Annotated in this window: 49 protein-coding genes, 1 tRNA gene and 1 pseudogene (1 of these 51 running past the window's edge); 25 read left to right on the top strand and 26 right to left on the bottom strand. The window is 33.6% G+C overall.

Annotation, left to right across the window (positions count from 1 at the left end; genetic code table 11):
- The 4 genes from ABYI63_RS09895 to ABYI63_RS09880 form a co-directional block, all read right to left on the bottom strand.
- On the bottom strand, positions 1-218 hold the beginning of the coding sequence (locus tag ABYI63_RS09895) for an acyl-ACP desaturase (RefSeq protein ID WP_372756004.1). The gene continues 781 nt to the left of window position 1, outside the view; 218 of the gene's 999 nt are visible here — the first part of the coding sequence; its start codon is at positions 216-218; the stop codon falls past the left edge of the window.
- Positions 219-228: 10 nt separating this feature from the next.
- Positions 229-966, bottom strand: a complete 738-nt coding sequence (locus ABYI63_RS09890; RefSeq protein ID WP_372756002.1) for a lysophospholipid acyltransferase family protein — start codon at positions 964-966, stop codon at positions 229-231.
- A gap of 156 nt (positions 967-1122) precedes the next feature.
- Entirely contained in the window at positions 1123-3654 is a 2532-nt protein-coding gene (locus ABYI63_RS09885; RefSeq protein WP_372756000.1) for a cation-translocating P-type ATPase, read from the bottom strand.
- 419 nt (positions 3655-4073) lie between these two features.
- Positions 4074-4484, bottom strand: coding sequence for a BrxA/BrxB family bacilliredoxin (locus tag ABYI63_RS09880; protein ID WP_372755998.1), 411 nt, complete (start codon positions 4482-4484; stop codon positions 4074-4076).
- A gap of 230 nt (positions 4485-4714) precedes the next feature.
- On the opposite strand from ABYI63_RS09880, the gene ABYI63_RS09875 reads away from it, so the two are divergent.
- From ABYI63_RS09875 to ABYI63_RS09860, 4 genes are all read left to right on the top strand, one after another.
- Complete coding sequence (locus ABYI63_RS09875) at positions 4715-5455, top strand: TerB family tellurite resistance protein (RefSeq protein WP_372755996.1); 741 nt, start codon at positions 4715-4717, stop codon at positions 5453-5455.
- Between the two features lie 101 nt (positions 5456-5556).
- Positions 5557-6096, top strand: coding sequence for an RNA polymerase sigma factor (locus ABYI63_RS09870; protein WP_372755994.1), 540 nt, complete (start codon positions 5557-5559; stop codon positions 6094-6096).
- A gap of 11 nt (positions 6097-6107) precedes the next feature.
- Positions 6108-7856, top strand: a complete 1749-nt coding sequence (locus tag ABYI63_RS09865; protein ID WP_372755992.1) for an energy transducer TonB — start codon at positions 6108-6110, stop codon at positions 7854-7856.
- A 165-nt stretch (positions 7857-8021) separates the two neighbouring features.
- On the top strand, positions 8022-8474 hold the full coding sequence (locus ABYI63_RS09860) for a DUF1569 domain-containing protein (RefSeq protein WP_372755990.1): 453 nt from the start codon (positions 8022-8024) through the stop codon (positions 8472-8474).
- Between the two features lie 54 nt (positions 8475-8528).
- Here the strand turns inward: ABYI63_RS09860 and ABYI63_RS09855 are convergent, their stop codons facing one another.
- Positions 8529-8768: a hypothetical protein gene (locus ABYI63_RS09855; RefSeq protein ID WP_372755988.1), complete on the bottom strand. Its 240-nt coding sequence runs from the start codon at positions 8766-8768 to the stop codon at positions 8529-8531.
- A gap of 182 nt (positions 8769-8950) precedes the next feature.
- Here ABYI63_RS09855 and ABYI63_RS09850 point away from each other — a divergent pair, with 182 nt between their 5' ends.
- Positions 8951-10363: a DUF4403 family protein gene (locus ABYI63_RS09850; RefSeq protein ID WP_372755986.1), complete on the top strand. Its 1413-nt coding sequence runs from the start codon at positions 8951-8953 to the stop codon at positions 10361-10363.
- A 60-nt stretch (positions 10364-10423) separates the two neighbouring features.
- On the opposite strand, the gene ABYI63_RS09845 is transcribed toward ABYI63_RS09850, so the two are convergent.
- The gene (locus tag ABYI63_RS09845; protein ID WP_372755984.1) at positions 10424-11071 is read right to left on the bottom strand and encodes a porin family protein; all 648 of its coding nucleotides are present in this window, start codon (positions 11069-11071) and stop codon (positions 10424-10426) included.
- Positions 11072-11185: 114 nt separating this feature from the next.
- Positions 11186-12199 carry an LD-carboxypeptidase gene (locus tag ABYI63_RS09840; RefSeq protein ID WP_372755982.1) on the bottom strand — a complete coding sequence of 338 codons (1014 nt, stop codon included), beginning with the start codon at positions 12197-12199 and terminating at the stop codon, positions 11186-11188.
- 173 nt (positions 12200-12372) lie between these two features.
- On the opposite strand from ABYI63_RS09840, the gene metG reads away from it, so the two are divergent.
- The 8 genes from metG to ABYI63_RS09800 all read left to right on the top strand — a co-directional run bounded on the left by metG (position 12373) and on the right by ABYI63_RS09800 (position 21392).
- Complete coding sequence (gene metG / locus ABYI63_RS09835; protein ID WP_372755980.1) at positions 12373-14439, top strand: methionine--tRNA ligase; 2067 nt, start codon at positions 12373-12375, stop codon at positions 14437-14439.
- A 109-nt stretch (positions 14440-14548) separates the two neighbouring features.
- On the top strand, positions 14549-15067 hold the full coding sequence (locus ABYI63_RS09830; protein ID WP_372755978.1) for a ferritin: 519 nt from the start codon (positions 14549-14551) through the stop codon (positions 15065-15067).
- Between the two features lie 327 nt (positions 15068-15394).
- A complete protein-coding gene (locus ABYI63_RS09825; protein WP_372755976.1) occupies positions 15395-15838 on the top strand; it encodes an META domain-containing protein in 444 nt (147 codons plus the stop codon).
- 160 nt (positions 15839-15998) lie between these two features.
- Positions 15999-16469 carry a lipocalin family protein gene (locus tag ABYI63_RS09820; RefSeq protein ID WP_372755974.1) on the top strand — a complete coding sequence of 157 codons (471 nt, stop codon included), beginning with the start codon at positions 15999-16001 and terminating at the stop codon, positions 16467-16469.
- Positions 16470-16527: 58 nt separating this feature from the next.
- Positions 16528-17232 (top strand): OmpA family protein, encoded by a 705-nt coding sequence (locus ABYI63_RS09815; RefSeq protein WP_372755972.1) that lies wholly within the window; start codon positions 16528-16530, stop codon positions 17230-17232.
- Positions 17233-17728: 496 nt separating this feature from the next.
- Positions 17729-19858 (top strand): Tex family protein, encoded by a 2130-nt coding sequence (locus ABYI63_RS09810; RefSeq protein WP_372755970.1) that lies wholly within the window; start codon positions 17729-17731, stop codon positions 19856-19858.
- A gap of 104 nt (positions 19859-19962) precedes the next feature.
- Positions 19963-20595, top strand: a complete 633-nt coding sequence (aat, locus tag ABYI63_RS09805; protein WP_372755968.1) for a leucyl/phenylalanyl-tRNA--protein transferase — start codon at positions 19963-19965, stop codon at positions 20593-20595.
- 26 nt (positions 20596-20621) lie between these two features.
- Positions 20622-21392, top strand: coding sequence for a DUF5995 family protein (locus tag ABYI63_RS09800; protein WP_372755965.1), 771 nt, complete (start codon positions 20622-20624; stop codon positions 21390-21392).
- Between the two features lie 125 nt (positions 21393-21517).
- Here the strand turns inward: ABYI63_RS09800 and ABYI63_RS09795 are convergent, their stop codons facing one another.
- Positions 21518-22081 carry a DNA-3-methyladenine glycosylase I gene (locus ABYI63_RS09795; RefSeq protein ID WP_372755963.1) on the bottom strand — a complete coding sequence of 188 codons (564 nt, stop codon included), beginning with the start codon at positions 22079-22081 and terminating at the stop codon, positions 21518-21520.
- A gap of 322 nt (positions 22082-22403) precedes the next feature.
- Between ABYI63_RS09795 and ABYI63_RS09790 the strand changes: the two genes are divergently transcribed.
- The gene (locus ABYI63_RS09790; RefSeq protein WP_372755961.1) at positions 22404-23021 is read left to right on the top strand and encodes a thioredoxin family protein; all 618 of its coding nucleotides are present in this window, start codon (positions 22404-22406) and stop codon (positions 23019-23021) included.
- Here the strand turns inward: ABYI63_RS09790 and ABYI63_RS09785 are convergent.
- The 3 genes from ABYI63_RS09785 to ABYI63_RS09775 form a co-directional block, all read right to left on the bottom strand.
- The gene (locus ABYI63_RS09785; protein ID WP_372755959.1) at positions 23005-23727 is read right to left on the bottom strand and encodes a hypothetical protein; all 723 of its coding nucleotides are present in this window, start codon (positions 23725-23727) and stop codon (positions 23005-23007) included. The genes ABYI63_RS09790 and ABYI63_RS09785 overlap by 17 nt on opposite strands.
- 250 nt (positions 23728-23977) lie before the next feature.
- Positions 23978-24670, bottom strand: coding sequence for a tRNA pseudouridine(55) synthase TruB (gene truB, locus ABYI63_RS09780; protein WP_372755957.1), 693 nt, complete (start codon positions 24668-24670; stop codon positions 23978-23980).
- Positions 24670-25455: an undecaprenyl-diphosphate phosphatase gene (locus tag ABYI63_RS09775; protein ID WP_372755955.1), complete on the bottom strand. Its 786-nt coding sequence runs from the start codon at positions 25453-25455 to the stop codon at positions 24670-24672. Before ABYI63_RS09775 ends, truB begins: the two co-directional genes overlap by 1 nt.
- Positions 25456-25578: 123 nt before the next feature.
- On the opposite strand from ABYI63_RS09775, the gene ABYI63_RS09770 reads away from it, so the two are divergent.
- Positions 25579-26703 carry a glycerate kinase gene (locus tag ABYI63_RS09770; RefSeq protein WP_372755953.1) on the top strand — a complete coding sequence of 375 codons (1125 nt, stop codon included), beginning with the start codon at positions 25579-25581 and terminating at the stop codon, positions 26701-26703.
- A gap of 27 nt (positions 26704-26730) precedes the next feature.
- Here the strand turns inward: ABYI63_RS09770 and ABYI63_RS09765 are convergent, their stop codons facing one another.
- The 3 genes from ABYI63_RS09765 to ABYI63_RS09755 all read right to left on the bottom strand — a co-directional run bounded on the left by ABYI63_RS09765 (position 26731) and on the right by ABYI63_RS09755 (position 28970).
- A complete protein-coding gene (locus ABYI63_RS09765; RefSeq protein ID WP_372755951.1) occupies positions 26731-26985 on the bottom strand; it encodes a DUF3098 domain-containing protein in 255 nt (84 codons plus the stop codon).
- Positions 26986-27081: 96 nt separating this feature from the next.
- Positions 27082-27960 (bottom strand): cell division protein FtsX, encoded by an 879-nt coding sequence (locus tag ABYI63_RS09760; RefSeq protein ID WP_372755949.1) that lies wholly within the window; start codon positions 27958-27960, stop codon positions 27082-27084.
- Between the two features lie 101 nt (positions 27961-28061).
- The gene (locus tag ABYI63_RS09755) at positions 28062-28970 is read right to left on the bottom strand and encodes a DMT family transporter (protein ID WP_372755947.1); all 909 of its coding nucleotides are present in this window, start codon (positions 28968-28970) and stop codon (positions 28062-28064) included.
- A gap of 265 nt (positions 28971-29235) precedes the next feature.
- On the opposite strand from ABYI63_RS09755, the gene ABYI63_RS09750 reads away from it, so the two are divergent.
- On the top strand, positions 29236-32268 hold the full coding sequence (locus tag ABYI63_RS09750) for a leucine--tRNA ligase (RefSeq protein WP_372755945.1): 3033 nt from the start codon (positions 29236-29238) through the stop codon (positions 32266-32268).
- Positions 32269-32389: 121 nt separating this feature from the next.
- Here the strand turns inward: ABYI63_RS09750 and ABYI63_RS09745 are convergent, their stop codons facing one another.
- From ABYI63_RS09745 to ABYI63_RS09735, 3 genes are all read right to left on the bottom strand, one after another.
- Positions 32390-32890 carry a hypothetical protein gene (locus ABYI63_RS09745; protein ID WP_372755943.1) on the bottom strand — a complete coding sequence of 167 codons (501 nt, stop codon included), beginning with the start codon at positions 32888-32890 and terminating at the stop codon, positions 32390-32392.
- A gap of 101 nt (positions 32891-32991) precedes the next feature.
- The gene (locus ABYI63_RS09740) at positions 32992-33342 is read right to left on the bottom strand and encodes a hypothetical protein (protein WP_372755941.1); all 351 of its coding nucleotides are present in this window, start codon (positions 33340-33342) and stop codon (positions 32992-32994) included.
- 117 nt (positions 33343-33459) lie between these two features.
- Positions 33460-33891, bottom strand: a complete 432-nt coding sequence (locus tag ABYI63_RS09735; RefSeq protein WP_372755939.1) for a TerB family tellurite resistance protein — start codon at positions 33889-33891, stop codon at positions 33460-33462.
- 427 nt (positions 33892-34318) lie between these two features.
- Here ABYI63_RS09735 and mfd point away from each other — a divergent pair, with 427 nt between their 5' ends.
- The 3 genes from mfd (at position 34319) to ABYI63_RS09720 (ending at position 39728) form a co-directional block, all read left to right on the top strand.
- A complete protein-coding gene (gene mfd / locus ABYI63_RS09730; RefSeq protein WP_372755937.1) occupies positions 34319-37666 on the top strand; it encodes a transcription-repair coupling factor in 3348 nt (1115 codons plus the stop codon).
- Positions 37667-37723: 57 nt separating this feature from the next.
- Complete coding sequence (locus ABYI63_RS09725) at positions 37724-39049, top strand: TlpA family protein disulfide reductase (protein ID WP_372755935.1); 1326 nt, start codon at positions 37724-37726, stop codon at positions 39047-39049.
- Between the two features lie 121 nt (positions 39050-39170).
- The gene (locus ABYI63_RS09720) at positions 39171-39728 is read left to right on the top strand and encodes a hypothetical protein (protein ID WP_372755934.1); all 558 of its coding nucleotides are present in this window, start codon (positions 39171-39173) and stop codon (positions 39726-39728) included.
- Positions 39729-39810: 82 nt separating this feature from the next.
- Here the strand turns inward: ABYI63_RS09720 and ABYI63_RS09715 are convergent, their stop codons facing one another.
- Complete coding sequence (locus ABYI63_RS09715) at positions 39811-40170, bottom strand: YraN family protein (RefSeq protein WP_372755932.1); 360 nt, start codon at positions 40168-40170, stop codon at positions 39811-39813.
- A gap of 53 nt (positions 40171-40223) precedes the next feature.
- Positions 40224-42476, bottom strand: a complete 2253-nt coding sequence (locus tag ABYI63_RS09710) for a TonB-dependent receptor domain-containing protein (RefSeq protein ID WP_372755930.1) — start codon at positions 42474-42476, stop codon at positions 40224-40226.
- Positions 42477-42634: 158 nt separating this feature from the next.
- On the opposite strand from ABYI63_RS09710, the gene ABYI63_RS09705 reads away from it, so the two are divergent.
- The 3 genes and pseudogenes from ABYI63_RS09705 (at position 42635) to feoB (ABYI63_RS09695) (ending at position 46509) form a co-directional block, all read left to right on the top strand.
- Positions 42635-43288: a metal-dependent transcriptional regulator gene (locus ABYI63_RS09705; protein WP_372755928.1), complete on the top strand. Its 654-nt coding sequence runs from the start codon at positions 42635-42637 to the stop codon at positions 43286-43288.
- Positions 43289-43290: 2 nt separating this feature from the next.
- Positions 43291-44313 carry a DtxR family transcriptional regulator gene (locus ABYI63_RS09700; RefSeq protein WP_372755926.1) on the top strand — a complete coding sequence of 341 codons (1023 nt, stop codon included), beginning with the start codon at positions 43291-43293 and terminating at the stop codon, positions 44311-44313.
- 15 nt (positions 44314-44328) lie between these two features.
- Positions 44329-46509 (top strand): annotated as a pseudogene (feoB, locus tag ABYI63_RS09695) (ferrous iron transport protein B).
- A gap of 18 nt (positions 46510-46527) precedes the next feature.
- On the opposite strand, the gene ABYI63_RS09690 reads toward feoB (ABYI63_RS09695), so the two are convergent.
- From ABYI63_RS09690 to ABYI63_RS09660, 7 genes are all read right to left on the bottom strand, one after another.
- Positions 46528-48771 (bottom strand): TonB-dependent receptor domain-containing protein, encoded by a 2244-nt coding sequence (locus ABYI63_RS09690; protein ID WP_372755924.1) that lies wholly within the window; start codon positions 48769-48771, stop codon positions 46528-46530.
- A 252-nt stretch (positions 48772-49023) separates the two neighbouring features.
- On the bottom strand, positions 49024-49881 hold the full coding sequence (locus ABYI63_RS09685) for an HAEPLYID family protein (protein ID WP_372755922.1): 858 nt from the start codon (positions 49879-49881) through the stop codon (positions 49024-49026).
- Between the two features lie 71 nt (positions 49882-49952).
- Positions 49953-50342, bottom strand: a complete 390-nt coding sequence (locus ABYI63_RS09680) for a hypothetical protein (RefSeq protein ID WP_372755920.1) — start codon at positions 50340-50342, stop codon at positions 49953-49955.
- 72 nt (positions 50343-50414) lie between these two features.
- The gene (locus tag ABYI63_RS09675) at positions 50415-50552 is read right to left on the bottom strand and encodes a FeoB-associated Cys-rich membrane protein (RefSeq protein ID WP_372755918.1); all 138 of its coding nucleotides are present in this window, start codon (positions 50550-50552) and stop codon (positions 50415-50417) included.
- A gap of 59 nt (positions 50553-50611) precedes the next feature.
- Entirely contained in the window at positions 50612-52711 is a 2100-nt protein-coding gene (gene feoB, locus ABYI63_RS09670; RefSeq protein ID WP_372755916.1) for a ferrous iron transport protein B, read from the bottom strand.
- Positions 52704-52937 (bottom strand): ferrous iron transport protein A, encoded by a 234-nt coding sequence (locus ABYI63_RS09665; protein WP_372755914.1) that lies wholly within the window; start codon positions 52935-52937, stop codon positions 52704-52706. The genes feoB (ABYI63_RS09670) and ABYI63_RS09665 overlap by 8 nt, the downstream gene beginning before the upstream one ends.
- Positions 52938-53108: 171 nt before the next feature.
- Entirely contained in the window at positions 53109-53777 is a 669-nt protein-coding gene (locus ABYI63_RS09660) for an SCO family protein (RefSeq protein ID WP_372755912.1), read from the bottom strand.
- A gap of 116 nt (positions 53778-53893) precedes the next feature.
- On the opposite strand from ABYI63_RS09660, the gene ABYI63_RS09655 reads away from it, so the two are divergent.
- From ABYI63_RS09655 to ABYI63_RS09645, 3 genes are all read left to right on the top strand, one after another.
- On the top strand, positions 53894-55831 hold the full coding sequence (locus ABYI63_RS09655) for a M1 family aminopeptidase (protein ID WP_372755910.1): 1938 nt from the start codon (positions 53894-53896) through the stop codon (positions 55829-55831).
- A 73-nt stretch (positions 55832-55904) separates the two neighbouring features.
- Positions 55905-57236 (top strand): RIP metalloprotease RseP, encoded by a 1332-nt coding sequence (gene rseP, locus ABYI63_RS09650; RefSeq protein WP_372755908.1) that lies wholly within the window; start codon positions 55905-55907, stop codon positions 57234-57236.
- Positions 57237-57313: 77 nt separating this feature from the next.
- Positions 57314-57387 (top strand) — tRNA-Asn (locus tag ABYI63_RS09645).
- Positions 57388-57671: the final 284 nt, after the last annotated feature.

Here is a 57671-nt window from a genome sequence, read left to right as displayed (position 1 = left end):
ATATCACCTACTAAAACAACCCAAAAATCATAAGGTAACTCTTTTGAAAGTTCTCTTATTTCACGAACGTCTTCAAAAAAAGAATCTTTTTCAGAATTTGGCAAAAAATCTGTAGGTTGCCATATTTTATCAATAGGGATTAAGTATTTTTGAATTAAAGACTCAACGTCTTTTTCCAAAAATTGCATTACTTCTAATCTCCTGTTTTTTAACGACATTTTTTATATTTTAAGAATTTATACTGCCCTTAATAGTAGTTTCAATACTATTAATTAGTTCTTGTTTATTTGCAAAGGTACTAACTTTTAAAGGCTTATGCACAGTAAAAGTTATATGTGTGCCTAATCCCATAGGAAAATTGCCGTATTTTAACATTTTCCATGAATTATTAATAGTAATTGGCACTACTAATGCTGAAGGAATTTTTTTAAATAATACTTCTAAACCTTTGGTTTGAAAAGGTTTTGGTACGCCGTTCTTACTTCTTGTTCCTTCCGGAAAAATAACGGCTGCCCGCTTATTAGTTTCAATATATTCACCGAAGGCCATTAGGGCAGGTAGCGATTGCCTAGGGTTTTTTCTATCAATTAGGGCTGCTCCCCCATGTCTTAAATTATAGGATACACTCGGGATGCCTTTTCCTAATTCTATTTTGCTGATGAATTTAGGATGATACTTACGCATATACCATGTAATTGGGTAAATATCGTGTAGGCTTTGATGATTAGCAACTATAATTAAGGGTTGATCGGTTTCTATATCATACGGGTTTGTAAACGTAAAGCGTGTGCCTAATATATTGGCGCAGCGCATTAAAGCGAACTGCAACACATCAACACTTTTTTTATGAGCTTCATATCCAAACATGTTAAAACATACCCATTGAATGGGATGGAAAATAACAAGTGTTAAAAAGAAACACGCAGTATAAACAGCAGATATTGGATAAGATATTATTTTTTGCATACCCCAAAAATAACAAAAAACAGTTTTTAAAAAATAGGGACTCAACTGTTATTTTTACAATTTGTATTTAGCAGCGTTAAAATGAATAACCGAAGGGATAAAATTTAGTAATATGTATATTCAAGCATTGGCAGTAATAACAATACGTACCAAAGATTAGTAAACTGAATTTGTTCTTGTTTTAAGTTTCTTAGATTTTAATCTTGTGTTTAATTTTACGAATTCGTACCAAATTACCGATATGAAACCTATCCCGATACATATTAAAAGCTGAGCATAGCTTAAGGTGTCAAATTCAAAGAATTTGGTTAATGTAGGAACAAATAATAACAGTGCCGAAATTGTAATTGTTATGCCTATTATTAGAACAATTAAGTGGTTTTTGTATTTGAAGGTGGTGAATATTGAATAATAAAATGAACGGTTTACCAGAGTTAAAAATATGTTTGCAACAATTAAAACCGTAAAAACCATGGTTCTTGTTTTTGCTTCATCTAATGAAGCATGAACAGCATATTGATATGCAATTAGAGTGCCTGCTGTTATTGCTAATCCTTGCAGAATGCTAGTGGTAAGCTCCTTCCAATTAAAAAATGTGGTAGTAAAGGGTCTTGGTTTTTGGGACATCAGATTTTTTTCTATTGGTTCATTTTCAAAAATGATAGAACAAGTTGGCCCCATAATTAATTCTAAAAATATTATATGAACTGGTGAAAAAATATTGGGATACACCCAACCCAATGCCAATGGAATAAATACCGTAAGAATAATGGGTATATGGATGGAAATAACGTATTGAATTGCTTTTTTAAGGTTAGTATAAATTTTTCTACCCATAGCTACGGCTTCAACCATTTTAGATAGATCATCTTCTGGTAAAATTAAGGAGGCTGCTTGTTTGGCTATTTCTGTTCCTTTTTTACCCATGGCAATCCCAATATGTGCCGCTTTTAAGGCAGGTCCATCATTAACGCCGTCGCCAGTCATGGCAACGATTTCATTGTTTGCTTTTAGGGCATTAATAATTTTTAATTTGGCTTCCGGAAACATTCTGTAAAAAAGAGCGGTATCCTTAACGGCTTGTTGTAATTCGGTATCCGATAACTTCATTAGATCGTCGCCCGCTTCACCTTTCTCCAGCCCTCTAAACCCAATTTGTTTGGCAATGGCTATGGTTGTTTCTGCGTTGTCTCCTGTTATTATTTTTACTGCAATACCAGCTTCATAAAGGTCGTTTAATACTTTGTTGATGTTTTCTTTTGGTGGATCATAAAAAGCAATTATGCCTTTAAATTGAAATGCAATGTCTTGTTGATTTTTTGGGAAATCGTCCTTTTTAAAATCACTTTCGGCTACACCTAAAACCCTATAACCTTCTTTTGTTAAGGTTAGTATGGCGTTTTCAATTTGTGTTATTTCTTCACTTTGTAAATCACAAACCTGTATTAATGCCTCTGGCGCTCCTTTTGCTGCTATAATTCTTTGGCCCAAATCATTTTCAAAAATGTGTGTCATCATGGGTGGTTTTCCACTTAACGGGTATTCATGAATAATTTTGTAATGAGGCCTTTCGTCTTCTTTATTCAAGTTGATGTACGCATTATGTAGCGCTATTTCCATGGGGTCGAACGGTATGGGTTCGCTTGCCCACATAGCCGATACTATCAATTTTTTTTCGTCGTCAGTTAGTATTGAATTTGGATTTGTAATGGTTTTAGTAGCAATTGAAAAAACGTTTACTAAACTCATTTTATTTTCGGTAATAGTTCCGGTTTTATCTACACAAATAACAGTGGCGCTTCCTAAGGTTTCAACAGTTTTCATTTGCTTAACAATAATTCCCATTTTCATTAATCGCCAGGCACCAATGGCCATAAAGAACGTAAACGCCATGGGGATTTCCTCAGGTAAAATACTCATGGCCAAAGTGAGTGCTTTTAATAAACTGTCTAATAAGTTGTAAGAGATAAAATAATTGATGGCCCAAACAATTGCAAAAACAATGGTTCCTACGAAAACCATTTTTTTAACAAAATCGTTAATTTGAAGCTGTAATGGTGTGTTTTCTTCGGAAATGTCTTCTAGACTTTTTCCAATTTCGCCTAATTTGGTTTCATTACCAATGTTAGTAATAGTAGCAATAGCTAAACCACTTACCACGTGTGTTCCTTTAAAAATTAAATTATCGGTAGTATCTTTATCTTTAAAAACAGACAAAGATTCGCCAGTTAAAATGGATTCGTTTACTGAAAAATCGTTGGAATGAATAATTATGCCATCTGCTGTAATCGCGGTGCCTTCTTCTACAATTAGATAATCGCCAACAACTAGGTCTTCGCTTTTAATTTCTTCTGTTTTGCCGTTTCTAATTACTTTACAATGTGGTTGTGTAAAACTTTTTAGTTTTTCTAGTGCGTTACGACTTCTGGCATCCTGATATAAGGAAATTATGGAAACGATAATGATTGCCGAGGCAAGAAAAATACTGTCTCCTATATTTCCACTTACTAGATATATGATTGAAGCCGCTAATAAAAGGATAATCATGGGTTCCTTAATTAGTTTTTTTACGGCATCTAAAAAACTACTGTCTTGTTTAAAGTTTAGGGTGTTTTGTCCAAATTTTTCCCGAGAAAGGATAACTTCCTCATTGTTTAAGCCTTTTATGTTGAAGTTATTTACGGGCATTGGTGTAGATTATTTTTTTTAAATGATTTTACAATCTTCAACTTTGAATAAGAGACCAGAGATTCCTAAAAAGCCAATGAACCAAAAATTATTTAGAAATTCGCCTGAAAGAAAAAATGTAATTATAGTAAAAAGCGTAATTAATACTTGTATAAATTCAAATGTTAGGGATTTTACTATTTTAGTCATATTACTATAATTCATTACTATCAAAAAAAAATGATGAGCGAACAGACCTTTCTAATTTAAGAAAATGTAAACAAATGAATTCATTTCAAATAAATACATACACTAAATATAGTGATTAAATAAGGGATTATTATGAATATATGTTGGTATTTTTATTGAATTTATGGTGATAAAAACAAAAAACCCATAACTAAGTTACGGGTTTTTAAAAATCTTAATGGTTATTATGCTTAACAGTGCTCGTTGTAGGCATCCGATAGGTTTTCTGCAATTAATTCTGCAGGTCTTCCTTCAATATGGTGACGCTCTAGCATGTGCACCAACTCGCCGTTTTTAAACAAGGCCATACTTGGTGAACTTGGAGGAAATGGAACCATATAACCACGCGCCGCATCAACAGCAGCTTTATCAACACCTGCAAAAACAGTTACAATATGGTCAGGACGCTTAGCGTTTTGCAAACTCAATCTAGCACCTGGACGCGCATTTGCTGCAGCACAACCACAAACTGAATTTACAACTACAAGGGTAGTGCCTTCTTTTGCTAAAGCAGCATCAACAGCCTCGGCAGTATGTAATTCTTCAAAACCAACTTTGGTTAAATCTTCACGCATTGGTTTTACTAATTCTGGTGGATACATATTTTTTAAATTTTATTAATTAACAATTTTAGATTGCAAAGATACTGAAAAGTATTTAGTAAAGAAGTCGCAGTTTATAGCAGTAGTTTACAATTCATTTTGAAAATTTATCATATTACCTTTTAAATCAGTGATAAAGATGTTTTGGGTCAATATCAAAGTAACAAATTGTTAAAAAACCCGACTAACATTGGTATATTTGAAACCTATTTTAAGATAAAAAGTATTACATGAATTTTTCAAAATGGATTGGTGCAGCTATAGGATGGTCGTTTGGAGGTCCTATTGGTGCCATTTTAGGATTAGCTTTAGGAAGTTTAGTTGATGGTGTGGCAAACAGTAAAGATGTTGTGGTAGGAAGAGCGCAAGGGGCTTCTAGAACGCAAACACAACCGGGCGATTTTGAAGTGAGTTTACTCATTTTGGCATCTATAGTAATTAAAGCGGATGGTAAACAAGACCAGCGTGAACTAGATTTTGTGCGTAATCAGTTTGTAAGTATGTACGGTAAAGATCGTGCCAACCATGCGTTTAAATTGTTTAAGGAAATTAATAAGCAACAAAATATTTCTACCAGACAAGTGTGTTTACAAATAAGACAGATGATGCAACATGCCTCTCGTTTGCAACTTATTCACTTCTTGTTTGGAATTGCTAAAGCAGACGGTTTGGTAACCGAGGATGAAGCCCAACAGATTGCTACCATGGCGGGATATTTGGGTATTAGTCATAACGATTTTGAGAGTATAAAAGCCATGTTTTACGACAGTAGTGATAGTGCTTATAAAATATTGGAAATTGATAAAACGGCCACTAACGATGACATAAAAAAAGCCTATAGAACCATGGCAAAAAAATACCACCCTGATAAGGTGATACATTTAGGCAAAGAGCATCAAGCTGGGGCTGAAGAAAAATTCAGGCAAGTGCAGGCAGCTTACGAGAAGTTGCAGAAAGAACGCGGATTTTAAAATTTTGAGATTGCCGAAGTTTTATTCAATTTAACCTTAACTTTTTTAAATAATGTAGGAGACCTTTTTGAAATTTGACCATTAAGTAATAAACCAGTTTTATGAATGATAAACAAATCTTAGAACTTTTTCAAAATGGTCAACGTGAAAAAGCGTTTTCAAAACTATATGGTTTATACCCGAAAATTGAAGCTTTAATTCTATCTAAAGGCGGAACAAAACAAGATGCTAATGATGTTTTTCAAGAAGCTTTAATTATTCTAAACAGGAATCTGGAAAAATCAGGTTTTAAACTTACATCTTCTATCTACACTTATTTATATTCTGTATCCCGATTTATTTGGAAGGATATTCAAAAGAAATTTTCAAACCAAGAAACACACAATTTTGAAACTGATGAAATTGAATGCTTCCATAGTGTTTTAGAGGAAAAAAAATACCAACAAGCCGAACGTGCATTTCTAGAATTAGGAGAACGATGTCAGCTACTTTTACAACTGTTTTACATCAAAGCCATGTCTTTTAAAGCCATTGCAATACAGATGAAATTCAAATCTGAAAAGATTGCAAAAAACCAGAAGTACAAGTGCTTAGCGAAAGTTAAAGACATCTTCAAAACAATTAATACGGTTCAATTTTAATTCGGGAAGTCATGGAAAATTATATACAAAACATAGATTTAATTAATGGTTATTTAAATAAAACGCTTTCTGAAACTGAAATTAAAGGTTTTGAAGATCGCTTGGAAAAGGATGAATATTTTAAAGAACTATATGAATATCACATTATTTTTTTAGAAGGATTAAAACGCCAAACTTTAAAGTCTGAAATTATAAAAGGAAAACGACGTTATGTAAGAAATAAATGGTTGCGATATTTGGGGATTTCAATAGCTAGTATAATTATTTCAATTGTTATTTATAGTAGTTTGAAAACCTCGGATGTAGTAAAAATGGATAGCTCACCCAAAGATATACACCATTTGAATACAGTTTTAGACACTGTAATTTCCAATACGGTCTCACCAAAAGAACGATTAAAAAAAACCTTAAAATTAAAAGTTGAAGAAGTGTTTAGTGAGCAGAAAGTTGTTTTAGATAAAGAAAAAGAGGAAGTTGTAATTCCAAAAAAAACGCCTCAAAAATTCACTATAAATACTTCAGAAGATACCATAATAACGTGTAATGAGGGCACAAAGCTAGTTATTAAAGGGAATTCATTTGTTGATCAAAACAACAAAAATGTAACTGGTAAAGTAGATCTGGAAATCACAGAATTTTATAAGTTGTCTGATATGCTTTTAGCCAATTTAACTACAAAATCTGATGATGAATTATTAGAAACGGCTGGTATGCTTTTTATGGAAGCTAAAAAGGATGATTTAGATTTAAAACTTAAATTAAACACTGATATTGAAATTTCGTTTCCTACGGCTAATAAGAAAGAAGGGATGCAACTTTTTTCTGGAGCGTGGGTAAATGGCAATATAAACTGGAAACTTCAAAAGGAACTAGAAGAAAAGGTGGTAACCCCCGAAGAAGCAGATGTTGAAGTTCCGTTTGCAGTTATAGAACAGGTTCCTGTTTTTCCAGGTTGCGAAAATTTGTCCAATTCAGAAGCTAAGGCATGTACTACAACTGCGATTAATAGCTTTGTTCAAACAAATTTTAACACTGAGATAGCTAAAAATCTTGGTTTAACAGGTAGGCAGCGGATTAATGTAATTTTTAAAATCAATCAAAATGGCGATGTTTTAGGAGTGCGCTCTAGGGCTACCGATCCCGAATTAGAAGATGAGGCAAGCAGAGTTATTTCATCCTTACCTAAAATGCAGCCAGGTAAACAAAGGGGGAGAGCTGTTACGGTGCCTTATTCCTTGCCCATTATATTTGATGTGAATGGCGAAACTCAATTAATTGCCAATTTTAAAGGCGATAACAGGCAACGAAAACTAATTTTAGACTCAATAAATAATAAGCGTTTTGAAGATAGATTAGCTGGTACGAATCCTAAAGCTATTTCTGCCTCCGAAGTGAATCACTACATACGTAGAACATCTAATTTAGGTTGGATAAATTGCGATAAATTTAATAGAAGCGGTCAAAGAATAAAATATAAACTCAAAATAAAAAACGAATTAGGAGTGGAAATCAACATGGTTTTTAAGTCTATAAATTCCTTAATACCGAGCTTTAAAACAGGTAATGTTTTCGATTTTGGCTTGGTTCCTAAAAATGAAGATGTTGTTTTAATTGCGATAAAAAAGGAAAATGGAAAATTATTTATGGATATCATTGAAACAACTATAACTGAAAATCCAGACATTGCGTTTAGTTTTAAAGAAGTAAACTTTAAGGAATTGAAAGCTCAATTAAAAAAGTTAGATAGTTTATTCAATTAATAGCCTCTTGGTGATATGATCTTTCAGTTAATCCCTTTTTATTTTTTGCTATGGAAAACCAATAGGTCTTTGTTTTAAAGGATATAGAAAAACCTTTTCAATTTTTAATATGTTTTCAAAGTAAATTAATAAATTGCAAATAGTTTAAGATTAAAACATTACGTCATGATAAACCTTTACAACCTAAATGAAACTAGTGCCGTTATTGATAGAATTTCTAGTCTAAAACCTGATTCAAAACCATTGTGGGGTAAAATGAGTGTCGATCAGATGTTGGCTCATTGTAATGTAACCTACGAAATGGTATTTGATGATATTCATCCAAAACCTAGCGGTTTTAAAAAAATGATGCTTAAGTTGTTTGTAAAACCCATTGTTGTAAATAATAAACCTTATAAGAGAAACAGTAGAACCGCTCCGGAATTTATAATTGCTGATGCCAGAAATTTTGAATTGGAAAAAGTAAGACTCATTAATTATATTTTAAAAACCATAAGTTCTGGCGAAGATTTTTTTCATAATCGCAAATCGCATTCTTTTGGAAAACTTACAAAAACAGAATGGAATACTATGTTTTACAAGCATTTGGATCATCATTTGTCTCAGTTTGGGGTATAAAAAAAAGCCAACCATTTTTTTGGTGGCTTTTAATATGGGATTTATATTACTAAATTATTTGGTAATATATACTTTGTCGTTTCCGTCTTTAGAAAAAACGTATACCAGTTTATCACTAGCATTTATGTAAACAGATTTAAGTTCCCAGCCTTCACTTTTCGTAGCGTCAAGTAAGCACTTGCGTACATCTGGGTTGTACAAATTTAATTCTGAATTGATAATGGTATCAGCACTCATATTTAAAGTTAATAAAAGTGTCATTGCGGCAGTAATTAATTGTATTTTTTTCTTCATTTGATATTCTTTAAGAGAGAATTAATTATTAATTAGCAATGTATTACATAATCCAAAATTTCCTAAAAAAATTAGATAACTTACCCGTATTAACGGTTAACATAAATGAACTACTAAAAATTAATTAAAATAAAATTTAAATAAAGTCACTTTAATTACTTTTACCGTAAAAATTTATTGAAATGTGTAAGCGTATTTTGTTTTTTGTGATGGTAATTTTTGCGTTACTTATTAATTTTTCTTGTGCTCCAAAACAACAATTAATGACCATAAAACCAGAACCTGAAGACGCTGCTCCTATAGCATTTGATCATATTCCTTCCTTTATAAATGTACCTGTTAGTGTTAAATTAAAAGATATTGAAAATCAAATAAATGCGGTTTTGAAAGGGTTGATTTATGAAGATAAAACCATTGAAGACGATAACATCGAAATAAAGGTTTGGAAACAGGCCCCCATCACCATTCAAAATGATAACGGTTCATCCGATGATAAAATAAAAACCATTCTTCCTTTAAAGGCCATTATTAAATACAGAATTGGTACCCAAACGATGGGAATGAACTTATATAAAACTAATGAGTTTTACCTAAACGGTGTGGTTACCTTAACCAGCAACATAGGTTTAACCAATTGGAAATTAAAATCAAAAACACATATTACCGATTTAAAATGGAAAGAAAGCCCATCATTGGTTGTGTACGGTAAAAATGTACCAGTAACTTACCTTGTGAATCCTGCTATAAAATTGTTTAGAGATGATATTGAAAAAAGTATCGATGACGCTATTGAATCCTCTATGGATTTTAAGCCTAACGTATTGGCAGCCATTGAAAAGGTATCGGTTCCATTCAAAATGAACGATGATTATGAGAGTTGGCTTAGAATAGTGCCTATTGAAATTTATACAACCGACTCACAACTAAAAAAAGATAAAGTGCTGCTTCAAATGGGAATGAAATGTACTATGGAGACAGTAATTGGTAAACAACCGGAGTCGAAATTTGATGCCAAAAGTATTGTGTTGAAACCGGTTTCTAAAATGCCGAATCATATAACATCAAATATTGTTGCTGTTTCTAGGTATGAGGATGCTTCAAAAATAATGACTAAGAATTTTTCTGGACAGGAATTTAGTTCAGGAACCAAAAAAGTTACAGTCAAAAATGTGGCTATTTGGCATAAAGAGAGTAAAATGGTAATAGCTCTAGATTTACAAGGATCAATAAACGGTACGATATATTTGGAAGGTGTTCCCTCTTACAATAATGAAACAAAAGAGCTGTATTTTGATAATTTAGATTATGTTTTAGATACGAAAAACAGATTAATACGAACGGCTAACTGGATGGCTAAAGGAGTGATATTAAAACGTATACAGGAGAATTGCCGTTATTCCATTCAATCTAATTTAGACGAAGGCAAAGAAACCATGTTAAGTTACTTAAATAACTATACACCGATGCCTGGTGTTTTTGTAAACGGGACAATGGATGATATAGAGTTTCAAAAAGTACAACTAACAAACAACGCGATTCTTGCTTTTTTAAAGGTAAAAGGAAATATTAGCGTTACTGTTGATGGGTTGAAATAAGTATAAAAAATTAGTGCCCGTTTAATAACGAGCACAATCTTATATTTTTTTTACTTACAATTAGTTTAATTGCATGCTTAGGTAAAGACTAATATTACTGTTTTTCCCATCAGGAACTGTGTAGGTTTCTCCGGCAAAAGTACGTTCTTTTCCAACTGTTGATAAACCATAATTGTATCTCAAACCAATACCAATATTTTGAAAGTCTAAGCCAACACCTGCGGCTAAACCAGTATCAAATTTGTTGAAATCGTCGTTATCATAATTTTCTTCAAAGTCAAAATTCCCGCTATCAGATTCGTTTGTAGTTTGGGCATCCACTAAATAAGCAAAATAAGGTCCTGCGTGTATATTAAGATTATTAGTTAAATTGATTTTTAATAAAACAGGTAATTCAATATAATTTAATTTGAATTTAGCAGTACCCGAGGCAAAAGCATTATCATAAACTAGCTCAGAGCCTTTTCTGGAATACAATAATTCTGGTTGAATGGCCACAAAATTGGTGATGGGAAATGTGGTATAAATACCCGCATTAAAACTGGTTAACACATTATTGTCGTCTACATCCTCTGTGTAAAGATTTGAAAAGTTTACACCGCCTTTAAAACCAATTTGAGGCGTACCATCATTAACCTGTGCATTCAAGTTTGTGGTAAATCCTAAAACTAAAAGTAATGCTACCGAAATTTTTCCTATGTTTTTCATAATTGTATGTTTAAATTTTACATTACAAAGATGAGGTTGATGCCATTTAAAACCGTTACAGCTTTTTTTGTATCTATTATAGAATTTCCATTTCGATGGAAAATGAAAGTGATTTTATTTTTGAAAAATGATGCTCGATTGGTCTTTTTCTACAGTAAGTTCAATGCTTCTACCAAAAATTAAAGCACGATTATCTTTTTCATGGCCAGCGGGCATATTAAAAGCAATAGGGAAATTATATTCAGCCAAAGCATCTAAAATAAGTTGTTGTACCGGTGAGCCCCAAGGCGTAGTATTTCTTCTTACTTTAGAAATATCGCCGATTATAACACCTTTACAATTATCAAAATAACCGGCACGTTTCAAACTTTGCAACATGCGGTCTATGTTATACTCGTATTCCCCAATTTCTTCAATAAACAAAATTTTACCTGCAGTGTTTATACTGGTTTTTGAACCCAGCATAGTAAGTAATAAGGTTAAATTACCTCCAACTAATTGGCCGGAAGCTTTACCTGTTCTATTATAGTTAGTACCTTCAAGATTGTATTTTAAACTCGAGCCAAAAAGAGCATCTTTAAAGGTGGCAATAGTCTCTGGAATTGTATTGGCATCGTCTTGTAAGCTTGTGCACATCATAGCATGTAAACTTTCAAATCCTTCATTATGAATTTGATTGTGTAAAGCAGTAATATCCGAATATCCAATTACCCATTTAGGGTGTTTTCTAAACTTAGTATAGTTCAATTTGTCCAAAATACGCACGGTACCATAACCACCTCTAGCACACCAGATGGCGCTAATTTTTGGGTCGTCCATTGCATTTTGTAAATCTTCATGGCGCTCAGCATCGGTGCCAGCAAAATGATGATTCTGGTTAAAAACGTTTTTACCAACAATAGGATATAATCTCCAACTTTCAAGTAAGCTTTTCGCCTTTTCAATTTCAGCGGTTCTGTTTCTTAAAATGCCAGAAGGGGCAACTATAGCAACTGTATCGCCGGTTTTTAAATATGGTGGACGCATCAAATTAGAGGTTTTAGTCATGCTATTTTGTGCCGAAATTGTAGTGCTTCCGCAAATAAAAACAGCACAAACGAGGATTGTTATTAGTGTGATTTTAGACATGATGTAAATGTACATTTTTTTTCTAAATGGCACTCAAAATGTGTACTTTTACGGCTTTAAAATTAGTATTGTAAAATACTAATGTCCCCCTCGAGCGCAGTCGAGAGGTTTTTTTCAAATGCAATTATTTAAGTAGGTTTCGACTGCGCTCGACCAGACTGAATACAATAAAGATGAATAAACCAAAAAGATACACCATCACTTCGGCATTACCTTACACCAACGGCCCCATACATATTGGGCATTTAGCAGGGGTTTATGTGCCAGCAGATATTTATGCACGTTATTTACGTTTAACAGGTAACGACGTGGCCTTTATTGGAGGTAGTGATGAACACGGTGTACCTATTACAATAAAAGCAAAAAATGAAGGGGTGTCTCCTCAGGATGTTGTAGATAAATACCATGCTATTATTAAGCAATCGTTTAAAGAATTTGGTATTTCATTTGATAATTATTCGAGAACTTCTGCTAAGATTCATCATGAAACGGCATCAGAGTTTTTCAAAACTTTATACGATAAAGGTGATTTTATTGAAGAAGTAACAGCCCAATTATATGATGAAAAGGCAAACCAGTTTTTAGCGGATAGATTTGTTACAGGTACCTGCCCAAAATGTGGTAATGAAGAGGCTTATGGTGACCAATGCGAAAAATGTGGAACTAGTTTAAATGCCACCGATTTAATAAATCCAAAATCGGCATTAACAGGAAATGTGCCAACTTTAAAAGAAACAAAACACTGGTTTTTACCTTTAGATAGATACGAAAGCTTTTTAAAAGAATGGATTTTAGAAGGTCATAAAAAAGACTGGAAACCAAACGTGTATGGTCAAGTAAAATCGTGGATTGATGACGGGTTGCGCCCACGTGCTGTAACCCGCGATTTAGATTGGGGAATTCCCGTACCTGTAGAGGGCGGTGAAGGAAAGGTGTTGTATGTGTGGTTCGACGCTCCAATTGGTTATATCTCATCAACCAAAGAATGGGCTAAAGAAAAAGGTATAGATTGGGAGCCTTATTGGAAAAGTAACGATACGAAACTAGTTCACTTCATAGGTAAAGACAATATAGTGTTTCACTGCATCATTTTTCCAGCAATGCTAAAGGCGGAAGGATCTTATATTTTACCAGAAAATGTGCCAGCAAATGAATTTTTGAATTTAGAAGGAAATAAACTTTCAACCTCAAAAAATTGGGCCGTTTGGTTGCCAGATTATTTAAAGGAATTTCCTGGACAGCAAGATGTCTTACGTTATGTCTTAACTGCTAATGCGCCTGAAACTAAAGATAACGATTTTACTTGGAAAGATTTTCAGGCCAGAAATAATAATGAATTGGTAGCCATTTTTGGAAATTTCATTAACCGTGTTGTAGTGTTAACAAAAAAGTATTATGATGGAATTATACCGGCACCAAATACTTTTTCTGAAGTAGACCAGGAAACATTAGCGGCTGTAAAAGCTTATCCAGGAGTGTTATCTAGCTCTATTGAGCGTTATCGTTTTAGAGAAGCGCAACAAGAATTGATGAATTTAGCAAGATTAGGTAACAAATATTTAGCAGATGAAGAGCCTTGGAAAGTTATTAAAGTTGATGAAGCACGTACACAAACCATCATGTATGTTGCGCTTCAAATTGCTTCTGCATTAGCTACTTTAAGCGAACCTTTTTTACCGTTTACATCCGCTAAGCTTAAATCAATATTGAATATTACATCGAGCGCAGCCGAAATATCATGGGATGGTATAAGTTCAAAAGAAATTTTATTGCCTTCAGGTCATAAAATAGGTGAAGCTGAATTATTATTTTCTAAGATTGAAGATGAAACCATTCAATATCAATTAGATAAATTGGAAGCTAGTAAAAAGGTGAATGAAGCAGCTAATAAAGCCGTGGAACCACAAAAAGAAACAATTACTTTTGATGATTTTACTAAATTAGATATTCGTGTTGGTACCGTTTTAGAGGCTGAAAAAATGCCGAAAGCAAAAAAGCTATTAGTTTTAAAAGTAGATACGGGACTTGATGTGCGTACCATTGTATCTGGAATCGCTGAGAGTTTTAGCCCAGAGGAGGTGGTAGGTAAACGTGTAACTGTTTTGGTTAACTTAGCCCCAAGAGAGCTTCGCGGCGTAGAAAGTCAAGGGATGATTTTAATGACGGAAAATGCAGATGGTAAATTAGTATTTGTAAATCCAGACGATGCTAATGTAGCTAATGGATTGCAAATTAGCTAGTTGTTAAATAGATTTAATCTTAATATAAATTTAAGCTATTGTGCATTTTGCATATCCCTAAATTTGAACGGCTTAAGTAATTTACTAACTTTACAAAAACACAAAAATTATGTTATCAAAAAATATAGAAGAAGCACTTAACGGTCAGATTAAAATAGAAGCAGAATCGTCTCAAATTTATTTAGCTATGGCTTGTTGGGCTGAGGTAAAAGGTCTAGAAGGTGTTGCCGGATTCATGTATAAGCAATCGCAAGAAGAACGCGATCATATGCTAAAATTGGTAAAATATGTTAACGAACGTGGTGGACATGCGCAAGTATCCGCTTTATCGGCTCCTAACGTTACTTTTAACTCTTTTAAGGAAATGTTTGAAGAATTGTACAAACATGAGGTTTTTGTTTCTAATAGTATCAATGAATTGGTACACATTAGCTTACAAGAGAAAGATTATTCAACACATAACTTTTTGCAGTGGTATGTAGCTGAACAAATAGAAGAAGAAGCTATGGCACGTACTATTTTAGATAAGATTAATTTAATTGGTGATGATAAAGGAGGCTTGTATTTATTTGATAGAGACATTCAAAATTTAACCATCAGTACAGCCGCGGCAGAATCTCCGCAATAATTTAACATTTAACCTTATTTAGATTTAATAAAAATAAACTACATTTGCCCATCGTAAACTAGTTACTTGGAGTACCTTGGGTAAAAAGAAACAAAAAAAAGCACTAAAGAAACTTGAAAAAGCAGGAGTTAAACTGCCAAGTAAAGTAAAAAGTAGCTGCTGTGAGAAGTATAAGAAAAAAGAGGATAAACGTTGTAAAAAATGTCCTTGTTTCGACTTGCTGAAAAAAGTCGCATAACTTCTATTTTATCTTAATAAATTTATAAAAGCAGATCCTCAATAATAGTGTGGTCTGCTTTTTGCTTTTCATATAAAAAATTAAATTATATGATGAATTCAATTACCTTAAATGCATTTGCAATATTTATACTGTTCACAAGCTGCAAAACTTCACAAATAACAACTAACATAGATACAGCCTCAAAAACCGTTTCTATGGAAAACTCAAAATGGAAGTTAGTAACCTTAATGGGGGCCGATGTGAGTGATACAAATGCTTATATCAGCTTTTCAAATGAAACTGAGAACACCTTATTTGGAAATGGTAGTTGTAATAATTTTACCGGTACTTACAAACTGGATGAAGGGAATAAAATATCCGTTTCTAAATTAACCGCTACCTTAATGGCTTGTACAAGTATGGATGTGGAGAAGCAATTCATGGCCATTATTGAAATGGCGGATAACTATACCCTTAACGGAAATAAGATGATTTTGAATAAGGCGAAAATGGCACCCTTAGCTATTTTTGAAGCTGTTGAAACTGAATAATATTTCTTTTTAATTTTTTAATAGACTACCGTTCACGTAATTAAAATACATTTAACGACTAACGGCATAAATGGAAATATTGTAATTAAAATTAATAACTATATAATACAAATATTGTAACAGATTTGCATCTTTGCACTATTAATTAAATGTAATTTTTATGAAAAAGATATTTTTATTTTTTGTTGCGATTAGTGTTCTAAGTTGTGGTTCTTCAAAAACGGTTAGGGTTTCTAAAAAGGTTATTAAAGGCGATTGGGTGTTAAATTCTATCACGTATAATCAATCAGGAAATTATAATGTAACTTTATTAAATGATGCTTCCAAAGCATGTTTTGAAGGTAGCACATGGAGCTTTGTGCCAAATAATAATACGGGAGCCTATACCATTAATGATCCTAGCTGTGCTACTGGTGAAAGACACTTTGTGTTTACCATTCAGGAGGTTGATGCCGAAACAGGTTTATATGATTTCTTATTGAAACCAACGAATGAAAAACATAAATCGGAAACAAACCAAGGTTTTAGATTAAAATTATCTGCTTTGTCGGATACCGACATGGTATGGCAGCAATCAGTTAATGTATCAGGCAGTGCTTTTACATTAAACATGAATTTTTCGAAACAATAAAATATAGGCTAAAACAAGTACTTTATTAACTTTTCAATAAATTAAATTATAAAAACATATGAAAACAATTATAAATAAAGCAGTAATATTATTTTTTACAGCTGTAATAGCTATAAGTTTAACTAACTGTAGTGCTGTACAAAACGCAAATAACAAACAAAAAGGAGCCGTTATAGGAGCTACCGGAGGTGCTATTTTAGGTGCTATAATAGGTAACAATGTTGGAAAAGGTGGTAACGGTGAACTAGGAGCTGTTATTGGTGGTGTTGTAGGTGGAGGCGCAGGTGTGCTTATTGGTAACAAAATGGATAAGCAAGCTCAAAAAATTGAAGAAGAAATTCCTGGCGCCCAAGTAGAGCGTGTGGATGATGGTATTGTAGTTACTTTTGATGAAGGTAGTGGTGTTTATTTTGATACCGCAAAATATAATATTAATGCAGCATCTCAAACCTCATTAAACAAACTGATTACCGTTTTTCAAGAATATCCAGACACTAATTTATTGGTAGTTGGGCATACCGATAGCCAAGGTGCTGAAGATTATAATATGACGCTTTCTAAAAACAGAGCTAATGCAGTAACTAATTATTTAATTTCTAAAGGGATTTCTAGCGGAAGACTTACAACCAACTGGTTTGGTGAAACACAACCTATTCATGATAACGCTACTGCTGAAGGTAGAGCCAAAAACCGTCGTGTAAATATTGCGATATTACCGAATGAAAAAATGATTCAGGAGGCTGAAGCACAAGCTGGAAAATAAAAGCATTTCATTTTTGTAAATTCTAAAGGTCTAATTTTTTATTAGGCCTTTTTTTATTGTATAAATGTAATGTTTGTGGGCGTAGTTATACAAATTACCAATGCAAGACATATTTACAGAGTTATCTACAAATACAACTTAGAAAATAGGTAACGAATTATTGTTAGCGTGAAATAGAACATCCAAACAAATAGAAAAAAATCACTTACGAAGTTGGATTAGAAGACACTTCATCTTTAAGTATACTATTTAAAAAAACAGACTTCCGTATCCCTTTTTCAGAGTTTATAAATGAAGTTGAAGATCCTATCAAAGGGAAATTGACAACTTATAGGGAAATCTACCCGTTAAATTCTATGCCACAATATACGCTTACGGTAATGTGGTTTTGGAGATTTGATTATAGTAAAAGATTGCCTGTAAAAAGGTAACCTTTTTCGTTTTATAATCATTTTAAAAGGAACTTTCTTAAATTCGCAGCATCTATTTATATCAAATGAAAGCCTTAATTTCTTATATCATTACGCAAACGAAACTCCCAGAAGTTTCTGTTAAAAACACTGTTGAATTATTAAATGAAGATTGTACCATTCCCTTCATTTCACGTTATAGAAAGGAGCGTACGGGCAATTTAGATGAGGTTCAAATCGGGGATATTGTAAAGTTTAAAGAGCAATTTGAAGCCTTAGAAAAAAGAAAAGCAGCCATTTTAAAGGCTTTGGAAGAACAAGCTGTTTTAACGCTAGAATTAAAACAGAAAATAGAAGCGACTCAAGATTTAACTGCTCTTGAAGATTTGTATTTACCTTTTATTAAAAAGAGCAGAAAAACCAAAGCTGATACAGCAAGACAAAATGGCTTGGAACCTTTGGCAAAAATCATCATGTCTCAAAATGCAAATGATATAGAATCAATAGCTTTTAAATATATAAAAGGTGAGGTGGCCTCGGTTGAAGCAGCTTTGGAAGGCGCGCGCCATATCATTTCAGAATGGATAAATGAGCGATCGGATATAAGGAATAGCATCCGCCAACAACTAGAACGTTTTGCTATGATTTCCACGAAAGTGGTTAAAACAAAAACAGACGATGAAAATGCACAAAAATTTAGAGATTATTTTGATTGGGAAGAATCTTTAATTAGAATACCGTCTCACCGTTTGTTGGCTATTTTAAGGGCTGAAAGCGAAGGGTTTATAAAAACTAAAATCGCGATTGATGATGATAAGGCTTTAAATAAAATTGAAAGTAAAATTATTAGGTCTCAAAACGAATGCTCAGATCAGATTCAATTGGCTATTCAAGATGCCTACAAGCGTTTGTTGCTGCCTTCGTTAAGTAATGAAGCTCTTCAAATTGCTAAAACAAAAGCCGATGAATCTGCTATTTCTGTATTTGCAAAAAATTTGAAACAACTATTGTTAGGCTCGCCTCTAGGTGAAAAGCGCGTTTTAGCCATCGATCCAGGTTTTCGAACCGGTTGTAAGGTAGTTTGTCTAGATGCTCAGGGGCAATTAAAATATAATGAAACCATTTATCCACATCCGCCGCAAAGCGATAGTATTGGAGCTATGAAAAAAATAAGCTCTTTAGCAGAAGCTTATCAAATTGAAGCGATTGCAATTGGTAACGGAACCGCTTCACGTGAAACGGAAGCCTTAATTAGGAAAATTCACTTTAAAAACGATATACAAGTATTTGTTGTAAGTGAGGCAGGTGCTAGTATTTATTCAGCATCTAAAATAGCTCGGGATGAATTTCCGAATTATGATGTAACGGTGCGTGGATCCATTTCTATTGGTCGCCGTTTGCAAGATCCCTTGGCAGAATTGGTAAAAATAGACGCAAAATCTATAGGTGTCGGGCAATACCAACACGATGTGGACCAAACCAAGCTTAAAAAGGAATTGGATGTGGTTGTTGAAAGTTGTGTGAATGCCGTTGGTGTAAATATTAATACAGCTAGCACCAGTTTATTAAGTTATGTGTCGGGAATTGGACCAAAACTAGCAGAAAATATTTTTAACTACCGTCAGGAAAATGGGGTATTTGCTTCTAGAAACGATATAAAAAAAGTGCCTCGTTTAGGAGGAAAAGCTTTTGAACAAGGAGCGGCCTTTTTACGAATTAAAGACGCTAAAAACCCCTTAGACGATTCGGCAGTACATCCTGAAAGTTACGATTTGGTGAAGCAAATGGCAAAAGATTTAGGGAAAAGGGTACAGGATCTAATAGGGAATGTAGACTTGCTTAAAAAAATTGATTTAAAAAAATATTGTACCTCGTCGGTAGGGCTTCCAACGCTTCAGGATATTTTAAAGGAACTTGAAAAACCTGGGTTGGATATTCGTGAGCAAGCTAAAGTGTTTACCTTTAATCAAAATATAAAAACAATTGCCGATGTCCATGAAGGGCAATTGTTGCCAGGAATAGTAAATAATATCACTAATTTTGGCTGCTTTGTTGATATTGGAATTAAGGAGAGCGGACTCATTCATGTGTCTAATCTATCAGATAGTTTTGTAAAAGATGTAAACGAGCATGTAAGCCTGCACCAACAAATTATAGTAAAAGTGTTGGAGGTTGATGTTCCGCGAAAGCGTATTCAATTAAAATTGCACAATTAATTTTATAAATTATAAGACGCATTTTTTAAAATAGTAGTAGGCTAGCGTATTTTAACTATTTTTTTTAAGCTAGTTTTTATATTATTTATTTTGGATTAAATAAAATGAATTTCTTAACCCAAGACATACAATTTCCAAACGTTAATAATGCCACTCCCGATGGGTTATTGGCTGTGGGAGGTGATTTATCTGCGGAACGGCTAATTTACGCCTATAAGCATGGCATTTTTCCTTGGTATAGTGAAGAGGACCCTATTTTATGGTGGTCTCCTAATCCGCGATTTGTTTTGTTTCCTGAAAAGTTGAAGGTTTCAAAAAGCATGAAGCAGGTTTTGAAACATAAAGCTTTTGTGGTTACTGTTAATAAAGCCTTTAGAACTGTTATTACCGAATGTTCTAAAATAAAGCGCAACGGGCAAGCTGGAACTTGGATTACTAATGATATGATTGAGGCTTATGTGAATCTTCATAATTTAGGCTACGCTAAATCTGTTGAGGTTTGGCTTGATGATGAATTAGTTGGAGGATTTTATGGTGTAGATGTTGGAAATGGTGTTTTTTGTGGTGAAAGTATGTTCGCTAAAGTAAGTAACGCTAGTAAAGTGGCGTTTATTAGCTTTATTCAGAATACAAATTATACACTAATCGATTGCCAAGTATACACCAATCATCTTGAGAGTTTGGGGGCAGAAGAAATTCCTCGAAATATGTTTATTGAATATTTAGATGTATCTTAAAGCTGTTTTATTTAACTTTTAAAATTATGGAGGCAAAAACAATTGATGAAGTTATAGTTTTATTGGAGGAAATTATCCAAACATCCAAAATTGAAGAAAGTACTTTAGGGTATTTTGCTGCCTTATATCAAAGAGTAACCATTGCTGTTAAAGAAAAATTATATCAGAATTATTTTGATGATGATGTCCGCATGGAACAACTAGACGTAATATTTGCAAACCGTTATTTGGTGGCCTATTCAAATTATAAACAAGGTATAAAGAACACAAAATCTTGGGATATTGCTTTCAAGTTAGCCCAGAATAACGAATTAATAGTGCTTCAACATTTAGTTCTTGGTATGAATGCGCATATTAATCTGGATTTAGGCATTGCAGCCACTCAAGTATCACATTCTTCGGAAATGACTCAATTACAGTCAGATTTTAATAAAATAAATGAATTACTAGCCTCCTTAGTTGATGAGATTAAAAGTGATTTATCCTTAGTTTGGCGTCCTTTGGTTTGGATTTTAAAACGCGTAAAAAAGGTAGATAATTTTGTGATAAATTTTAGCATGGGTATTGCTAGAGACGGTGCTTGGAAATTTGCAAATGAATTGGCTTTTGAAACCGATAAACCAAATCAGGACCAGGTTATTTTACTTAGAGATGATAAAATTGCTGAATTGGCTGAACAGATACTATGTAAAGGTGCATTAGAAAAGTTTTTGTTTAAAATTATCAGATTTACAGAATCGGGAAGTGTGTCCAAAAAAATTGATTTGCTGAATAAAAAAATTGATTTGAAGCCTTAGGTAAATGTATTAACGCTTAATGATTTTTTATATTAAGTTAATTAGTACCATCTGTTCTTTGGAGTATTTTCAGCCCCAAAGCTTACCTGCAGTATTCATAAAAAACATCGAACTAACAATAAATTTCAAACCTCTTCATACCTAAAACACCAAGTCTCATGGTCATTAACCATACCTGTTGCTTGCATATGGGCATAAATAACTGTGCTGCCTACAAATTTAAAACCTCGTTTTTTTAGGTCTTTGCTTAAGGTATCACTAATAGCAGTGGTAGCTGGTGCTTCCTTATAATTTTTTACATGGTTTTTTATTGGTTTGCCATCAACAAAGCCCCAAATATAATTGCTAAAACTCCCAAATTCTTCTTGTATTTTTATAAACAACTGAGCATTGGTAACGGTAGCCTTTATTTTAAGTCGGTTACGTATAATTCCTGCATCTTGTAATAGTGAATCTATTTTTTCTTGGTTATAAGCGGCTATTTTTTGGTAATCAAAATTATCAAAAGCGGCTCTAAAGTTTTCACGTTTTCGCAAAATGGTAATCCAGCTTAAACCTGCTTGAAACGTTTCTAAAATTAAAAATTCAAATATGGTTGCATCGTCATAAACAGGAACGCCCCATTCTTGGTCGTGGTACGTTTCATATAACGTATCACCTATACACCAGCCACATCTATGTTTAGTCATTTTAATTGTGTTTTTTAAAGTGCTATTTCTTTGTTTTTTCTTCTAATTCAAAAATTTTAACTTATGAAATTGAAAATATAAACGGATAGACCCAAATGCCACGTGATACAAATAGAATCTTTTATATAGTTCAATATTATCCATAAAATTAAACTTTTTAATACTATAAAATAGGGAGCATTGTTATTAGGGCCAACTAGCGGATGGCATTTAAGATTTTACCCATTTCATAATTTTGTGCGTATTATGGTAAATGTATGACAAAAGTCATCTAAATTAAAGGAGGAAGACGTTATTTTTGTTGCTTCAAGAGCATTGTATTATGGAGTCAATTATAAAAACCGCGTTAAAAAATAGTTTAACTTATTCAGCTTACCGAGATTTAGTTAAGCGATTATCCGAACAAAATGCTACCACCGGATTAGAGCAAACCGATGCTCATATAAACTTTACCAAACTAAATGAGAGACGCATGAAGCGTTGGGATAAAACCCTAAAAGTGCCTGAAAAGGCACAAAAGAAAATAGCCGAGTTTAACCACAAGGTTACTTGGTTAGTTATAACGGAAAGCTGGTGCGGAGATGCTGCCCATGTTTTACCGCCCTTAAATAAAGTTGCCGAAATAAACGACAATATTACCTTAAAAGTGGTACTTCGTGATGAAAACCGCGCTTTAATGAATTTGTTCTTAACTAACGGCAGCAGTTCTGTACCCAAATTAATTGTGATTGAAAACGAAACGAATGCGGTTTTAAATACTTATGGGCCTAGACCAACTGAGGCTGCAAGTTTTGTGAACCGTTACAAAGCAAAATATGGTTCTTTAACCCCAGAGTTTAAAGAAGATTTACAACATTGGTATAATAATGATAAAGGCCAGAATGTTATAAAAGATGTGGTTGAATTACTTTTGGAATTTCAGCCTAATGCTTACCAATAAAATTAAAGGTTATTGAGCCTAATTGTGTTTTTTTAGAAGGATCGGCACTAAAATGTGAGCTTTTTGCATACTCTAATGCATGCTGAATTAAACATTCGTTTTTAGAGGTAGAAGAATTGTTTACATAGGTGTCTATAACGCTTCCATTGGCATTCACAGTAATATTAATTACAATTTTGCCGTCAACTTCACATAAATATACAGGTATTGGAATAAATACTTTGGTTCTGTTAACTAAAGAAAAACTAACGGTACTTTTAGTATTAACACCCTTGGTTTGTTGTTGTTTTAATAAATCGTTTACTTTATTAAACGACGATAATTCCTCCTTATTTACAGCGGGTTTTTTAGGTTTTGTTTCACCTAAACTATTGGACTCATCGCTGTCTCCTTCATTGTCTTCGCTCGATTTTGGCACATAATCTTCTGGAGGTGCAATTTGTTGATAGGCTTGCGAAAAGTGTTTATTCTTATCGGCTTCGTTATAGGCACTATTAGTTTCAGCTTCACTATTTTTAAGCTTGTCTAAAGTCTCCATTATTTTTTTTTCTTCTTCCGTAAGCGGTTTTTCCGGCTCTAACTCATAGTAGCTTTCCGCAGCAATTTCTTCTTGGTTTCTAATGTTTATATTGAAAACAGCCATAAGAACCGTTCCCGAAATCAGGAAGGTGAGTAATAGGGCTTTATGTTGATTTGTTAGGCGCAAGCAATTAATTTTATATGAAATAACTAAACTTGAAAATTAAATATTTCAAGGAATTATAGTTGAATGAATCATGTGACTTATAAAAAGCTGAATGAAACACATGACTATATACGTTAAAGTAATACAAAAAGTTTAGAATACCTGAAACTTTAAGGAAATTGATAATCTTGAAAGTAATTTACACTTCACCGTATTAACCATACGGATATTGGATTCTTGTAAATTTGTAACAGATAAAATGGATCAAAAATTATTCCGAAGCCAGGATTTTTATAAAACTTTCAATTGATTCCGCATTTTTAACATCAAAATCACCAATTTTTGTGCGTCTTAAGGCCGATAAGTGTGCTCCCGATTGTAATGCTTTACCAAAGTCGTTTGTTAAAGAGCGTATGTACGTGCCTTTGCTACAAACTACCCTGAAATCAACCTGCAAACCATTGATGTTTGTAATTTCAAATTCAGAAATATTTACGGTTCTGGGTTTTATTTCTACGTTTTCTCCTGCTCTTGCAAATTCGTATAAACGTTTTCCGTCTTTCTTAATTGCTGAAAACACTGGTGGAAACTGCTCAATGTCGCCTATAAACTGCTTAGTTGCTTTGTGTATTAATTCGGAAGTTAAATGGCTGGTTGGGAAGCTTTCATTAATTTCTGTTTCCAAATCAAACGAAGGCGTTGTGCTTCCTAAAACAATGGTTCCGGTGTATTCTTTTATTTGTGCCTGAAAGGTGTCTATTTGTTTAGTCATTTTTCCTGTACAAAGCACTAATAATCCAGTAGCCAAAGGATCTAAAGTGCCAGCATGACCAACTTTTATTTTTTTAATATCAAACGCTTGTCTAATCTCCCATCGTAATTTATTAACTACTTGAAAGGAAGTCCAATGCAAGGGTTTGTCAATTAAAAGAATCTGACCAGATTGATAATCTTCAACTGTCATTAAATAATAGTTAGTTTTTGCACGAAGAAGTGAATTAATAAAATAAGGGTTCCGGCTATAATTCTATAATAACCGAATATCTTAAAACCGTTTTTGCTTAAGTAAGTTATAAATGATTTGATAGCGATTAAGGCTACAATAAAACCAACCACATTTCCAATAATTAAAAGGTTTACTTGGTTTGAAGATAATTCAAAACCGGCTTCATAATAATCATAACTTTTTTTAACCGTTGCACCTAACATGGTAGGAATAGCTAAGAAAAAGGAAAATTCGGCAGCTACGGTACGCGATAATTTTTGTGTCATACCACCAACTATACTTGCTCCACTTCTAGAAACACCGGGAATCATAGCCAAACATTGAAAAAAGCCAATTTTTAAAGCTGTTAAGTATGAAATCTCAGTGCCTTCTTCATCGCCAAACCAATCGTCAACTTTTAAAAGTAGAAAACCACCAATAATTAAGGAAACTGCAACAGTGATAGGGTTTTCCAATAAACCATCAATAGCATCACTAAACAACAGCCCTAATACAACGGCAGGGATAAAAGCAACAAATAATTTGAAATAAAAGTCTAAACTTTGAAAAAAGCGTTTGAAATATAATACAATAACCGACATAATAGTACCAAGTTGAATAACGATGGTAAACAGTTTTGTAAAATCTTCATGAGCAATTCCGAAAAAAGAAGAGGCCACAATCATGTGTCCTGTTGAAGATACCGGTAAGAACTCGGTAATACCTTCAATAATGGCTAAAATGATAGCTTGTAGTATATCCATGACGCAAATGTATTAAAAATGTCATTTAAATTGATTTGTAATCTTTAAAGTTTGGTAGAATAAACAATTAGATTATTTTAAATCAGTCATTAATTGTATTTTTCCATGTTAATTTGTTTGCAGATGAAAATTATTATAGCACCCGATAAGTTTAAAAATTCATTAACAGGATTAGAGTTTTGTGATGCTGTTGAAGAAGGGATTATGGCGGTAATTCCTGATGCCGAAATTATAAAAATGCCATTGGCTGATGGCGGTGATGGCACTATTGAAGTTGTAAATTATTATTTAAAAGGGAGTGTTGTGAAAGTGTTAGTGAATAACCCGTTTTTTAAACCAGTAACTGCATCTTATTTATTTTCACAATCTTCAAAAACGGCATTTATTGAAATGGCAGAGGCTTCAGGTTTAAAGTTGCTTAATCCAGAACAATTTGATTGTAAAAACGCGAGTACATTGGGCACTGGGGAAATGATTAGGGATGCTTTAGAAAAGGGTGCTGAAAGGATTATATTGGGTATTGGAGGAAGCGCAACCAACGATTGCGGTATTGGTATGGCAACTGCATTAGGGTATCGTTTTTTAGATGAAAGTAATAATGAGGTAAAGCCCATAGGAGCCAATTTATCAAAGATTGTAACTATAGATGTAGAAAAAGTAAGCTCAAAACTTAAAAATGTGTCGTTTGAAATTGCTTGTGATGTTAGTAATCCGTTATACGGAACCGAAGGAGCAGCTTATGTTTATGGGGAGCAAAAAGGCGCAACGGAAGCAGATTTGAAATTGCTAGATAAAGGACTGGAAGATTTTTCAAAAATAATTAAAGCTAAATTTAATGTTAACCCACAATCCATAAAAGGTGCTGGTGCAGCGGGAGGTATGGGGATTGCTTCCATGGTGTTTTTGAATGGTAAACTAGAGCCGGGTATTCAACTTGTAAAAAAGTTAGCTGAATTTGATTCGAAGTTAGAAAATGCCAATTGGATAATTACAGGTGAAGGGAAGTTAGATTCTCAAACTTTTTTCGGAAAAACAATACAAGGTGTTATAACTTCCGCAAAAGCGAAAGATTTAAAAGTAGCGGCCTTGTGTGGAGCTATAGATTTAAGTGAAAATGAACTTAAATCTTTAGGAATTGTTTATGCCGATGCCGTCATACAGTATTCCGAAACTTTAAATGATGCTATGGAAAACGGATATCACTATGTGAAAGAAATGGCTATAAAATTGGCTAAAACTTTGTTGTGATAATGTCCTGCTTCAGGATTAAATGGGTTATTTCTTATCAGGATTTAAAAGAATCGCATAAATTTCAATACCAAAACCCAATAACACAAGCATTGGCGCTAACCGAATACGTCTCCAACTGAATATTTCGGGATTAAAAACATTGGGATCATCGCTACCACCTCCAGACATTAAAATAAAGCCCAAAGCAATACAAGCTAAACCTATAAACATGAATTTATAGTTTTTCCTTCCGAATATAAAAACTGGTTTTGCGGCTTCTTTTTGTTTTTGTTCTCCCATAATGTATTTCCCTAAAGGTATATTAGTGCAAAATAACAGATTTATTTAAAATAATTGTGTTAACGGAAATCTAATTTCGCGTTTTAAGAGTCGGTTCTAATAATATAACTGATCTGTTTTTAAATTCAAGAAACGTTGCGTTGCAATATGAGTACTTATCCAAGTAATGATAATACCTAATGCAAATACGAATCCGAAAAGCAGCGCAATTAAAATAGGACTATCTACCAAACCTAATTCCGGGAATGTTTTATTAATGTAGTATAACACAATGGCCATGCCTATTAAAGCGATTACCGCACCAATGATACCTAAGCGTACACTTTTCCAAACAAATGGACGACGTATAAATTGCTTTGTAGCACCCACCATTTGCATGGTTTTTATGGTAAATCGTTTTGAGTAAACCGCTAACCTGATGGAGCTATTAATTAGTAAAACCGCTATAATGGTAAAAATACCACTAATCACTAATACCCAGAAACTAATTTTTTGAACGTTTTCGTTCATTAGGTTAACTAGGTCGTTATCATAGGTAACTTCGTCCACGAAGGTTTTTGAAGTGGCTTCTTCTGAAATTAATTCAAGGTGCTCCGAGGTTACAAAATCTGCTTTTAAATGCACATCTATAGAGTTTTGTAACGGGTTATATCCTACAAAATCCATAAAATCTTCGCCGTTTTCTTCTTTTAAAAATTCAGCAGCCTGTTCTTTTGAAACATATTCAATAGTTTTTACATAATCGGCCATGGCTAAACTTTTTTCAAGTTGTTTAATTTCAACTTCTTTAGCCGTTTCTTTCAAATAAATGGTAACTACCACTTGCTCTTTAAAATGGTCGGAAACTTTTTTAGCATTTAAAACCAGCATACCCAACAAACCAAGTAAAAACAATACCAGAGCAATACTTAAAACCACCGAGAAGTACGATGAAATTAGTCGGCGTTTTTGGTCTTTTTCAAAAGATGAACTCATAAATAACAGATTAACGGTGTAAAAATAGTAAAGTATTCTATTATGCTTAGTATTACAACGTTTAAAGTTTTCAGATTGTTTTATATTAAATTTTTAGAAGCCTATTTTTTTTGCGGTTTGCTTATAATATACACTCCAGTGGCTACCAAAACACAGCATAGTATTTTAATAAAATTAATGTCTTGTGCATATTGGGTTTGAGCAAATATATAGGCTAATACACTAACTAAAATAAAGCTTACAACAGGTTGCAGGTAAACATAGCTACTTGTTACTGAAGGAGCTAAGTGGTTAAGTGCATATATATTGAAAAGGTAGGCAAAAAAGGTTGTAAATAAAACAACGTAGCCAATAGTTAAATAAGTGCTAGTAGTAAAGGCCGCAAAATCGGTATTTAAAAAATCGTTAATACCAAATGGGAACACATAGATAAATCCAAACAGAAATAACCAACTTGCTACGGTTATAGCATGGTATTTTTTTATTAGAGTTTTGGCAATTACAAGGTAAAGGCCGTAACTAGATGCGTTAAGGAAAACAAGTAAATTGCCTAAAAAGGAACTGGTTCCAACTGTTTTGTTACCATATAAGATTAGAAAAATAGCGCCAATACCAGCTATGGTAATACCAATTAGTTTGTTTTTTGTAACCCGTTCTTTTAGAATAATAATACTAAAAATTAAAACCAAAACCGGTGTTGCTGTTTGGATGATGGAAGCATCAATAGGCGATGTTAAATTAATGCCATGAAAAAACAACATTTGGTTGGCGGCACCACCTAACAAACCACAAAGCGCTAACATCAGTAAGTCTTTTTTTTTAACTTTCTCTTTTATAAACAAGAATTTAATTATCCAAAAAAGCAAGGCACAACAGGAAAGCCTTATAAACACAAAGCCTGTCGGGTTTATTTTGTTGGGCATTATACCTTTAGCAATAATATAATTGGCGCCATAAATGGCGTTTGCTCCTAGTAAAGCAAGATGTGCCTTTGTTGTGTCTTTTATCAAACTTCTAGATTCGATTGAAGCGACGAAATTACAAAAATGCTTTTCAATTAATCCTATTTATATTTTATTTGAATTGCAGCCTGTAGTGATTAAAAATAAGCAAACGTTTTATGGTTTCTATTTAAAACGTAAATTTGCACTTTTAATGGCGTCTGCGAAATAATAGTCTCGCAAAGATGCATAGACGTAAGGTTTTTACTTTTTCAAAAAATTGCTTTACGACTCTGCCATTTTGTGAATAAATCAAAGACGTGAAAAAGGAGATATGACATACAATTTCAACGAGATAGAGGCCAAGTGGCAAAAATATTGGGCAGAAAACCAAACGTTTAAAGCTGATAATAAATCGGAAAAACCTAAATTTTATGTGTTGGACATGTTCCCGTACCCGAGTGGTGCTGGGTTACATGTTGGGCACCCACTAGGTTATATCGCTTCAGATATTTATGCGCGTTACAAACGTCACCAAGGGTTTAACGTTTTGCATCCGCAGGGTTATGATAGTTTTGGCCTTCCGGCAGAACAATATGCCATACAAACCGGACAACACCCGGCTTTAACTACCGAAGAAAACATAAAAACTTACCGACGTCAATTAGACCAAATTGGATTTTCTTTTGATTGGTCTCGTGAGGTTCGAACTTCAGACCCAAGCTATTACAAATGGACGCAATGGATTTTCATTCAGTTATTTGAATCTTGGTATAATAACGATACCAACAAGGCGGAATCTATTGAAACCTTAATAGCTGTTTTTGCTTCCGAAGGAAATTCAAAGGTTAATGCCGTTTGTGATGATGCCATTGCACCTTTTTCTGCTGAAGACTGGAACAACTACACTTCAAAAGAACAACAAGAAATCTTATTAAAATATAGGTTGACTTATTTAGCTGAAACGGAAGTAAACTGGTGTCCGGCTTTAGGAACTGTTTTGGCAAATGATGAAATTATTAACGGTGTTTCCGAACGCGGTGGCCATCCCGTAATTAGAAAAAAAATGACTCAATGGAGCATGCGTATTTCAGCTTATGCTGAACGTTTACTTCAAGGTTTGGATAAAATTGATTGGACAGATTCACTTAAAGAAAGTCAGCGAAATTGGATAGGAAAATCCGTTGGAGCCTCGGTTTCGTTTAATGTTATTAAAAGTGTATCTTCTGTTGCTGTAGAAACAGCTTATAAAATAGACGTTTTTACTACAAGACCAGATACTATTTTCGGGGTAAGTTTTATGACTTTGGCCCCAGAACACGAACTGGTTTCAAAAATTACAACAGAAGCACAAAAGGCAGAGGTTGAAGCTTATGTTTTAGCTACTGCAAAACGTAGTGAACGTGATAGAATGGCCGATGTTAAAACCATTTCAGGTGCTTTTACGGGTGCCTACGCCGAACATCCGTTTACAAAACAGCCGATTCCGGTTTGGATTGGCGACTATGTATTGGCAGGTTACGGAACAGGTGCTGTGATGTCTGTACCATGTGGCGATCAGCGCGATTACGATTTTGCAAAACATTTCAATATCGAGATACCTAATATTTTTGAAGGTGTTGATGTTTCAAAGGAAGCATTTTCAGATAAAGATAAAACCTTCATTGCCAACAGCGATTTCTTAAATGGCTTAAATTATAAAGAAGCTACTAAGAAAGCTATTGAAGAGTTGGAGAAATTGGGTCAAGGTGAAGGTAAAACCAATTACCGTTTGCGCGACGCTGTGTTTAGCAGACAACGTTATTGGGGCGAGCCCTTCCCGGTTTATTATGTGGATGGTATGCCTCAAATGATTGCTGCAGAGCACCTACCAATAAAACTTCCAGAAGTAGAGAAATATTTACCTACCGAAACTGGCGAACCTCCTTTAGGAAACGCTACGGTTTGGGCCTGGTGTACAGAAACCAATCAAGTGGTTTCTAATAGCAAGATAAACAATACGACCATTCATCCTTTAGAACTTAATACCATGCCAGGTTGGGCGGGTAGTTCGTGGTATTTTAACCGTTATATGGATTCTTCTAATACAGAAGAATTTGCAAGTAAAGAAGCGTTAAACTATTGGAAAGATGTGGATTTGTACATTGGTGGAAGCGAGCACGCCACAGGGCATTTACTATATTCTCGTTTTTGGCAAAAATTCTTGTTCGATAAAGGCTTGGTGCCAGTAGATGAGTATGCTAAAAAGCTGATTAACCAAGGAATGATTTTGGGTGAGAGTGCTTTTTTGTACATTATAGAAGGAAGATTGACAAATGAAACTGAGGATGTTTCTGCCTTTTGTCAAATTATCATTTCAAAAGAATTTTATTCTAATCTAGAGAAAAAGGAAGGTTACATTGAAGAATTAGGAGAGCCTCTAGCAAAATTTTTGGACAAAGAATTAGGTGTATTTCAAGAGTTTAATAAGAATTATATTTATTTAAAAAAATCATTTAAGGCCTTTAAAACATCTAACATAGATGTTAGTTATGTTAATATCCATAATGAATTAGATTTACTAAGTTTGAGTGAAGATAAACGTTATGAAAGACTTCAGAATGCCCACTTTTTTGATGGAAATAATGTAATTCAGAATAAAGATATTTCTTTTGAAACCAGAATAAAAGTTTCTCGCGAAGTCGAAAAAATGTCAAAATCCAAATACAACGTCGTTAATCCAGACCAAATCTGCGAAGAATATGGTGCAGACAGTTTAAGACTTTACGAAATGTTTTTAGGTCCATTAGAGCAATACAAACCTTGGAATACTGCCGGTATTACGGGTGTTCATGGATTCCTTAAAAAACTTTGGAAATTGTATGTTGGTGAAAACGGATTACTGGTTAATGATGCAGAACCTTCAAAAGATAGTTTAAAAACGTTTCATAAAACGATAAAAAAAGTACAGGAAGATATCGAGAATTTCTCGTTCAATACGTCGGTGTCAACCTTTATGATTGCCGTAAATGAGTTAACGGCTCAAAAATGTACTTCAAAAGACATTTTAGAACCATTATTAATTCTCTTATCACCTTATGCACCACATATTGCCGAGGAATTATGGCATCAATTAGGTTATAACGAATCTATCGCAACAGCAGCATTTCCAGAATTTGATGCGAGTCATTTGGTAGAGAGTAGTAAAAATTACCCAATTTCATTTAATGGTAAAATGCGTTTCACGCTAGAATTACCAATGGATTTTGATGCAAAACAAATTGAAGAAGTTGTTATGGCTCACGAAAAAACCAAAGAGCAATTAGCGGGAAGAACACCTAAAAAGGTGATTATTGTTCCTGGAAAAATTGTGAATATTGTAGGCTAAGATTATATTAAACACTTATCCTCAATTTTATTATTATAAGAAACGCCATAATTTCATAATTGTGTTATAAATTATGAAATTATGGCGTTTCGTTTTTTATAAAGATTTGTTGTTAATTTAATTAAGAAGCCAGTTTTAAATTAGGCTGTACTGTAAGTGCATTTTTTATTAAAGTATGCCATTTTTCAACGCGTTGTAATTCGAAATCTTCGGATAAATCTTCGTCTATTTCAAAGAAAGGTATTGTAAGTGTAGGCTTTATATTCGATTTATAAACGAATTCTAAAGCCAAACTTTTAAGGGCAATGTTTTTATTTGCGTTGTTGTGATTTTTAATAATGTTACATTGCTTAATATCCTTTAGGTTTATTTCGGTAATCACACCAGGCTCTGCATCGCTGAATTTAATATAAGTAAGCAATGCGTTATCGCTACTAATACCTATAAAGTTCTTTCTCCAAATCTCTTTTATGGCATAGGTAATACCATTGCTTTTGGTTAATTCATTGGCTTGTTTTTTTATATTACTTGTATTCTTTGTTCCGTTGTAAACGAATAATAAAAAGGGAACTACAACGCTTAATACTAAAATTGTAGATATTATAATTAATGAAATTTTCATCTTGTAAGTTTTTAAAATTAATTTTTTTTGAATAGCAAATTACTCATTAAAATTTTTTTAATGATTTGGTAATTAGATTGTTGAAATAAAATTAATTGCCTTTACAAGAAGGAGTGAAAGGGGTAAATAATGGTACGCGTTGTTAAATTAACATCGAAGTTATCGCAAACTTTTAAATACTGTAAATCGTTTTCAAGAACAGTGTAGTTTTCTGTTTTCTTATTAAAAAACGTGTTTTCAGTGGTTTGGTCTTTTTTCTTATCAATACTAATAAGGTCATGCAAACCATTGTTAGGACTGATTGCTAAAGCATTATAAGAACGCTCAAGTTTAATATCATGTTTTGCGGTTGAAACTTTATTCAATGCCACAGCATTGCCATTAGTTTCAAAAAGAAACAGGGCAAAGAAGCTTAAAGCAATGGTTAAAATTAAACCTTTAAATTTTAGCATGTTATTAAATTACAAGGTGTAAAGGTATAAAGAATGCTTGTTAAATAAATAATAAAATTGGTTTAAAAAAAATGCGAACACAAAGGTTCGCATTTAGTATTGAAAAAACAGAAAGTTTTAATGGTTCATGTTTTTAATTTCTTTTATAAAGGTGTCTAGGTCAACCCCATTATTAACCAAAGTTAGAGCCTTATCAACAATATACTTTACGTTTACAGCATGAAAACCTAAACCAACACCAATTTTGTTTAAAAGTTTGTGTTCCGGATCTCCTTTTATTTGGTCTACATGTACCATACGCACTAGGTCGTATAAACGCTCTAAGCGTCTATCATACTCAAGTGGTGGGTTTATAGGATGCGATTTATAATCTTTTAAAATAATCTTATAATCAGCTTCACTTATATCTAAATTAACCGCCAAACGGTCTAAAAATGCTTTTTCATCTTCGGTTATAACACCATCATCCATAGCTACACGCACAATAGCTGCAAAATGGTCTTCATTACGCTTTTTAAATCCACTATCAAATAAATCTGAAATCGACATATATTTTTGTTTTAGTTGTAATACAAACCTACATATTTTTTTCGTTTAATTAATACTTGTGAAAATGAAAAAAAATAGTAAGCCAATTGGTTTATATCTAAAGTTAAGGAATAAAAATCATTTTTAAAAATTTATTAAATTCCTTTTTGGGGCATTCCCACGCTTTTGGCGCGGTCGCGTTTTTCGCTATATCTTTTTTGTGCTGAATTTGTTTCAGTTCACTAATAAATTTCAGATCAGTTTTTAAATATAGGCATCTAATTTTCTTAATTTTTAAGCACAAAAAAGGATGCCGCTTCAACCGCTAATGCAACTACCAATTAATTAAGTGGCATTTCGTTAATTCAAAAAATACTTGCGAAAGTCTTCCAAAAAATTTTTAAAATAATTCTAAAATGTATCTTTGCACACTTAAACCCAATTGTAGGTGAGTAAAACCATATTATCTCAGACCTATTTACAGACTTTGCAAACGCAAAATCTGCAAACTGCTATTGCCCAAACTAAAAGTAGAATACATTTAAAAGGACTTGCAGGTTCCTCATTATCCTTTGTAATTTCAAGTGTTTTTAATCAAAACGATTTGCCTTTTCTACTCGTTTTTAACGACAAGGAGGAAGCGGCTTTTTACCTAAACGATTTGGAACAACTTTGTAGCGACAAAGATGTGTTGTTTTATCCAGGTAGTTACCGCAGGCCATATCAAATAGAAGAAACCGATAACGCTAATGTACTTTTGCGTGCTGAGGTGTTAAATCGTATCAATTCCAGAAAAAAACCGGCCATTATCGTTACCTACCCGGATGCTTTATTTGAGCAGGTTGTTACTAGAAAAGAATTGGAGCGTAATACACTAAAAATTTCGGTAAGCGATAAACTGTCTATTGATTTTGTAAACGAAGTCCTTTTTGAATATCAGTTTAAACGTGTAGATTTTGTTACCGAACCAGGGGAATTTTCAGTGCGTGGTGGCATAGTAGATGTTTTTTCGTTTTCAAACGATGAACCTTACCGTATTGAATTTTTTGGTGATGAGGTAGATAGTATTAGAACCTTTGATGTGGAAACCCAGCTTTCCATAGAACAAATAAAAAAAATAAACATCATACCCAATGTAGCCAATAAACTGCTTCAAGAAAGTAGACAAAGTTTTTTGGAATATATGGCACAGAAAACAGTGGTGTTTTTTAAAAATGTGGATTTGTGTTTTGCCAGAATTGACGATTTTTATTCCAAAGCAGAAGAGGCATTCAAAACTCTTTCTTCTGAAATAAAACATGCACAGCCAGAGGCCTTATTTTGTAATTCAAAGCAATTAAAAAAACAATTACTCGATTTTTCAATTGTTGAATTTGGAACTTCAGCAATCATGCCAAATGCTGTAAGCATCAATTTCAATACGACACCACAACCTTCTTTCAACAAACAATTCAATTTGTTAATTGAAGATTTAAATACAAATTACGATAAGGGTTATACCAATTATATTGCCTGTGTTAGCGAGCAACAAGCCAAACGGTTTCATGATATTTTTGATGATTCGCATCTGGAAGTGAAACCCTACCATGCCATTGTACTCTCATTGCATCAAGGATTTATTGATCACGACAATCAAATAGTATGTTATACCGATCATCAAATTTTTGAGCGTTACCACAAGTTTCATGTTAAAAATGGTTATGCTAAAAAACAGGCCATTACTTTAAAAGAACTTACGAATTTAGATATTGGGGATTACGTAACGCATATCGATCATGGTATTGGGCGTTTTGGTGGCTTACAAAAAATTGATGTAGAAGGTAAACAACAAGAAGCTATTAAGTTGATTTATGGCGAGCGCGATGTGTTGTATTTAAGTATACATTCACTTCATAAAATCACTAAGTTTAATGGCAAGGATGGAAAACCACCTAAAATTTATAAACTTGGTAGCGCGGCTTGGAAAACCTTAAAAGAGAAAACCAAATCTAGAGTTAAGCACGTTGCATTCAATCTTATAAAACTTTACGCAAAGCGAAAAACAGAAAAGGGCTATCAATACAACCCAGATAGTTATATGCAACACGAGTTGGAAGCTTCTTTTATATATGAAGATACGCCCGACCAAAGTATGGCTACTGCTGATATCAAAGCCGATATGGAAAGCGAACGCCCAATGGACAGGTTGGTTTGTGGTGATGTGGGATTTGGTAAAACGGAAGTCGCTATTCGCGCAGCCTTTAAAGCAGTTGATAACGGCAAGCAAGTGGCTGTTTTAGTGCCAACTACCATTCTGGCTTACCAGCATTCTAGAACTTTTTCGGAGCGTTTAAAGGATTTTCCTGTAACGGTTGATTATGTAAACCGCTTTAGAACCGCTAAAGAAAAACGAGAAACCCTAGAGGGTGTTGAAAACGGTAAGGTAGATATCATTATTGGTACACATCAATTAGTGAATAAATCGGTTAAATTTAAAGACCTTGGCTTGCTTATTGTGGATGAAGAACAGAAATTCGGTGTAGCAGTAAAAGAAAAACTAAAAACCCTAAAGGATAATGTAGATGTTTTAACTTTAACCGCAACGCCCATACCTAGAACCTTGCAATTTAGTTTAATGGCGGCACGCGATTTATCAGTTATCACCACAGCACCACCAAACCGTTATCCTATTGAAAGTCATGTGATTCGTTTTAATGAAGAAACCATTCGCGATGCCGTTAGTTATGAAATTGAACGTGGCGGGCAAATTTATTTCATTCATAATCGGATTGAAAATATTAAAGAAGTAGCAGGTATGATTCAACGTTTGGTGCCCGATGCAAAAATAGGGATTGGTCATGGCCAATTAGATGGTAAAAAACTAGAAGAATTGATGCTGGCTTTCATGAATGGTGCCTTTGATGTTTTGGTGAGTACCACGATTGTTGAAAGTGGTTTGGATGTGCCTAATGCAAATACCATTTTTATTAACAATGCCAATAATTTTGGACTAAGTGATTTGCACCAGATGCGGGGTAGAGTAGGGCGAAGTAATAAAAAGGCATTTTGCTACTTTATTACACCGGAATATTCGGCGATGACTGATGATGCCCGTAAGCGGATTACAGCCTTAGAGCAGTTCACAGAACTTGGAAGTGGTTTCAACATCGCTATGAAAGATTTGGAAATTCGTGGTGCTGGCGATTTATTAGGTGGTGAACAAAGTGGTTTTATAAATGAAATTGGTTTTGATACATACCAAAAAATACTAAGTGAAGCCATTGAGGAACTAAAAGAAAACGAGTTTAAGGACTTGTACGACGCTCATGAAGAGGATAAGGTGTATGTGAAAGAAGTAACTATCGATTCTGATTTTGAATTGCTTTTTCCAGACGATTACGTAAATAATATTGCGGAGCGACTAACATTATACACCAAATTAAACGAATTAAAAACAGAAGCTGAATTAGAAAAATTTGAAGCTGAATTAATTGATCGTTTTGGCGAATTACCGAAACAAGTAGCCGATTTACTAAGCAGCGTTCAAATAAAATGGATTGCTACAAAAGCAGGTTTCGAAAAAATTGTAATGAAACAAGGTAAGCTAATAGGCTATTTTATTACCGACCAGCAGAGCAATTTTTATCAAAGCAGAGGGTTTACCAAGATGCTACAGTTTGTACAAGCAAATTCAAGCAAATGTAAAATGAAAGAAAAACAGACCCGTAATGGGCTGCGGCTTTTGTTAACCTTTGAAAATATTAAATCGGTAAAACAAGCTTTAAATGCTTTAAAACCAATTATTGAAACTAAATAAAACAGATAGCTAAACACTTTGAATCTTTGAAATTTTTGAATCTTGAAACAATTAAAAATGCTATTTAGAATTATTATCATATTAGCCCTATTACCCAACATGGTTTTGGCTCAACATACTATAAAAGGCGTGTTTACACCAGCAAAAGATTATGAGGTGGTATTACTATATAGAGTTACCCCAACGGTATCCGAATATATAACCAATGCACCTATACAAAAGGATGGGAGTTTTCATTTTGATATGGATGCTTCAGCAGTAACGGGCATGTATCGTTTGGTGTATGCAGTTCCGCAGGAAGATTATAATTTCGATGTTATTTATAATGGAAAAGAAGATATTATTCTAGCCTTTAACTCTGAAACTGGTGTTACTTTTAAAGCCTCTGTAGAAAATAAATTGTTAGCCTCTTATACTGCTAGTATGTCGGCCATTACACAAAGTATTACCAATTACTTCCGAAGCGAACGAAAGGATACGATAGCTTTAAATAGTATTTTTAAAACTCAACGTGATGCACAAACGAGGTATGAAAAGCTAGCAGAAAAAACCATTGCTCTGCATTTTATTAAAGCCAACAAACCCTACATTCCCAAAAAGTATGAAAACGTTAAAACCTATGTGAAAAATTTAAAAATACACTATTTTGATAATATTGATTTTGCCAATAAAATATTACAAAGTTCTAGCTTTTTACAAGAACGTATGCTTAATTATGTGTTTGGGGTTTCCAATGACGAAAAAGATGAAATTACTAACTATAAAAGTAATATTGATGTATTTGCTAATGCATTAAAAGCGGCTCCAACATCTGTAAAGCGTATTTTATTACTGGATTTATGGCAGGAAATGGTAGATTTAAATTTAGCTCCTGTTGCAAACCATATCTCCAAAAATTATTTATTAGAAGTAGCAAAACTATTAAAAGACGATGAACTTGTAAGCACTTTAACGCTTTATACAAACCTTTCTATTGGGCATAAAGCACCCGATTTTTCATTCACAGATAATAAAACCAAAACAACAAGGAAATTAAGTGAGTTAACCGAGGCAGAGAGATATATTATTGTTTTTTGGAGTAGTAGTTGTTCACATTGTTTAGATGAAATTCCACAATTACACAACTTTATGAAAACTAAGGCCAAAAACAAATACAAGGTTATTGCTATAGGTTTAGAAGACGATGATAAAAAGTGGAAAGAACAAATTAAAAACTATCCCGATTTTACTCATGTATTAGGTTTAGGGAAGTGGGAAAATAAAATAGGAGACGCTTATGGCGTTAATGCTACACCAACGTATTTTATACTTGATAAAGACAAAAAAATGCTTTATAAACCCGAGGATATAGAAGAATTAAAGGAGTTTGTAAGTTTAAAATAAATCGTTGAAATGCACATTAATTAGACTAAACGCTAATTTTTTGATAAATAACTTACTTTTTATTTGGTTTTATTACATTCAAGTCTATATATTCGCTGCTTAACCCCAAATAAATTTAAAAATGAAAAAAATTATCAAGTTAAGTTGTTTATTATTTGTTTCGTTGGCTATCTTTTCATGTTCTGAAGACGATGACCAAGAAAGTTTTTCAAATAGCATTACCTATGATGGAAGTGTATTTAGTGTAGAAGATGCTTATTTATATGATTTTGGATCTTCTGAAGGATATTTTGTTCGCGGATTTTCATTAGAAGGAACACTTAGTGAAGATATGGAGATTGAATTTTCTGGAATTTTTGCATCGAAAGGAGAAGAGTCATTTACGCCAGGTACTTTTAAATTTGTTAATCTAGATGAAGAAGGTGATATTGAAAATTATCCAGATATGCTTTATGGAGAGGCTTATATTTTTACTGGGGAATCGGAATTAAAAGTTGTAGCTGGAGATATTGTAATCTCTAAAAGTGGTGATGGTTATTCTTATGCTATCAGTGGTGTTTTGACTTTGGAAAATGATGAAGTTGTTACAATCAGTTATGATGGTGTTTTTGAATTTTATGGTGCTTCTGAAAGTATAACTAAAACTACTATAAAATCTTCTAAGATTTTTAAAAAATAGAAAAATAAGTAACTAAATACTGGTATACTTATTTTACACAAAAACCTCCTTAAACAGGAGGTTTTTGTATTTAAAAAACTTTTCAGAAATGATAAAATGCATTTTTTAAATGCTCAATTTTAAATTGCTTACCGTCTTTAACTATGGCAACAATATCAAAACGTACTTCAACATTTAAATCATTAGTCGTTACGTATGCATCAACAGCTTTTACGAGACGCTGAATCTGCTTTGGTTTTACAAAATCCTGAGGGTTTCCAAAATCTGCGGTAGTTCGTGTTTTTACTTCAATAATAGCTAGGATATTTTCTTTTTGAGCAATGATATCTACTTCGGCTTTATCAAAACGGTAATTCCGTTCTATAATAGCATATCCATTTTCTAAAAGAAAATCTACTGCAAGTTGTTCACCCTTTTTTCCAAGTTCGTTGTGTTGGGCCATTTAGGATAATTTAATTGAACTAAATGTATAAATTAAATTATAAATGGGGTCGTTTATTTTAATAGATATCGTAATCCAAAAAATAACCGTCTGCCTTGATTTGGCGCGTAAATATAACCTGCATCAAAGGTTAATGCATACGGATTATTGGCTGTTGCTGTTGCATTGCCGTTAGCATCAAAAACCACTTCCTTGTCAAAAGGATCATTCGCTCTAGAAATTAAAAACGGATTTCCTTTATTAGGCGTCCAGTTCAATAGATTTTTCACACCTCCGTAAAATTCAAAGTTCTTTAAACCATCAAATGTAACTTGAATGTTTTGAATGCTCCATACGGGCGATTCTGGTAATCTAGGGTCCAATTCACCTAAAAGAGGTAATCTCATGGGACCATAGAGGTTTCCTGTATAATCAATTAATATATTATGATTAAAGTTTTTATATGAAACAGACCATGTTCCAGAATATTTTTCGGTTAATATTTGTTGTTGTTTAATGCCATTTTCGGTTTGTGTTACTTCTTGAATGGTAAAACCAACTAAACCCTTAAAATTACTAGATATAATAGCATCCATATTTACGCTAAAGCCCAAACTAGAGGCGCTGCCTTTTAAATTGTCATAAATAACTTGGTTTGGGTTGGTATCATAATCTGGTAAAATGGCATTGGTAAAAGTCGTATACCAGGCAGAAGCGTCTAAACCTATAATTTTGCCACTTTTTGTATAGAATTTTTTTAGGTAATTTAAATTAACGTTATAAGAACGTTCTGGTTTTAATTCTTCTTCAATTATCACATCTCTAGCGCCATTTAAGGCAGCATGTTCTTCTGTAAATAGGTTTACAACGCGGAAACCTGTACCGGCGTTTATTCTAAAAATGTCATGCTCAGTCGGTTTGAACTTATAAGCTAATCTTGGTGTGAAAATATTGACATGGCGTTTATCATAATCATATCGGGCGCCAAGTAAAATCTTATGTTTTTCATTTAATTTTATTTCATCTTGAATGAATAAGGAAGGAATGACGATTTCATCTTCTTGTTCTGTAACAGGTGTGTTATCATTATAGTAATTATAGCGTGCAGAAACTCCAAGTAACCAATCATGATGGTTGTTTGTAATATCCCATGTTAATTGACCAAAACCAATGCGTTGTTGAGCCAAATATAGGGTGTTACCATAGGCTGAATTTTGGTCGTGGTCTGAATATGAAAACTGAAACATCATTTTTTCCTGTATTGGTAATTGGTATTTACCTATTAATTCATAGCGTTTAGTGTATATACTTTCGCCATACACATCGTTACTTTGTCGGTATTCCGGGGTCCATTGCATTTCACCACCCCATCGGTCTTCATAAAAAAAACGTCCAGCTAATGAAAATGCGCGGTTATTTTGTCTTTTGAAATCCCATTTTTGAAAAACAGAAATACGATCTTGTAAAGTAACATCGGTAAAATTGTCGTTATTGTTATCAATAGGGTTTGAATAGTTAAAATAATTTGCACCAATAAGTACACTTGCTTTTTTCCCCACATTGGCTTTAAAGCCTAAATCTACATTTAATTCTTCCCAGTCTGTTATAAAACTTTCGGCAAAAACCAAGGGCGCATTTTCTGGGAGTTTCGTAATTACATTAATTAATCCGCCTACCGCTTCACTACCATATAACGATGAGGCCGGACCTTTCACTATTTCTACCTGTTCAATTAATGAGCTTGGTATTCCAGAAAGACCATAAACGGTTGAAAGTCCGCTTACTATTGGCATGCCATCTATTAAAACTAAGGTGTAAGGTCCTTCCAAACCATTTATATGAATATCGCCCGTATTACAAACGCTGCAATTTATTTGCGGACGAACGCCATTTACAGCTTGTAACGATTCAAAAATGTTGGGTGCCGGATTTTTTTTCAAGAAAGTTGGTGCATAAACTTCAACTGGAACAGGACTTTCTAGTCTGCTTACAGGTTTCAAAGTTCCGGTGACTACAATTTCGTCAAGAAGTTCGACCTCTTCTAAATTAATATTAATCGTAACATTATTCCCCTTTATAGTTATAGGTTTTTGAACCGTTTTAAAACCAGTGAAGGATACTATTAATGTGTAGTTGCCTTCAGCGACCTTGTCTATTACAAATCCACCATCTTCACGACTTACCGCACCTTTAGAAGTGCCTTTTAAATAAACGTTTACGTAGGGAAGAGATTCGTTATTGGATGTAATTTTTCCTGAAATATTAAAGGTGTTATCTGCATTTAGTGTGTTGGATAGCAGTAATAGTAGGGTAATTAGACTCCTCATTCGTTATGTGTTTCAATGGTTATTCAACAAATGTCTTATTTTTATTAAATCTAAATAATGATAAAAATCAGGTTCTGCAATTCTTTTATTTAGTCCTACCTAAAAATATATTTATATATAAGTAAAAAATGCTATCTTTATGGTTATAAAGTTGAAGTATGACTACCCTATCGGAAGAAAATTATTTAAAAGCTATATACCATTTAGGAAAACAAGGAGAGAAAGCAGTAAGCACCAATGCTATTGCTGAGAAAATAGAAACAAAGGCCTCCTCCGTTACCGATATGATAAAGAAGCTTGCAGAAAAAAATTTAGTTAATTATGTTAAATATCAAGGAGTTAGTTTAACAAATGAAGGGCGTTTAACGGCGGCTTTGGTGGTTAGAAAACACCGATTATGGGAAGTTTTTTTGGTAAAAAAACTTAATTTTTCATGGGATGAGGTGCATGATGTTGCAGAGCAATTAGAGCATATAAAATCGTTAAAACTTGTAAATGAGTTAGATGCATTTTTGGGGTTTCCTACTCACGATCCTCATGGCGATCCCATTCCAGATAAAGATGGCAATTATACCCAAACCAAAAGTGTAAATATTTTAGAAATGGAAGCAGGGCATGAGGGGGTCTTATCTCTAGTAAAAGATTCTTCCGAAATGTTTTTAAAATATTTAAACAAAAACAATTTGGCTTTAGGAGATGTTATAAAGGTTTTAGATTTTGAACCTTTTGATAATTCAGTTACCATTCAAACCAAAAACAAACAAATTATCATTTCACAGCAAGTTGCTAAAAATTTGTGTTTAAACCTATAACCATGTTTGAATATAATCCTATAACCGCACTCTTTGTTTTTTTTGTATCTGTAGGTGTTTTATATGTGCTTTTTAGACCTGTAAAGGGTTGGTTTTGGATTATTAGAAACAATTTTAAAAGCAATGAAAAAATAGTTATTGAAGATATTTTAAAGCAACTCTATCATTTCGAAAATTCAGGAAACAAGGTAGATACTAAAACTTTGCTACAAGTATTAAATTTTAATAACAATCAAATTATAGAAGTTTTAAAAATAATGACCATCAATAATTTAATTTCTTCAGATTCTGATGTGCTTAAATTAACTGAAGCGGGCAGGGAATACGCATTACGTATTGTACGTATTCATCGACTTTGGGAACGCTATTTGGCTGATAAAACAGGTTTTAGCAAAGAAGAATGGCATGATAGAGCCGAAATGATGGAGCATAAATTAAGTCATGATGAAACCAATTCCTTGGCTGCACATTTGGGGAATCCAAAATTTGACCCGCATGGCGATCCAATTCCAACGCATACGGGTAAAATAGCAACTATAAATGGTGTGGAATTGCCTTTATTACCTGTAAATACTATTGGAAGAATAACACATATTGAAGATGAACCCGAAATTATTTATAAACAGATTTTAGCCGAAAACATTCATATTGGTTCCCTTATTCGGGTTACAGAGAATAATACCACTAGAATTGTATTTCATTCTGAAGGAGAAGAATTTAAATTAGCTCCTATAGTGGCTGCCAACCTTACCGTTGCTCCTATTGAAAAAGAGGTGGTTTTAGAGGATAATATTGCAAGGTTATCAAGTTTGAAAGAAGGTGAATCGGCTAATATAATTGGAATTTCTAAGGAGAGTCGTGGCGAAAGTAGAAGACGTTTATTGGATTTAGGCTTTGTAAAAGGAGCCACAATAAAAATAGATTTGGTAAATCCGTTAGGCGATCCAAATGCTTATTTAATTAAAGGGACTTCTATTGCACTGCGAAAAGATCAGGCGGCAAAAATTCTTATTAAAAAAGATTAAGTTATGGAACCTAAAATAAAGAGTGCTTGTGAAACCTGTCCTCAATTTAATGCTGAGGGCTTAAAAAAGTTAGGTATAAAAACCGATAATGTGGATTTTGTAGTAGCATTAGCAGGCAATCCAAATACAGGAAAAAGTACCGTTTTTAATTCGTTAACAGGGTTACGCCAACATACGGGCAATTGGCCAGGAAAAACAGTAACTAGAGCTGAGGGTGGGTTTGAATATAATAGTCAAAAATTTAAATTAGTCGATTTACCAGGAACCTACTCTTTATTGTCTACCTCGGAAGATGAAGCCGCTGCGCGTGATTTTATTCTTTTCGGAAAACCTAATGTTACGGTTATTGTGGCAGATGCAAATAGATTGGAACGTAACTTAAATTTAGTACTTCAAATTTTAGAGATCACCGATAAAGCGGTACTGTGTTTAAACTTAATGGATGAGGCAAAACGTAATTACATCAAAATTGATGAGCGCACCTTGGCCCGCGATTTAGGAATTCCTGTGGTGCCTACGAGCGCACGATTTAACCAAGGTATTCCTGAGTTAATTCATACCATAAGTGAAATTGCAAATGGTAATATTATTTGTAAACCCCACCGTATTAAAAATGTGCCTAGTAATATTGAGCATGCAGTTAAAACACTTTCAATAGAAATTGAAAAGGAGTTTCCAAATATTCCCAACAGTAGATGGATTGCATTTAGATTATTAGAAGGCGATACACAAATAATTAATGCTTTAAAATCGGGTGAATTAGTTTAAAATAATCTCATGGCAAATAAAAATATAGATCACATTTTAGAGCTTTCCAATGAGTTGCGTTGGCAAATAGGTGATGACTTTCATGATAATTTAACCGAAGGTATTTATGCAGATGCTGCTCAAATTGTTAGTGATACTGTTCAGGTGGACAATTCCAAAAAACGGTTTCGATTAGACAGGCAAATTGATAAAGTTGTAACAAGTAAAACTTTTGGGTTCCCAATCATGTTTTTAATCTTAGCAACGGTTTTATGGCTCACCATCATTGGTGCAAATTACCCGTCGTCGTTGCTAGCGGAATTGTTATTAGACAACCTACATCCCATGTTAAAAAGTGGTGCTACTGCAATTGGTTTGCCATGGTGGTTGGATGGGTTTTTAATTGATGGTGTATACTTGGCAGTAGCCTGGGTAATTGCGGTAATGTTACCGCCAATGGCTATATTTTTTCCTTTATTTACATTGCTTGAAGATTTTGGTTATTTGCCTCGGGTCGCTTTTAATCTAGATAATTTATTTAAAAAATCGGGAGCGCATGGTAAACAGGCCTTAACCATGAGCATGGGGTTCGGGTGTAATGCCGCTGGTGTGGTAGCCACCCGTATTATTGATAGTCCAAGAGAACGCTTAATTGCGATTATTACCAATAATTTCTCGTTATGTAATGGGCGTTGGCCAACACAAATTCTAATTGCTACCATTTTTATAGGAGCTGTTGTGCCAGAATCATTTTCTAGTTTAGCTTCTTTATTAGCAGTAATAGGAATTGCTGTTTTGGGTATGGCGTTTATGTTTGGTGTGTCTTGGGCATTATCAAGAACGGTTTTAAAAGGTGAAGTGTCCACCTTTAATTTAGAATTGCCTCCCTATCGTCCGCCACGCTTTTGGAAAACAATTTACACTTCACTAATCGATAGGACTTTGATTGTATTATGGCGCGCTATTGTATTTGCAGCACCTGCAGGGGCTGTTATTTGGCTAATTTCTAATATTTATATAGGGAATGAAAGTATTGCTGCGTGGGCAATTAATTCATTAGATGGATTTGGTTTTCTGTTAGGGTTGAATGGTGTTATTCTTTTAGCCTATGTGGTGGCTATTCCAGCCAATGAAATTGTAATTCCAACCATATTAATGCTAACTGTTTTAGTAACTGGAATAGACGGTGGCGCAGGTGCTGGTGTTATGTTTGAATTGGATTCCATGCATGCCACAGCAGCTATTTTGAAAGCTGGCGGTTGGACCTTGTTAACGGCCATAAATTTAATGCTTTTTAGCTTGCTTCATAATCCATGTAGTACAACTATTTACACCATTTATAAAGAAACTAAAAGTGCAAAATGGACAGTTTTTGCATCTGTTATGCCAGTGGTTTTGGGGTTTGTTGTAACCTTTTTAGTTGCTCAAATTTGGCGCATTATTTTTTGATTTAGATTATTGTATTACTTATTTAATTGAATAGCGCAATCCGAAAAACAATCGAATGCCTTGATTGGGTGCATAAACGTAAGTTGGATCGAAAGTGAGTGCATACGGATTATCGGGAGTTGAAACGGCGTTGCCTTCTGCATCAAAAGTAACATCTTTATCAAAAGGGTCGTTAGCTCTAGCAATCACAAAAGGGTTTCCTTTGTTTGGTGTCCAATTTAACAGGTTTTTTACACCACCGTAAATTTCAAAATTTGTTAACCCATCGTAGGTTAATTGAATGTTTTGAATACTCCAAGTTGGAGCGTATTCTTTTCTTGGGTCGAGTTCACCTAATAAAGGTAACCGCATTGGGCCATAGATATTTCCAGTATAATCAACCGTAAGATCGTGTCTGTAATTTTTATATGAAATAGCCCAAGTACCTGTAGAACGTTCGGTTAAAATTTGACGATTTGTAATACCATCTTCCGTTTGATTTACTTCCTGAATAGTACCTCCAATAAGTGCCTTTAAGTTGCTATTTAGCATCATATCTAAATTTAAACTAACCCCCTTTGTAACTGCTTTTCCGTTTAGGTTATCGTAGATAATTTCGTTTGGACTGGTGTCGTAATCGGGTAATATTAAATTAGTGAAATACGTATACCATGCCGAAGCATCCAATCCAATAATTGTACCCGATTTAGTGTAATATTTTTTCAGATAATTGATGTTTACATTATAGGAGCGTTCTGGTTTTAAGGCTTCTGCAATAATAACTTCTCTGGCTCCTGTAAGTGCGGCATGTTCTTCAGTGAAGATATTTACAACCCTAAATCCGGTTCCTGCATTTAATCGAAAAACAGCATCTTTGGTTGGTTTGAATTTGTAGGCAATTCTTGGAGTAAATATGGAGCCGTGCCTTTTATCGTAATCATAGCGAGATCCTAAGAGCAGTGTATTTTTTTCGTTAAATTCAATTTCATCTTGTACAAAAATGGACGGAATAATAACTTTATCTTCCGTTTCTGTTGCTGGAGTATTATCATTATAATAGTTATATCTCGCGGCAATTCCGAAAAGCAAATCGTTGTTTTTAAGGTTTTTGTCCCAAGTAAATTGTCCGAACCCGATACGTTGTTGTGCTAAATAGGGCACATTACCATATACTGAATTTTGGTCGTGATCGGTATAAGAGAATTGAAAAAGTACCTGTTCTTTAATTGGTAATTGGTATTTTCCTAAAAGTTCTGCACGCTTGGTATAAATACTTTCACCGTATACATCATTCCCCCCTCTAAACGAGCTGTTCCATTGCATTTCACCACCCCATCGGTCTTCATAAAAATAACGCCCTGCCAACGAGAACGCTCTGTTGTCTTTCCGTTTAAATTGCCATTTTTGAAAGACCGAAATTCTATTTTGAAGCGTTAAATCTGTAAAATTATCACCATTATTATCTATGGGATTGTTGTAATTAAAAAAATTAGTTCCGAAAAGTAACTGTGCTATATTGCCAATTTTAGCTTTAAAACCGAGGTCTAAATTTAGTTCTCCCCAACCTGTTACATAGCTATCAGCGAAAAACCGAGGTGCATTTTCTGGTAATTTGGTTATTATATTGATTAAACCACCTACGGCTTCACTTCCGTAAAGTGATGAGGCTGGGCCTTTTATAATTTCAATTTGTTCAATTAATGAATTAGGGATTCCCGATAATCCATATACTGTAGATAACCCACTTACAATAGGCATACCATCGATGAGTACCAAGGTGTAAGGCCCTTCCAAACCGTTAATATGAATATCGCCGGTATTACAAACATTACAATTAATTTGGGGACGCACGCCATTTACATTTTGAAGGGCCTCAAAAATGTTGGGTGTTGGATTTTTTTTCAGAAATGTAGGTGAATATACTTCTACTGGAACCGGACTTTCTAACCTTGAGACCGCTTTTAAGGTGCCTGTTACCACTACTTCATCCAATAATTCAGATTCTTGTAAATTAAAATTTATAACGGTTTCTTCAAAGGTTACGGTTATTATTTTTCTTTGAGTTTGATAGCCTGTATAAGAAGCGATGATGGTGTAATTTCCGGGAGGAACATTTTTAATACTGAATTCACCTTCTTCATTGGACGTGTCGCCTTTTTCTAATCCTTTTAAATAAATGTTAACGTAGGGGAGTACATTATTGTCCGACACGGTTTTGCCTTTTATGGTTTGGGCATGCATAGTTATATTCCAAAGTAAAAAAGAAAGTAGAATGAGCTTCATGAAATTAATTTTTACAAATATAAATATATTTTTAGACAAATCTAAAAATATATTTTGAGCCATATGTAAACGTATGCTTCTGTAAAAAGTATATTTTAATTAGAGCATGAATTAGTTCTTAAAATCGCTATTTAAATGAATTGAAATGTCTTGTAAACGGTACGTATTAAAAATGTTAGTGGTCATTTTATAAAACAAAATAGCAGATTATTGCTTGTTATTTTATAGAAATAACCACTAACTTATATGGTGTTATTTTACATGTTTTGGCTCCCAGATTAACCTAGTAAATGAACTAAATCGTTCGTTTTCTCTACTTACGGGTATCCCAGCTACAATGCCTATTAACAAGTTATCGGCTATGCCCAATCGCATTTGAGGTCGGATGGTCATATCGAAATCATTAGTTTCTATGCTTTTATTAAATTCAATACCAATAAAATTTCTGGTTCCCGGAATCATATAATGGAAGTTTGTATTGATATCAAAACTAGTATGAAACGAATTCGTTGCAAAATGCTGTGCAACCATTGGGCCTGTATAAATTAACGAATGAAAGTTATTACCCCAGCGTTTTGCAACTACAAGAAATGGATTGTAAATAGTTCCTTTAATGAAGGGGTTACCAAAGTTACGAAAGTCAGAAAGTTCAAATTCATTAATATACCCCAAAGCCATGGAGGTAGCCAATGGTTCGCTTACAAAAAATGTCCATTGAGCCGCTAGTTTGATACTGTTTAATTGATTTGAAGGAATATCCTCTTTATTAGCGCCGTTCAGGCGGGAGTAAAATGTAAACGGAAGTTCTACCTCTAAACCAAATCGGTTCATTGGTGCCCATTCATACTCTATCAATGCCTCATAGGAATCAAACTTTAGGTTATCGGTTAAACCAATACCTATATTCCATTCCTTTTCTCCTTTTCTGGCTCCTAGGTCTCTAATTAAATCAATGTATAATGGTTCAGCATGTAAAACCTTAATTGGTGTTTTATGGCCTTCAACTTCTTGAATATACAGGCTGTCTTTTATGATATTATCTGTTTGAGCAAAGGCATGCTTGGTTAGTGCTAACAAGATTGTTAGCATCAAAATATTTTTGATGTTCATTTTAAATTTGTTTTTGTGAGTAAATGATTAATATCAATGCTTTATAAGCACTGACTTAGTTAAAAAACAAATTATACTTTGGGTGGAGGTGTTTCTAGTTTTTGAAATCCTTGGATAAGAAAATCATCGTAGGAGGAAAATTGTTGCTTACTTAAGATGAAAACAATTTCAGAATCAAGAGGTTCATTTGAACACTGAATCAAAAAGTTTATTTTGATATTATTTTTTTTGTTGACTGGGTCTTCGGAGTCAGGGTCGTCGTATTCCGCAAAGGCGTCTTCGAATCCTAATAGTTTTTCAATAACTAATTCAACGATGCTTTCTTGGTCGTTGAATGCCAGATTTTCCGGAATATTTTCAGGAAAAGGGTCTGGAGTATCTACACTAATGTTTAAAAGATAAACACCCATAAATCCCCACAAAAACTTTACAAAAATATTATTTCTTAGTTGATTGAACATTTAGTAAAATAATTTTTATTCCCTTAGAGTTAAGTATGATTAACGGAATTTATTTTTAATTATTGTGAATTTTTAATGACAACCACAGCCATCATCACCTCCACAAGATTTTTTTGAATTAGGTTTTTTCCAAAAAAATTTGCGCACTAAAAAAAGTACGGCTAAAATGATGGCAGCAATAACAAGTATGTTTTGGATTATAGTGTTCATATGTAATTAGACGTTATTAATCGTAATCCCTTAATGATACGAGCTTATTGAGTTAACAATTATTTTAGGAATTGAAACGCCATTAAAGCCACAATATAAGCAAACCCACTCATAAAAACGAGTTGTAATGTTGGCCATTTCCAGCTATTAGTTTCTTTTTTAACAACAGCTAAAGTACTCATACACTGCATAGCAAATGCATAAAATAAAAGTAATGAAATTCCCGAGGCAAAATTAAACAACGGACCGCCCAAAATAGGGTTTACCTCGGCAGCCATTCGGTTTTTTATGGTAGCTTCATCATCACTTCCAACACTATAAATAGTGGCAAGCGTGCCAACAAATACTTCGCGAGCAGCAAAACTACTTACTATTGCAATACCAATTTTCCAGTCGTAACCCAAAGGTCGTATGGCTGGTTCAATGGCATGCCCCGCTATTCCTATGTATGAATGCTCCAATTTATGCGAAGCGATATGCTGATTTATTTCATCTTCTGATAATTGTTGTGAAGCATATTCTGTTTTAATAATGGTTTCAGCATTATTAAAGTTATCACCAGGACCATAGGATGCTAAAAACCATAAAATGATTGAAATAGCCAAAATGATTTTTCCAGCACCAAATACGAACGATTTGGTTTTTTCTATAACAGTTAACGCCACATTCTTAAAAAGTGGTAATTTGTAGTTGGGCATTTCAACAACAAAAAATGTTTTACTTCTTATTTTTAAGATTTTGTCTAGAATATAAGCCGATAAAACTGCTGTACCAAAGCCAACTAGGTATAATAACATGAGGGTTAGGGCTTGAAAACCTAAACCTAAAAAGCGACCTTCAGGAATAATTAATGATATGATTATTAAGTAAACGGGTAAGCGGGCCGAACAGGTAGTGAACGGAGTTACCAAAATAGTAATTAATCGTTCTTTCCAACTTTCAATATTTCGGGTAGCCATAATAGCAGGAATGGCACAAGCTGTTCCTGAAATTAAAGGTACAACGCTTTTGCCGCTTAGTCCGAAACGACGCATTATTCTGTCCATTAAAAAAACCACACGACTCATATAGCCGCTTTCTTCTAGTACTGAAATGAATAGAAATAAAAAGGCGATTTGCGGAATAAAGATTACAATACCACCAAGTCCTGGTATAATGCCTTCAGCCAATAAATTGGTGAAAGCTCCTTCTGGTAATTGGTTTTTTACCCATTCACTTAACGAGGCAAAGGCACCATCAATAAAATCCATCGGTACGCTAGACCAATCGTATATGGCTTGAAAAATAGTTAGTAAAATGACAAAGAATATAATGTAACCCCATATTTTATGGGTTAGGATGCTATCTAACCTGCTACGCAAATCTTTAGCTTGAGATGAGTCTATAGTTTGACCATGTTTAAGAACATTGTTTATAAACTGATAGCGTTTTATGGTTTCCTTTTGTTGTAATCGTTTTAAATCGGCTTTGCTTTTCGTTTTAAAGTTTGCAACAGCTTCAATTTCTTTTCTGTCTGTTTTTCCGAAGTTAACATCTTGTGTAATTACTAACCATAATTTATATAATAGTTGGTTTGGGAATGCTTTTTTTAAATTATCAAAATACTCCTTATCTATTTCAGAAGGATCAATGCAAGGAGTAACTGAAACATCTTTGTAATTAGCAATAAGTTGTTTTAAATAATCAATACCTTCTTTTTTACGAGTACTTATTAAAGCAATTTTAGTTTGTAGATGTTCTTCTAGGTAATTAATATCTAAAGAAATACCTTTATAACGCATTCGGTCGGCCATATTAATAACCAATATGGTAGGAATTTCTAGGTCTTTAATCTGAGTAAAAAGAAGTAGATTTCGTTTTAAATTTTCAACATCACTCACAACAACAGCAATATCTGGGAAATCTTTATCGTTTTTATTTAAAAGTAACTCAATAACCACATTTTCATCTAACGACGATGCGTTTAAGCTATAAGTTCCAGGTAAATCAATGATATGAGCTTTAACACCACGTGGCAATTTGCAAACTCCTTGTTTTTTTTCAACGGTAATACCAGGGTAATTACCAACTTGCTGATTTAACCCCGTAAGTGCATTAAAAACAGAAGTTTTTCCTGTATTTGGATTTCCTATTAAGGCAACATTTATTTGCTTACTCATCCTTCTTTTCAATTAAAATATGAATAGCGGTTTCTTTCCTGATAGCTAAATGTGTTCCGTTTATGTTTAAATACATGGGATCTTTAAATGGTGCCAATTGAACAAGTTTTACCATATTGCCAGGTAAACAACCCATTTCTAACAATTTTAATGGGATGTGAATGGAGGATACATCGGTAATAATGGCGTTTTCGCCTCGTTTCAAATCGGCTAATGTATATTGCAAACTTATTTAGATTGATTTTAAAGAAGTAAAAGTAATGGAAAAAGTTTAAAGTTTAAAAGTTTAAGGTTTAAAGTTTTCAATGGTAGTAAGAGTTTTCAGAAGTTAGGTAATTAGTTAGTGGGTTGTTAAGCTTTTTTGGAGGTTTGTAACAATCGGCACGTTTAATAACTTTTATTTTTCTTCCTTCAGAATCTTGATATCCTCAAGCAATTTTTGGATGGCATCAGGATCGGTACCATCATAAAATCCGCGAATTTGTTTTTTCTTATCAATAAGCATGAAATTTTCAGTATGAATCATGTCGAATGGTCCGCCATCACCAGCATCCTTTACGGCCAAATAACTTTTTCTTGCCAGCTCGTAAATTTGTTTTTTATCTCCAGTAACTAAGTTCCATTTGGTGTCATTTACCCCTTTTTCAATAGCATAACGTTTTAATTGCGCTACGGTGTCAATTTCAGGAGTTACGGTATGAGACAGTAAGAGAACATCATTATCATTTAAAATTTCTTTTTGAATTTCAGCCATATGTCCAGTCATGATAGGGCAGATGGTTAGGCATGTAGTGAAGAAGAAATCGGCAACATAAATTTTATCTTTATAGTCGTTTTGGGTTATCGTTTTTCCGTTTTGATTAAGTAGTTTAAAGTCCGCTATTTTATGATATTTCTTTTGGTATTGTAAGGTGCTATCAACTAATTCGGTACTTACCATTGCGGGTTGGTAAATAGGTAAAGGTTGGTAAACGTTTAGAGTATTATAAATTATTGAAACAATGATGATGGATAACACTAAAAATACGATTCCGAAAATTTTATAGTCTTTAAAAAAAGAAAGCATGCGGTATAATTTGAGATTTCAAGTAATATAAATGCAAAAATACGATACATATACTAATTAAATGGTATTTTTAACTAGCTAAATATTAGATTAAAACAACGAAAAGTAACAGCAACATGAGGTTAACGCTATTAATAATTTGTTTTTTTACGACCTGTCGTTTTGTTGGACAAGATTTTAATAAATCGTTTAATGATATTCAAACTGCTGAGGCTAAAAGTGCTTTAGCCAAAGTGTCTTTTAAAGCTAATGAAAACACCGGGAACTACGATGTAAAATACCATCGTTTGGAGTTTGAAATAGATCCATCAGTAGCTTTTATTTCGGGTACTGTTACTACTTATTTTGAAGCTAAGGAAAGCTTAAGTGAAGTAGTTTTTGATTTAGCTAGCAATATGATAGTTTCTCAGGTTTTACAACGCAGTAACGCGCTTACATTTTCTCAAAATGCTAATGATGAATTAGTTGTTTTATTACCAACAAACCAAAATATGGGGGTTTTGGATTCGTTAACTATAAGATATTCTGGAAACCCTGTTAGCTCGGGTTTTGGTTCTTTTGAACAGAATCGGCATAATGGTGACCCCATAATTTGGACGCTTTCGGAACCTTATGGTGCCAAAGGGTGGTGGCCATGTAAACAAGATTTAATTGATAAAGCCGATTCCTTGGATGTATTTCTCACTACGCCTGTCTTTAATCCTTCTAATGAAAGTTATATAGCAGTTTCAAATGGTCTGGAGCAAAGTCAGATTGTAAATGACAATAATAAAATAACACATTTCAAACATCGTTATCCCATTCCAGCATACTTAGTTGCTATTGCGGTAACAAATTATGAAGTTTATAAACATACTGTTCCTAATAATGGTAAGCCCTTTGACATTGTAAATTATGTGTACCCTGAAAATTTAAGCTATGCACAAGATAATACGCCTGTAACGGTTACTATCATGAATTTGTTTGCTAATTTATTTGAAGAATATCCATTTGCAAAGGAAAAATACGGACATGCACAATTTGGTTGGGGTGGCGGTATGGAACATACCACAGTTTCTTTTATGGGTAGTTTTGATAGAAATTTAATAGCTCACGAATTAGCGCACCAATGGTTTGGAAATAAAATTACCTGCGGTAGTTGGAAGGACATTTGGCTGAATGAAGGTTTTGCTACTTATTTATCAGGTTTAACGATTGAACATTTAGATGGCAACAGCGCCTTTACAACTTGGAAACAGCAGCGCAACATTTCTATTACCTCAGTAACCAATGGAGCTGTATTTTTAAAAGATGTGGATACAACAAGTGTGAATAGAATATTTAATAGCCGATTAACTTATAATAAAGGAGCCATGGTGCTGCACATGTTAAGAAAGAAATTAGGAGATATTTATTTTTTTGAAGGTGTTAAAAATTATCTAAGTAATGATAAATATGCATACGGATATGCGAAAACAGAAGATTTTATAAGTACTATGGAAGCTGCAAGTGGTGAAAACCTAAGTGGGTTTTTTGATGATTGGTTGTATAATGAAGGGTATCCTAGTTATACGATTGATTGGGTGCAACCAAATAGCAATCAAGTGCAAATTACCATTTCTCAAATTCAAAGTGATGCCTCTGTTTCTTTTTTTGAAGCACCAGTTCCATTGAAACTAATTGGGACTATGGGAGAAACATTAGATATTACCCTCAATAATGTGAAAAACAATGAAGTTTTTTTAAACGCTGTTAATTTTACGGTAGCCTCGGTTCAATTTGATCCTGAATCCGATTTAATTTCTAAAAATAATAAGGTATTGTTATCTGTTTCTAACTCAAATTTGGAATCACAATTTGTAATTTATCCTATTCCAACTTCACATGCATTCAGTGTTGATAAACCAGAACAAGTTCAAGTGTTCAACGTGAAAATATTTAATGTTTTTGGGCAATTATTAGGTCAGTCTAATTGGAACACCACCATTGATGTAAGTGCCTATGCTTCAGGTTTACTTTTTGTCCAATTTCATACAAATGAAGGTGTAATTAGTAAAACCTTGTTAAAAAAATAGTAATACCATGTATTATATTTTCTAAATGGGGTTAAAAGCTTACTTTTGTGCGATTAAAAAAAAATCCTAATACATGACTGTATTTTTAGTAAAAGCGGCTCAATTATTATTAAGCCTTTCCATCCTAGTTGTTTTGCACGAATTAGGACATTTTATACCAGCGAAATTATTTAAAACAAGAGTAGAAAAATTCTATTTGTTTTTTGATGTGAAGTTTTCGTTATTCAAAAAGAAAATTGGCGATACAGTTTACGGTATTGGCTGGTTGCCATTAGGTGGTTACGTGAAAATTTCGGGTATGATAGACGAAAGTATGGATACCGAACAAATGGCTTTACCGCCACAACCTTGGGAATTTCGTTCTAAACCAGCTTGGCAACGTTTAATTATTATGCTTGGTGGTGTAACTGTGAATTTTATTTTGGCATTCGTATTATTCATGATAATGCTACTTGTCTGGGGAACAAATTATACTACAAAAGATGATATTAAATATGGTTTCGGTGTAGCTAAAACATTGGAGTCTTATGGGTTTCAACAAGGGGATAAAGTAATTTCTGTTAATGGTGAGGCTTATAAAGATCTTACAATTGATATTAATAAGTATATCATGTTTAGAAAGGTTGAAAACATTAAAGTAGAACACCCTAATGGTACTGTTGAAGAAATAACACTTCCCGAAGATATAGGTACAAAGCTTTTTGAAGCGGGTGATATACCTGCCTTAGCACCACGTTATACTTTTCTGTTAGATTCAATTGTAAAAGATTCTCCTGCAGATAAAGCCGGGTTACTTGCAACCGATAAAATTGTAGCTATTAATGGTAAGCCTATAACGTATTATTCAGATTTAACTTATCAATTAAAAAACAATACGGAGGGCAGTCTTAATTTTGAAGTTGAGCGCGATAATCAAATCAAAACTCTAACTATTACTAAAAATGAAGATAAAACAATTGGGGTTGTATCAAAAATAGCCGATATGGATTTTATTAAAATACGTAACAGAGAATATTCGTTTTCTGAGAGTATCGCCGGAGGTTTAAGTCAAGGTTATTGGGAGGTTAAAGATTACTTAGCTCAGTTTAAATATATTTTTACTAAAAAGGGAGCGTCTCAAATAGGGGGTTTTGCTGCAATAGGTAATATGTTTCCAGCAACTTGGGACTGGCATGCTTTCTGGTATTTAACGGCGTTTTTGTCTATCATGCTTGGTGTTTTAAATTTATTACCAATACCTGCTTTAGATGGTGGTCATGTGGCATTTTTACTATACGAAATAGTGTCTGGAAGAAAGCCAGGCGATAAGTTTATGGAGTACGCACAAATGGTTGGTTTCTTTATATTAATAGGTTTAGTTTTGTTCGCAAATGGCAATGATATATTTAAAGCTATTTTTGGATAAAAAAAAATTAAAAAAATGTTTGTAGAAATTAAAAAGATATATATATTTGCGCTCGCTTAGGGCAAACAACCTAACACTCCTCCTTAGCTCAGTTGGTTAGAGCATTTGACTGTTAATCAAAGGGTCCTTGGTTCGAGCCCAAGAGGGGGAGCAAAAACAAGAAAAAGACTTTACAGAAATGTAAGGTCTTTTTTGGTTTTAGGCTCCATAGTTCAAGGGATAGAACAAAAGTTTCCTAAACTTTAGGGATCAATCTCAATTGTTGTGTTTATGCAAAAATTGTAGTTAATCTGTAAAGAAAGAATTGGATCAATCTCAATTGTTGTGTTTATGCAAAAATTGTAGTTAATCTGTAAAGAAAGAATTCTACATTTTTAACACCTCTAAACTGTGCCCTAAAGGCTTTAATTTTTGCATTGAATGCTTCGGCCGAAG

The sequence above is a fragment of the Mariniflexile sp. genome, from assembly GCF_041583155.1.
Taxonomy (GTDB): Bacteria; Bacteroidota; Bacteroidia; order Flavobacteriales; family Flavobacteriaceae; genus Mariniflexile.
This window is presented reverse-complemented; position numbering and strand designations above follow the sequence as displayed.

Bases quoted from the DNA above. Each gene is read 5' to 3' on its own strand.
- ABYI63_RS09815 (WP_372755972.1), top strand. From the start codon at position 16,528: ATGAAAACAATTATAAATAAAGCAGTAATATTATTTTTTACAGCTGTA.
- ABYI63_RS09660 (WP_372755912.1), bottom strand. From the start codon at position 53,777: ATGCTTTCTTTTTTTAAAGACTATAAAATTTTCGGAATCGTATTTTTA.
- ABYI63_RS09865 (WP_372755992.1), top strand. From the start codon at position 6,108: ATGGAAAATTATATACAAAACATAGATTTAATTAATGGTTATTTAAAT.
- ABYI63_RS09840 (WP_372755982.1), bottom strand. From the start codon at position 12,199: ATGTCTAAAATCACACTAATAACAATCCTCGTTTGTGCTGTTTTTATT.
- ABYI63_RS09770 (WP_372755953.1), top strand. From the start codon at position 25,579: ATGAAAATTATTATAGCACCCGATAAGTTTAAAAATTCATTAACAGGA.
- ABYI63_RS09860 (WP_372755990.1), top strand. From the start codon at position 8,022: ATGATAAACCTTTACAACCTAAATGAAACTAGTGCCGTTATTGATAGA.
- ABYI63_RS09820 (WP_372755974.1), top strand. From the start codon at position 15,999: ATGAAAAAGATATTTTTATTTTTTGTTGCGATTAGTGTTCTAAGTTGT.
- ABYI63_RS09850 (WP_372755986.1), top strand. From the start codon at position 8,951: ATGTGTAAGCGTATTTTGTTTTTTGTGATGGTAATTTTTGCGTTACTT.
- metG (WP_372755980.1), top strand. From the start codon at position 12,373: ATGAATAAACCAAAAAGATACACCATCACTTCGGCATTACCTTACACC.
- ABYI63_RS09700 (WP_372755926.1), top strand. From the start codon at position 43,291: ATGTTTGAATATAATCCTATAACCGCACTCTTTGTTTTTTTTGTATCT.
- ABYI63_RS09855 (WP_372755988.1), bottom strand. From the start codon at position 8,768: ATGAAGAAAAAAATACAATTAATTACTGCCGCAATGACACTTTTATTA.
- ABYI63_RS09685 (WP_372755922.1), bottom strand. From the start codon at position 49,881: ATGAACATCAAAAATATTTTGATGCTAACAATCTTGTTAGCACTAACC.
- ABYI63_RS09655 (WP_372755910.1), top strand. From the start codon at position 53,894: ATGAGGTTAACGCTATTAATAATTTGTTTTTTTACGACCTGTCGTTTT.
- ABYI63_RS09680 (WP_372755920.1), bottom strand. From the start codon at position 50,342: ATGTTCAATCAACTAAGAAATAATATTTTTGTAAAGTTTTTGTGGGGA.
- ABYI63_RS09890 (WP_372756002.1), bottom strand. From the start codon at position 966: ATGCAAAAAATAATATCTTATCCAATATCTGCTGTTTATACTGCGTGT.
- truB (WP_372755957.1), bottom strand. From the start codon at position 24,670: ATGACAGTTGAAGATTATCAATCTGGTCAGATTCTTTTAATTGACAAA.
- ABYI63_RS09795 (WP_372755963.1), bottom strand. From the start codon at position 22,081: ATGACTAAACATAGATGTGGCTGGTGTATAGGTGATACGTTATATGAA.
- ABYI63_RS09775 (WP_372755955.1), bottom strand. From the start codon at position 25,455: ATGGATATACTACAAGCTATCATTTTAGCCATTATTGAAGGTATTACC.
- ABYI63_RS09885 (WP_372756000.1), bottom strand. From the start codon at position 3,654: ATGCCCGTAAATAACTTCAACATAAAAGGCTTAAACAATGAGGAAGTT.
- ABYI63_RS09725 (WP_372755935.1), top strand. From the start codon at position 37,724: ATGCTATTTAGAATTATTATCATATTAGCCCTATTACCCAACATGGTT.
- ABYI63_RS09720 (WP_372755934.1), top strand. From the start codon at position 39,171: ATGAAAAAAATTATCAAGTTAAGTTGTTTATTATTTGTTTCGTTGGCT.
- ABYI63_RS09830 (WP_372755978.1), top strand. From the start codon at position 14,549: ATGTTATCAAAAAATATAGAAGAAGCACTTAACGGTCAGATTAAAATA.
- ABYI63_RS09870 (WP_372755994.1), top strand. From the start codon at position 5,557: ATGAATGATAAACAAATCTTAGAACTTTTTCAAAATGGTCAACGTGAA.
- rseP (WP_372755908.1), top strand. From the start codon at position 55,905: ATGACTGTATTTTTAGTAAAAGCGGCTCAATTATTATTAAGCCTTTCC.
- ABYI63_RS09745 (WP_372755943.1), bottom strand. From the start codon at position 32,890: ATGAAAATTTCATTAATTATAATATCTACAATTTTAGTATTAAGCGTT.
- ABYI63_RS09760 (WP_372755949.1), bottom strand. From the start codon at position 27,960: ATGAGTTCATCTTTTGAAAAAGACCAAAAACGCCGACTAATTTCATCG.
- ABYI63_RS09705 (WP_372755928.1), top strand. From the start codon at position 42,635: ATGACTACCCTATCGGAAGAAAATTATTTAAAAGCTATATACCATTTA.
- aat (WP_372755968.1), top strand. From the start codon at position 19,963: ATGAATTTCTTAACCCAAGACATACAATTTCCAAACGTTAATAATGCC.
- ABYI63_RS09715 (WP_372755932.1), bottom strand. From the start codon at position 40,170: ATGGCCCAACACAACGAACTTGGAAAAAAGGGTGAACAACTTGCAGTA.
- ABYI63_RS09710 (WP_372755930.1), bottom strand. From the start codon at position 42,476: ATGAGGAGTCTAATTACCCTACTATTACTGCTATCCAACACACTAAAT.
- ABYI63_RS09845 (WP_372755984.1), bottom strand. From the start codon at position 11,071: ATGAAAAACATAGGAAAAATTTCGGTAGCATTACTTTTAGTTTTAGGA.
- ABYI63_RS09765 (WP_372755951.1), bottom strand. From the start codon at position 26,985: ATGGGAGAACAAAAACAAAAAGAAGCCGCAAAACCAGTTTTTATATTC.
- feoB (WP_372755916.1), bottom strand. From the start codon at position 52,711: ATGAGTAAGCAAATAAATGTTGCCTTAATAGGAAATCCAAATACAGGA.
- ABYI63_RS09675 (WP_372755918.1), bottom strand. From the start codon at position 50,552: ATGAACACTATAATCCAAAACATACTTGTTATTGCTGCCATCATTTTA.
- ABYI63_RS09750 (WP_372755945.1), top strand. From the start codon at position 29,236: ATGACATACAATTTCAACGAGATAGAGGCCAAGTGGCAAAAATATTGG.
- ABYI63_RS09800 (WP_372755965.1), top strand. From the start codon at position 20,622: ATGGAGGCAAAAACAATTGATGAAGTTATAGTTTTATTGGAGGAAATT.
- ABYI63_RS09880 (WP_372755998.1), bottom strand. From the start codon at position 4,484: ATGTATCCACCAGAATTAGTAAAACCAATGCGTGAAGATTTAACCAAA.
- ABYI63_RS09790 (WP_372755961.1), top strand. From the start codon at position 22,404: ATGGAGTCAATTATAAAAACCGCGTTAAAAAATAGTTTAACTTATTCA.
- ABYI63_RS09690 (WP_372755924.1), bottom strand. From the start codon at position 48,771: ATGAAGCTCATTCTACTTTCTTTTTTACTTTGGAATATAACTATGCAT.
- ABYI63_RS09825 (WP_372755976.1), top strand. From the start codon at position 15,395: ATGATGAATTCAATTACCTTAAATGCATTTGCAATATTTATACTGTTC.
- ABYI63_RS09735 (WP_372755939.1), bottom strand. From the start codon at position 33,891: ATGTCGATTTCAGATTTATTTGATAGTGGATTTAAAAAGCGTAATGAA.
- ABYI63_RS09810 (WP_372755970.1), top strand. From the start codon at position 17,729: ATGAAAGCCTTAATTTCTTATATCATTACGCAAACGAAACTCCCAGAA.
- ABYI63_RS09875 (WP_372755996.1), top strand. From the start codon at position 4,715: ATGAATTTTTCAAAATGGATTGGTGCAGCTATAGGATGGTCGTTTGGA.
- ABYI63_RS09740 (WP_372755941.1), bottom strand. From the start codon at position 33,342: ATGCTAAAATTTAAAGGTTTAATTTTAACCATTGCTTTAAGCTTCTTT.